Source organism: Hyphomicrobium sp. 2TAF46, assembly GCF_052114865.1.
GTDB lineage: Bacteria > Pseudomonadota > Alphaproteobacteria > Rhizobiales > Hyphomicrobiaceae > Hyphomicrobium_B.
The window spans coordinates 1-53,569 of the sequence record NZ_JBFRFO010000002.1 but is presented as its reverse complement, the minus strand read 5'-3'; the positions used below and the strand labels follow the sequence as shown (position 1 = coordinate 53,569).

62 protein-coding genes, 1 tRNA gene and 1 pseudogene (1 of these 64 cut by a window edge) are annotated in these 53,569 nt (G+C 59.4%); 32 read left to right on the top strand and 32 right to left on the bottom strand.

Annotation, left to right across the window (positions count from 1 at the left end):
- Positions 1 to 1,610, bottom strand: partial view of a serine hydrolase gene (locus AB4Z24_RS04110; protein WP_441706138.1) — the 5' portion only. The gene continues 136 nt to the left of window position 1, outside the view; only the first 1,610 of its 1,746 coding nucleotides appear in the window; the start codon lies at positions 1,608 to 1,610; the stop codon falls past the left edge of the window.
- 683 nt (positions 1,611 to 2,293) lie between these two features.
- Between AB4Z24_RS04110 and clpS the strand changes: the two genes are divergently transcribed.
- From clpS to AB4Z24_RS04095, 3 genes are all read left to right on the top strand, one after another.
- Positions 2,294 to 2,650, top strand: a complete 357-nt coding sequence (clpS, locus tag AB4Z24_RS04105) for an ATP-dependent Clp protease adapter ClpS (RefSeq protein ID WP_290992949.1) — start codon at positions 2,294 to 2,296, stop codon at positions 2,648 to 2,650.
- Between the two features lie 7 nt (positions 2,651 to 2,657).
- Positions 2,658 to 5,111: an ATP-dependent Clp protease ATP-binding subunit ClpA gene (gene clpA, locus AB4Z24_RS04100; protein ID WP_441706137.1), complete on the top strand. Its 2,454-nt coding sequence runs from the start codon at positions 2,658 to 2,660 to the stop codon at positions 5,109 to 5,111.
- An 87-nt stretch (positions 5,112 to 5,198) separates the two neighbouring features.
- Positions 5,199 to 5,432: a hypothetical protein gene (locus AB4Z24_RS04095; RefSeq protein WP_441706136.1), complete on the top strand. Its 234-nt coding sequence runs from the start codon at positions 5,199 to 5,201 to the stop codon at positions 5,430 to 5,432.
- 21 nt (positions 5,433 to 5,453) lie between these two features.
- Here AB4Z24_RS04095 and AB4Z24_RS04090 read toward each other — a convergent pair whose 3' ends face one another.
- The 4 genes from AB4Z24_RS04090 to AB4Z24_RS04075 all read right to left on the bottom strand — a co-directional run bounded on the left by AB4Z24_RS04090 (position 5,454) and on the right by AB4Z24_RS04075 (position 8,463).
- Positions 5,454 to 5,879 (bottom strand): HIT family protein, encoded by a 426-nt coding sequence (locus AB4Z24_RS04090; protein WP_441706135.1) that lies wholly within the window; start codon positions 5,877 to 5,879, stop codon positions 5,454 to 5,456.
- Positions 5,880 to 5,969: 90 nt separating this feature from the next.
- Positions 5,970 to 7,142: a GNAT family N-acetyltransferase gene (locus AB4Z24_RS04085; RefSeq protein WP_441706134.1), complete on the bottom strand. Its 1,173-nt coding sequence runs from the start codon at positions 7,140 to 7,142 to the stop codon at positions 5,970 to 5,972.
- Positions 7,143 to 7,247: 105 nt separating this feature from the next.
- Positions 7,248 to 7,997: a glycerophosphodiester phosphodiesterase family protein gene (locus tag AB4Z24_RS04080; protein ID WP_441706133.1), complete on the bottom strand. Its 750-nt coding sequence runs from the start codon at positions 7,995 to 7,997 to the stop codon at positions 7,248 to 7,250.
- Positions 7,998 to 8,001: 4 nt separating this feature from the next.
- Positions 8,002 to 8,463: a RidA family protein gene (locus AB4Z24_RS04075; RefSeq protein ID WP_441706799.1), complete on the bottom strand. Its 462-nt coding sequence runs from the start codon at positions 8,461 to 8,463 to the stop codon at positions 8,002 to 8,004.
- A gap of 127 nt (positions 8,464 to 8,590) precedes the next feature.
- Between AB4Z24_RS04075 and AB4Z24_RS04070 the strand changes: the two genes are divergently transcribed.
- Entirely contained in the window at positions 8,591 to 9,460 is an 870-nt protein-coding gene (locus AB4Z24_RS04070) for a cell envelope integrity EipB family protein (protein WP_441706132.1), read from the top strand.
- Positions 9,461 to 9,497: 37 nt separating this feature from the next.
- Here the strand turns inward: AB4Z24_RS04070 and AB4Z24_RS04065 are convergent, their stop codons facing one another.
- Complete coding sequence (locus tag AB4Z24_RS04065; protein WP_441706131.1) at positions 9,498 to 9,788, bottom strand: DUF3572 domain-containing protein; 291 nt, start codon at positions 9,786 to 9,788, stop codon at positions 9,498 to 9,500.
- A 165-nt stretch (positions 9,789 to 9,953) separates the two neighbouring features.
- Between AB4Z24_RS04065 and AB4Z24_RS04060 the strand changes: the two genes are divergently transcribed.
- Together AB4Z24_RS04060 and AB4Z24_RS04055 are read left to right on the top strand one after the other, a co-directional pair.
- Positions 9,954 to 10,337, top strand: coding sequence for a response regulator (locus tag AB4Z24_RS04060; RefSeq protein WP_441706797.1), 384 nt, complete (start codon positions 9,954 to 9,956; stop codon positions 10,335 to 10,337).
- Between the two features lie 23 nt (positions 10,338 to 10,360).
- Positions 10,361 to 11,731 (top strand): PleD family two-component system response regulator, encoded by a 1,371-nt coding sequence (locus tag AB4Z24_RS04055; RefSeq protein WP_441706130.1) that lies wholly within the window; start codon positions 10,361 to 10,363, stop codon positions 11,729 to 11,731.
- A gap of 581 nt (positions 11,732 to 12,312) precedes the next feature.
- On the opposite strand, the gene rpmG is transcribed toward AB4Z24_RS04055, so the two are convergent.
- From rpmG to ruvX, 10 genes are all read right to left on the bottom strand, one after another.
- A complete protein-coding gene (gene rpmG, locus AB4Z24_RS04050) occupies positions 12,313 to 12,480 on the bottom strand; it encodes a 50S ribosomal protein L33 (protein WP_013214665.1) in 168 nt (55 codons plus the stop codon).
- Positions 12,481 to 12,556: 76 nt separating this feature from the next.
- Entirely contained in the window at positions 12,557 to 13,258 is a 702-nt protein-coding gene (locus tag AB4Z24_RS04045) for an NUDIX hydrolase (protein WP_441706129.1), read from the bottom strand.
- 11 nt (positions 13,259 to 13,269) lie between these two features.
- Positions 13,270 to 13,731: a DUF983 domain-containing protein gene (locus AB4Z24_RS04040; RefSeq protein ID WP_441706128.1), complete on the bottom strand. Its 462-nt coding sequence runs from the start codon at positions 13,729 to 13,731 to the stop codon at positions 13,270 to 13,272.
- 51 nt (positions 13,732 to 13,782) lie between these two features.
- Positions 13,783 to 16,053, bottom strand: a complete 2,271-nt coding sequence (gene rnr, locus AB4Z24_RS04035; RefSeq protein WP_441706127.1) for a ribonuclease R — start codon at positions 16,051 to 16,053, stop codon at positions 13,783 to 13,785.
- A gap of 20 nt (positions 16,054 to 16,073) precedes the next feature.
- Positions 16,074 to 18,851, bottom strand: coding sequence for a type I DNA topoisomerase (gene topA, locus AB4Z24_RS04030; RefSeq protein ID WP_441706126.1), 2,778 nt, complete (start codon positions 18,849 to 18,851; stop codon positions 16,074 to 16,076).
- A 406-nt stretch (positions 18,852 to 19,257) separates the two neighbouring features.
- Positions 19,258 to 20,445 (bottom strand): DNA-processing protein DprA, encoded by a 1,188-nt coding sequence (gene dprA, locus AB4Z24_RS04025; protein WP_441706125.1) that lies wholly within the window; start codon positions 20,443 to 20,445, stop codon positions 19,258 to 19,260.
- Positions 20,429 to 21,061, bottom strand: a complete 633-nt coding sequence (plsY, locus tag AB4Z24_RS04020) for a glycerol-3-phosphate 1-O-acyltransferase PlsY (protein ID WP_441706124.1) — start codon at positions 21,059 to 21,061, stop codon at positions 20,429 to 20,431. The genes dprA and plsY overlap by 17 nt, the downstream gene beginning before the upstream one ends.
- A gap of 36 nt (positions 21,062 to 21,097) precedes the next feature.
- Positions 21,098 to 22,429: a dihydroorotase gene (locus AB4Z24_RS04015; protein WP_441706123.1), complete on the bottom strand. Its 1,332-nt coding sequence runs from the start codon at positions 22,427 to 22,429 to the stop codon at positions 21,098 to 21,100.
- Positions 22,426 to 23,400, bottom strand: coding sequence for an aspartate carbamoyltransferase catalytic subunit (locus AB4Z24_RS04010; RefSeq protein WP_441706122.1), 975 nt, complete (start codon positions 23,398 to 23,400; stop codon positions 22,426 to 22,428). The genes AB4Z24_RS04015 and AB4Z24_RS04010 overlap by 4 nt, the downstream gene beginning before the upstream one ends.
- 118 nt (positions 23,401 to 23,518) lie before the next feature.
- Entirely contained in the window at positions 23,519 to 24,013 is a 495-nt protein-coding gene (ruvX, locus tag AB4Z24_RS04005; protein WP_441706121.1) for a Holliday junction resolvase RuvX, read from the bottom strand.
- Positions 24,014 to 24,218: 205 nt separating this feature from the next.
- Between ruvX and gatC the strand changes: the two genes are divergently transcribed.
- The 5 genes from gatC to gatB are packed head-to-tail and all read left to right on the top strand — an operon-like array spanning position 24,219 to position 28,140.
- Positions 24,219 to 24,506 (top strand): Asp-tRNA(Asn)/Glu-tRNA(Gln) amidotransferase subunit GatC, encoded by a 288-nt coding sequence (gatC, locus tag AB4Z24_RS04000; RefSeq protein WP_441706120.1) that lies wholly within the window; start codon positions 24,219 to 24,221, stop codon positions 24,504 to 24,506.
- Between the two features lie 3 nt (positions 24,507 to 24,509).
- Positions 24,510 to 26,009, top strand: a complete 1,500-nt coding sequence (gatA, locus tag AB4Z24_RS03995; RefSeq protein ID WP_441706119.1) for an Asp-tRNA(Asn)/Glu-tRNA(Gln) amidotransferase subunit GatA — start codon at positions 24,510 to 24,512, stop codon at positions 26,007 to 26,009.
- 37 nt (positions 26,010 to 26,046) lie between these two features.
- Entirely contained in the window at positions 26,047 to 26,361 is a 315-nt protein-coding gene (locus AB4Z24_RS03990; protein ID WP_441706118.1) for a chorismate mutase, read from the top strand.
- A complete protein-coding gene (locus tag AB4Z24_RS03985) occupies positions 26,354 to 26,662 on the top strand; it encodes a hypothetical protein (RefSeq protein ID WP_290992769.1) in 309 nt (102 codons plus the stop codon). The genes AB4Z24_RS03990 and AB4Z24_RS03985 overlap by 8 nt, the downstream gene beginning before the upstream one ends.
- Positions 26,659 to 28,140: an Asp-tRNA(Asn)/Glu-tRNA(Gln) amidotransferase subunit GatB gene (gene gatB / locus AB4Z24_RS03980; protein ID WP_441706117.1), complete on the top strand. Its 1,482-nt coding sequence runs from the start codon at positions 26,659 to 26,661 to the stop codon at positions 28,138 to 28,140. The genes AB4Z24_RS03985 and gatB overlap by 4 nt, the downstream gene beginning before the upstream one ends.
- 21 nt (positions 28,141 to 28,161) lie before the next feature.
- Here gatB and AB4Z24_RS03975 read toward each other — a convergent pair whose 3' ends face one another.
- The 5 genes from AB4Z24_RS03975 to AB4Z24_RS03955 form a co-directional block, all read right to left on the bottom strand.
- Positions 28,162 to 28,308 carry a hypothetical protein gene (locus AB4Z24_RS03975; protein WP_441706116.1) on the bottom strand — a complete coding sequence of 49 codons (147 nt, stop codon included), beginning with the start codon at positions 28,306 to 28,308 and terminating at the stop codon, positions 28,162 to 28,164.
- Positions 28,309 to 28,467: 159 nt separating this feature from the next.
- Entirely contained in the window at positions 28,468 to 29,835 is a 1,368-nt protein-coding gene (locus tag AB4Z24_RS03970; protein ID WP_441706115.1) for a cytochrome P450, read from the bottom strand.
- Positions 29,836 to 29,899: 64 nt separating this feature from the next.
- Positions 29,900 to 30,061: a hypothetical protein gene (locus AB4Z24_RS03965; RefSeq protein WP_197077587.1), complete on the bottom strand. Its 162-nt coding sequence runs from the start codon at positions 30,059 to 30,061 to the stop codon at positions 29,900 to 29,902.
- Positions 30,062 to 30,196: 135 nt separating this feature from the next.
- On the bottom strand, positions 30,197 to 30,727 hold the full coding sequence (locus tag AB4Z24_RS03960) for a DedA family protein (RefSeq protein WP_441706114.1): 531 nt from the start codon (positions 30,725 to 30,727) through the stop codon (positions 30,197 to 30,199).
- Between the two features lie 108 nt (positions 30,728 to 30,835).
- Positions 30,836 to 31,342, bottom strand: a complete 507-nt coding sequence (locus AB4Z24_RS03955) for a hypothetical protein (RefSeq protein WP_441706113.1) — start codon at positions 31,340 to 31,342, stop codon at positions 30,836 to 30,838.
- Between the two features lie 112 nt (positions 31,343 to 31,454).
- Between AB4Z24_RS03955 and AB4Z24_RS03950 the strand changes: the two genes are divergently transcribed.
- Together AB4Z24_RS03950 and AB4Z24_RS03945 are read left to right on the top strand one after the other, a co-directional pair.
- A complete protein-coding gene (locus AB4Z24_RS03950) occupies positions 31,455 to 32,423 on the top strand; it encodes a quinone oxidoreductase family protein (RefSeq protein ID WP_441706112.1) in 969 nt (322 codons plus the stop codon).
- An 8-nt stretch (positions 32,424 to 32,431) separates the two neighbouring features.
- Complete coding sequence (locus AB4Z24_RS03945) at positions 32,432 to 33,076, top strand: glutathione S-transferase N-terminal domain-containing protein (RefSeq protein ID WP_441706111.1); 645 nt, start codon at positions 32,432 to 32,434, stop codon at positions 33,074 to 33,076.
- A 13-nt stretch (positions 33,077 to 33,089) separates the two neighbouring features.
- On the opposite strand, the gene AB4Z24_RS03940 is transcribed toward AB4Z24_RS03945, so the two are convergent.
- The gene (locus tag AB4Z24_RS03940) at positions 33,090 to 33,359 is read right to left on the bottom strand and encodes a hypothetical protein (protein ID WP_441706110.1); all 270 of its coding nucleotides are present in this window, start codon (positions 33,357 to 33,359) and stop codon (positions 33,090 to 33,092) included.
- Between the two features lie 406 nt (positions 33,360 to 33,765).
- On the opposite strand from AB4Z24_RS03940, the gene AB4Z24_RS03935 reads away from it, so the two are divergent.
- Positions 33,766 to 34,035, top strand: a complete 270-nt coding sequence (locus AB4Z24_RS03935) for a sel1 repeat family protein (RefSeq protein WP_441706109.1) — start codon at positions 33,766 to 33,768, stop codon at positions 34,033 to 34,035.
- A gap of 45 nt (positions 34,036 to 34,080) precedes the next feature.
- Here AB4Z24_RS03935 and AB4Z24_RS03930 read toward each other — a convergent pair whose 3' ends face one another.
- Positions 34,081 to 34,734: a hypothetical protein gene (locus AB4Z24_RS03930; RefSeq protein WP_441706108.1), complete on the bottom strand. Its 654-nt coding sequence runs from the start codon at positions 34,732 to 34,734 to the stop codon at positions 34,081 to 34,083.
- Positions 34,735 to 34,894: 160 nt separating this feature from the next.
- On the opposite strand from AB4Z24_RS03930, the gene AB4Z24_RS03925 reads away from it, so the two are divergent.
- From AB4Z24_RS03925 to AB4Z24_RS03880, 10 genes and pseudogenes are all read left to right on the top strand, one after another.
- Positions 34,895 to 34,987 (top strand) — tRNA-Ser (locus tag AB4Z24_RS03925).
- 174 nt (positions 34,988 to 35,161) lie between these two features.
- Complete coding sequence (locus AB4Z24_RS03920; protein WP_441706107.1) at positions 35,162 to 36,382, top strand: tyrosine-type recombinase/integrase; 1,221 nt, start codon at positions 35,162 to 35,164, stop codon at positions 36,380 to 36,382.
- 28 nt (positions 36,383 to 36,410) lie between these two features.
- Positions 36,411 to 36,545 (top strand): hypothetical protein, encoded by a 135-nt coding sequence (locus AB4Z24_RS03915; protein WP_441706106.1) that lies wholly within the window; start codon positions 36,411 to 36,413, stop codon positions 36,543 to 36,545.
- Positions 36,545 to 36,697 (top strand): hypothetical protein, encoded by a 153-nt coding sequence (locus AB4Z24_RS03910; protein ID WP_441706105.1) that lies wholly within the window; start codon positions 36,545 to 36,547, stop codon positions 36,695 to 36,697. Before AB4Z24_RS03915 ends, AB4Z24_RS03910 begins: the two co-directional genes overlap by 1 nt.
- 249 nt (positions 36,698 to 36,946) lie before the next feature.
- A pseudogene (locus AB4Z24_RS03905) lies at positions 36,947 to 37,170 on the top strand (hypothetical protein); the annotation flags it as partial.
- A gap of 143 nt (positions 37,171 to 37,313) precedes the next feature.
- Positions 37,314 to 37,721, top strand: coding sequence for an ExbD/TolR family protein (locus tag AB4Z24_RS03900; RefSeq protein WP_441706104.1), 408 nt, complete (start codon positions 37,314 to 37,316; stop codon positions 37,719 to 37,721).
- A gap of 4 nt (positions 37,722 to 37,725) precedes the next feature.
- Positions 37,726 to 38,334 carry an energy transducer TonB gene (locus tag AB4Z24_RS03895; RefSeq protein WP_441706103.1) on the top strand — a complete coding sequence of 203 codons (609 nt, stop codon included), beginning with the start codon at positions 37,726 to 37,728 and terminating at the stop codon, positions 38,332 to 38,334.
- A 54-nt stretch (positions 38,335 to 38,388) separates the two neighbouring features.
- Positions 38,389 to 41,139 carry a TonB-dependent receptor gene (locus AB4Z24_RS03890; RefSeq protein ID WP_441706102.1) on the top strand — a complete coding sequence of 917 codons (2,751 nt, stop codon included), beginning with the start codon at positions 38,389 to 38,391 and terminating at the stop codon, positions 41,137 to 41,139.
- Positions 41,139 to 41,792 (top strand): MotA/TolQ/ExbB proton channel family protein, encoded by a 654-nt coding sequence (locus AB4Z24_RS03885; RefSeq protein WP_441706101.1) that lies wholly within the window; start codon positions 41,139 to 41,141, stop codon positions 41,790 to 41,792. Before AB4Z24_RS03890 ends, AB4Z24_RS03885 begins: the two co-directional genes overlap by 1 nt.
- The gene (locus AB4Z24_RS03880) at positions 41,789 to 43,729 is read left to right on the top strand and encodes a bifunctional 2',3'-cyclic-nucleotide 2'-phosphodiesterase/3'-nucleotidase (RefSeq protein ID WP_441706100.1); all 1,941 of its coding nucleotides are present in this window, start codon (positions 41,789 to 41,791) and stop codon (positions 43,727 to 43,729) included. The genes AB4Z24_RS03885 and AB4Z24_RS03880 overlap by 4 nt, the downstream gene beginning before the upstream one ends.
- Here the strand turns inward: AB4Z24_RS03880 and AB4Z24_RS03875 are convergent.
- The 6 genes from AB4Z24_RS03875 to nuoI form a co-directional block, all read right to left on the bottom strand.
- A complete protein-coding gene (locus AB4Z24_RS03875; RefSeq protein WP_441706099.1) occupies positions 43,710 to 44,081 on the bottom strand; it encodes a hypothetical protein in 372 nt (123 codons plus the stop codon). The genes AB4Z24_RS03880 and AB4Z24_RS03875 overlap by 20 nt on opposite strands.
- A 300-nt stretch (positions 44,082 to 44,381) precedes the next feature.
- Positions 44,382 to 44,576, bottom strand: coding sequence for a DUF6494 family protein (locus tag AB4Z24_RS03870; RefSeq protein ID WP_441706098.1), 195 nt, complete (start codon positions 44,574 to 44,576; stop codon positions 44,382 to 44,384).
- Positions 44,577 to 44,790: 214 nt separating this feature from the next.
- A complete protein-coding gene (locus AB4Z24_RS03865) occupies positions 44,791 to 45,147 on the bottom strand; it encodes a hypothetical protein (protein WP_441706097.1) in 357 nt (118 codons plus the stop codon).
- Positions 45,148 to 45,217: 70 nt separating this feature from the next.
- Positions 45,218 to 46,648, bottom strand: a complete 1,431-nt coding sequence (gene glnA / locus AB4Z24_RS03860; protein ID WP_441706096.1) for a type I glutamate--ammonia ligase — start codon at positions 46,646 to 46,648, stop codon at positions 45,218 to 45,220.
- A gap of 214 nt (positions 46,649 to 46,862) precedes the next feature.
- Positions 46,863 to 47,201, bottom strand: a complete 339-nt coding sequence (gene fdxA / locus AB4Z24_RS03855; RefSeq protein WP_441706095.1) for a ferredoxin FdxA — start codon at positions 47,199 to 47,201, stop codon at positions 46,863 to 46,865.
- Between the two features lie 87 nt (positions 47,202 to 47,288).
- On the bottom strand, positions 47,289 to 47,780 hold the full coding sequence (gene nuoI, locus AB4Z24_RS03850; RefSeq protein ID WP_441706094.1) for an NADH-quinone oxidoreductase subunit NuoI: 492 nt from the start codon (positions 47,778 to 47,780) through the stop codon (positions 47,289 to 47,291).
- A 230-nt stretch (positions 47,781 to 48,010) separates the two neighbouring features.
- On the opposite strand from nuoI, the gene AB4Z24_RS03845 reads away from it, so the two are divergent.
- Positions 48,011 to 48,304, top strand: coding sequence for a GYD domain-containing protein (locus AB4Z24_RS03845; protein ID WP_441706092.1), 294 nt, complete (start codon positions 48,011 to 48,013; stop codon positions 48,302 to 48,304).
- 93 nt (positions 48,305 to 48,397) lie between these two features.
- Here the strand turns inward: AB4Z24_RS03845 and AB4Z24_RS03840 are convergent, their stop codons facing one another.
- Positions 48,398 to 48,676, bottom strand: coding sequence for an aminoacyl-tRNA deacylase (locus AB4Z24_RS03840; RefSeq protein ID WP_441706090.1), 279 nt, complete (start codon positions 48,674 to 48,676; stop codon positions 48,398 to 48,400).
- A 374-nt stretch (positions 48,677 to 49,050) separates the two neighbouring features.
- Between AB4Z24_RS03840 and AB4Z24_RS03835 the strand changes: the two genes are divergently transcribed.
- The 3 genes from AB4Z24_RS03835 to AB4Z24_RS03825 all read left to right on the top strand — a co-directional run bounded on the left by AB4Z24_RS03835 (position 49,051) and on the right by AB4Z24_RS03825 (position 50,374).
- A complete protein-coding gene (locus AB4Z24_RS03835) occupies positions 49,051 to 49,410 on the top strand; it encodes a hypothetical protein (protein ID WP_441706088.1) in 360 nt (119 codons plus the stop codon).
- 93 nt (positions 49,411 to 49,503) lie between these two features.
- On the top strand, positions 49,504 to 49,899 hold the full coding sequence (locus AB4Z24_RS03830) for an antibiotic biosynthesis monooxygenase (protein ID WP_441706086.1): 396 nt from the start codon (positions 49,504 to 49,506) through the stop codon (positions 49,897 to 49,899).
- A 166-nt stretch (positions 49,900 to 50,065) separates the two neighbouring features.
- On the top strand, positions 50,066 to 50,374 hold the full coding sequence (locus AB4Z24_RS03825) for a Rieske (2Fe-2S) protein (protein ID WP_441706084.1): 309 nt from the start codon (positions 50,066 to 50,068) through the stop codon (positions 50,372 to 50,374).
- Between the two features lie 147 nt (positions 50,375 to 50,521).
- Here the strand turns inward: AB4Z24_RS03825 and AB4Z24_RS03820 are convergent, their stop codons facing one another.
- Together AB4Z24_RS03820 and AB4Z24_RS03815 are read right to left on the bottom strand one after the other, a co-directional pair.
- Entirely contained in the window at positions 50,522 to 50,704 is a 183-nt protein-coding gene (locus tag AB4Z24_RS03820) for a DUF3606 domain-containing protein (protein ID WP_441706082.1), read from the bottom strand.
- 254 nt (positions 50,705 to 50,958) lie between these two features.
- A complete protein-coding gene (locus tag AB4Z24_RS03815) occupies positions 50,959 to 51,210 on the bottom strand; it encodes a hypothetical protein (RefSeq protein WP_441706080.1) in 252 nt (83 codons plus the stop codon).
- 339 nt (positions 51,211 to 51,549) lie between these two features.
- On the opposite strand from AB4Z24_RS03815, the gene AB4Z24_RS03810 reads away from it, so the two are divergent.
- The 4 genes from AB4Z24_RS03810 (at position 51,550) to AB4Z24_RS03795 (ending at position 53,498) form a co-directional block, all read left to right on the top strand.
- On the top strand, positions 51,550 to 51,759 hold the full coding sequence (locus AB4Z24_RS03810) for a cold-shock protein (RefSeq protein WP_441706078.1): 210 nt from the start codon (positions 51,550 to 51,552) through the stop codon (positions 51,757 to 51,759).
- A 722-nt stretch (positions 51,760 to 52,481) separates the two neighbouring features.
- Entirely contained in the window at positions 52,482 to 52,745 is a 264-nt protein-coding gene (locus AB4Z24_RS03805; protein WP_441706077.1) for a hypothetical protein, read from the top strand.
- Between the two features lie 247 nt (positions 52,746 to 52,992).
- Positions 52,993 to 53,253 carry a hypothetical protein gene (locus tag AB4Z24_RS03800; protein WP_441706075.1) on the top strand — a complete coding sequence of 87 codons (261 nt, stop codon included), beginning with the start codon at positions 52,993 to 52,995 and terminating at the stop codon, positions 53,251 to 53,253.
- Positions 53,254 to 53,315: 62 nt separating this feature from the next.
- The gene (locus tag AB4Z24_RS03795; RefSeq protein WP_441705609.1) at positions 53,316 to 53,498 is read left to right on the top strand and encodes a hypothetical protein; all 183 of its coding nucleotides are present in this window, start codon (positions 53,316 to 53,318) and stop codon (positions 53,496 to 53,498) included.
- Positions 53,499 to 53,569: the final 71 nt, after the last annotated feature.

Genomic DNA, 53,569 nt, shown 5'->3' with positions numbered 1-53,569 from the left:
ACCGAGGGGATGCCCGCCAGGAGCTTGCCGGCGCGTCCCTGGACGTCCGTCAAGGCGCGCTGGGCATCATTGATCGAGCCGTAGGCGCCGATCTGCACGGCATAGTGGCCACCGGACGTCTTGCTCGCGTTTCGGGCACCTTGGGCGGATTGGGCGGACGCCATGTGAATTGCGCTTGCCTGGGCCCCAAGCGTCGATGGCGGCATTCCGCGGATCACGGGTGCCGAGTGCGACGAGGCGCTCTTAGCCTTCGGCGGCTTCGTTCGAGGAGCGCGTTCCTCTGGTGCGGCGCCCGCTGCCGGGTCTGCGAGTGGTGCGGCATCGGAGGTGCCGAGCATGGCCACTTGCTGGCCAGCGTGGGCCCGGTTTGAAGACGTTCCGCTGGCCGTGCCGTCAGACGCTCCGAGATTGGCCGGGGCGAACTGACGAAGCGTGATGTCCTCAGCCGGGGCATTTTGACTGCGTGCGTCAGCCACACGTGCCAAGTCCGATCTCGACGACGTGCCGAGGGATGGCGGCGGCGTGCGGTCCGACGCTTCCATATCTGTCGTTTCCTCCGGGGAAGCCGCGCTCGGGCGCGTCTTCGGGACGAGGGGTACGGCGCGGACCTTGAAGATTTGGACCGGCGTTTCGGGATCCGCGGCTGCGCGTTCCGGTGGCTGCGGAGCGCTGGGCTGGCGAGGCGCCGGGCGCGCAGCCTCGGCAACCTGGAGCGGTTTCGGTTTCCGCGTTGCCGGGCGTTCGGCCACTTTGGGCTCAGCCTTCAATCGCGCCAGAAGCGTGGGCTTTCGGGTTTTGACGGAAGACGCACGTGATGCCATCCGCGTCAGAAGAACGCGCATTTCGGCGTTTCGCTCGGCTGCGGTGTCGCCGCCGAAGACGACGCCGATGAGGTGATGATCGCCACGGCGCCACGACGTCACGAGATTGAAGCCGGAGGCGCGGGTGTAGCCCGTCTTGATGCCATCAATGCCGGCAAAATTATTCAGCATCGTGTTGTGATTGCGGAAATTTTTTCCGCCGTACGCGAACGTGCGGGTGGCGAAGAGCGGGTAATAGCCCGGAAAATCGTCCTGCAGGTGCAGCGCCAGCGTCGCCATATCGCGCGCGGTCGTGACCTGGTCATCGTTCGGGAGGCCGGACGCATTCTCGAAATGCGTTTTCGACATGCCAATCTCGCGGGCGCGCGCATTCATCAGACGGACGAAATTGGCTTCGGAGCCTCCGACTCTCTCGGCGAGCGCAACCGCGATGTCGTTGGCAGATTTCGTAATGACCGCCATGATGGCGTCCGAGACCGAGATTTGCTCGCCCGGGTCGAGATCGAGCTTCGAGGGTGCGGCCCCTGCCGCGGCCTCGGAAATCGTCAGTTTGTCGCTCATCTTCAAGCGCCCCGATTGGAGCGTCTCGAAGGTCAAATAGAGCGTCATCATCTTGGTGAGGGACGCGGGATGACGGAGCGCGTCGCCTTCGGACTGGTGGAGGACGGTGCCGGTGTTGGCATCCAAGATCAAAGCTGCATGGCGATCTTTCCCGGCGCTAGCGCTCCCGAGAAAAACACCGAACACAACTGCAAAAGCCGGCGCATAGGCCAACGCTCTTCGAAACAAGACGCTATTTCCCTCTGCCCGCCCGATTTGAGCGGTTGCCTTACCAACGCAGTCTCGCGAGTTGGCCTGGAAGGGCCTCCCGTGAGTGGCCCCGCAATCGATGTTTGAAAGCAGAGCACTGTTTTTGGGCACCTTTTGGGCGCTGGTTTCCCGGCGCCAGTAGATGACCCGTTGAGTCTATGGCTGGAGGGCTGCAGTAGGGTTAAACAACACGGTAAAAATAGACTCTCGACGTGTCTCAATTTCGCTCGCTAAGGCGATGCCGGCAGGGCAATCTCGGTGCGAGCGCTTTTCGCGGGCTCGTTTGGGTCCGGCGGCCGAGACGGGTGTGGGTGGGCGGAGCTTGGATATCTATCTTCTGTTGAAAGGAGCGCGTTTGCAGGAACCTCGAAGGGCTTTCGTCATTCATTGTTGGGAATGCCAAATGCGACACACCGCTTGTTCTATTTTTTGCTCGCCAGCCTGCCTATATTACGGACTTGATAGACACGGGTGTTAGCTTGAACATTTGGCGCGAAAGACAGGTGCCCCGCCGGGCACGCATTTGGGGAAGCGGGCGTTACCTTTCTGCCTCCAACGTTCCCCTGTTGCGGGATAGCTTTGAGACATCCGATGGATTCGGGTTTTCCCCGAGGCACGCGATGATGACGGCGCATAGTATTCGCTCGTTGGCGGCTTACCGCATGGCCGCAAGCAACGACCCGCCCGATGGGCCGCGTCGCGACAATGGCGACGGCGATGGCGAGTCAAAAACAGGTATTGTTACAAAGACCCGTCCAAAAACGAAGAAGCCGAACCTATATAAGGTTCTTCTGCTGAATGACGACTTCACGCCGATGGAGTTCGTCGTTCTCGTGCTGCAACGCTTCTTCAACAAGGGACAAGAGGATGCGACCCGCATCATGCTTCACGTCCACCACAAAGGAGTCGGTATTTGCGGCGTCTATACGTACGAGGTCGCTGAAACAAAGGTGACCCAGGTTATGGACTTTTCGCGGCAGCATGGCCATCCTCTACAATGCACCATGGAGAAAGAGTAGGACTCGATTGACATCGCTCTCCAAAAATCTCGAAGCCTCCCTGCACCGCGCTGTGCAGTATGCAAACGTTCGCCACCACGAGTTTGCGACGCTTGAGCACTTGCTGCTCGCGCTCGTCGACGATCGTGATGCTGCTGCCGTTATGCGGGCCTGTTCCGTCGACATCGAGCAATTGCGGGCCCGGCTGATCGAATACCTCGACACCGAGCTCAAGCCGATCGTGTCCAAATCAGCGCGCGACGCGCACCCCACGAACTCGTTCCAGCGGGTCGTGCAGAGGGCGATCGTTCATGTCCAGACGTCGGGTCGGGAGGAGGTTACCGGCGCGAACGTGCTCGTCGGCATTTTCTCGGAACGCGAAAGTCACGCGGCGTATTTCCTGCAAGAGCAGGAAATGACACGCTTCGACGCCGTCCAGTACATTGCTCATGGGATTGCAAAGCGGCCCGGCATGTTCGAGCCGCGGACGGTTCGTGGAGTCGATGAGGACGTGAACGCAACCGAAGGTGAAGAGAAAAAGCCGGGCGATGCGCTGAACACGTATTGCGTGAACCTCAACAAGAAAGCGCGCGACGGCAAGATCGATCCGTTGATCGGCCGTGAGCAAGAGGTGATGCGCACGGTGCAGGTGCTTTGCCGCCGCCAGAAGAACAATCCACTGTTCGTCGGCGATCCGGGCGTCGGTAAAACTGCTATTGCAGAAGGTCTGGCGCGCAAGATCGTCGCCGGTCAGGTGCCTGACGTTCTCAAGGGCGCAACGATCTTTGCGCTCGACATGGGCGCGCTGCTCGCCGGAACCCGCTATCGCGGCGATTTCGAAGAGCGGTTGAAGGCCGTTATGAAAGAAGTCGAGGCTTTCCCGGGCGCGGTTCTCTTTATCGACGAGATCCATACCGTGATCGGCGCGGGCGCGACGTCAGGCGGAGCTATGGACGCTTCGAACCTGCTGAAGCCTGCGCTGCAGTCCGGAACGCTCCGCTGCATTGGTTCGACCACGTACAAGGAGTACCGGCAGCACTTCGAGAAGGACCGCGCGCTCGTGCGCCGGTTCCAGAAGATCGATGTGAAGGAGCCGACCGTCGAGGATGCGATCGAGATCCTCAAGGGCCTGAAGTCGGTCTTCGAGGATTATCACAAGATCAAGTACACGAACGAAGCCATCAAGGCGGCGGTCGAACTGTCGGCACGGTACATCCATGACCGGAAGCTTCCGGACAAGGCGATCGACGTGATCGACGAGACCGGCGCTTCGCAGATGCTTCTGCCGGAAGGCAAGCGGAAGAAGAAGATCACCACGAAGGAGATCGAGGCGACCGTCGCCGTCATGGCGCGTATTCCGCCGAAGACGGTCACGAAGAGCGATGCGGAAGTCATCGCGCATATCGGCCGCGATTTGAAGCGGCTGGTTTTCGGCCAGGACAAGGCCATCGAAGCTCTTTCGAGCGCGATCAAGCTGGCGCGTGCCGGCTTGCGCGAGCCCGAGAAGCCGATCGGTTGCTATCTGTTCTCAGGTCCGACGGGCGTCGGCAAAACCGAGGTTGCCAAGCAGCTCGCAAACCTGATGGGCGTTGAGCTTCTGCGCTTCGACATGTCGGAATACATGGAGAAGCACACGGTCTCGCGTCTGATCGGCGCGCCTCCGGGCTATGTCGGGTTCGATCAGGGCGGCCTGCTGACCGATGGCATTGACCAGCATCCGCATTGCGTGCTGCTGCTCGACGAAATCGAGAAGGCGCATCCGGATCTGTTCAACATCCTCTTGCAGGTGATGGACCACGGCAAGCTGACGGACCACAACGGCAAGTCGGTCGATTTCCGCAACGTCGTCCTCATCATGACTACGAATGCGGGCGCGTCCGACATGGCGAGGCCGCCGATGGGCTTCAACCGCACCAAGCGGGAAGGCGAGGATTCGGAGGCGGTGACCAAGCTGTTTACGCCGGAGTTCCGCAACCGTCTCGACGCCATCGTGCCGTTCGCGGGCCTCTCGCCTGAGATCATCGCGCAGGTCGTCGAGAAGTTCATCTTCCAGCTCGAGGCGCAACTCGCCGATCGCGGTGTTACGATCGAGCTGTCGGATGAGGCGACGCGGTGGCTCGCGGAGAAGGGTTACGACGAGAAGTTCGGCGCCCGGCCGTTGGCTCGCGTGATCCAGGAGTACATCAAGAAGCCGCTCGCCGAGGAATTGCTGTTCGGCAAACTCGAGAACGGCGGAACGGTGAAGGTTCTCGTTTCCGGCAAAGGCCCCGACCGGGCTTTGGCTTTCGACTTCCTGCCGCTCGATCCTTCGAAGAAGATCAAAACGCCGGAAGACGAAGAGACGGACGACGACGATCTTCCGCAGCCGGTTCTTGCCGATGCGACGCCGAAGAAGGCGTTGCCCGGGCCGAAGGAGAAGGGCGAGAAGTCCAACGGCTCCGGTGCGGTACCAAGCGTGCCGCGGAAGAAGAAAGAAGAATAAGATTCAACGGCACGGCCTTCGGGTCGTGCCGTTTCCCTATCCTGCCATCCGTACACACTTGAAAATCAACAAGGCTCGCATTAGCCCATGATTTGGCTCGCTGCTTCGTTGCTCGCGGCGTTATCGGGGTTGATGGGTGTGGGCTGGTTTGCGCCTGCCCTGATAAGCGCTCTCGTCGTTGTGGTTGTTGCGATCGACAGCATTGAGGCCAATGAGATCACTTTGCACCAGGCCGGTAGCCTGGTGCTCGTGGTGGTGGTCAACTTTCTTCTCTGGCGCGCCGGCCTTGCGTTGAGACGTTTCTTCTCTCAGGTGCGTTAGCCGGCGTCCACGCGATGCGGCCTACTTCGCCGCCAGCGCAGCTTTCAGCTTCTCGGCGTTAGCGGCCAGCACGGAGCCCTCTTCCATATTCCGAGCGTGCAAATTGAGCGGCTTTCCCTCGAAGCGGGGAATGATGTGGAAATGCAGGTGGAAGACGGTCTGGCCGCCGGCGGGCTCATTGAATTGCGCGATGCTGATGCCGTCCGCTGCGAAGGCTGCTTTTGCAGCGGTCGCCACCTTTTGCACGAGCGGGATGACCTTTGCGAGCACGGCCGGGTCGGCGTCGAGAAGATTGCGCGACGGAACCTTGGGAACGACCAAGACGTGGCCGGGCGACTGGGGCATCACATCCATGAAGACGATCGCATCGGCATCCTCGTAGACTTTGTGGCACGGAATTTCGCCGCGCAGGATCTTCGCGAAGATGTTGTTTGCGTCGTACGTCATTTGCGGGTTCCCGTGGATAGCGGCGGGTGGGAGACCATTTAATCGCCCCCTCATCCGGCCTTCGGCCACCTTCTCCCGAAGGAGAAGGAACTAGGTCTCGTCTTTGCGATAGGGGCCCATCTCGGTCAAGTCGGCATTGAACCGGGATATGGCTTCGCGCTCTTGCCTGAGAAAACGCTCGACGGCGCGTTCCAGGGCCGGGTCGGCGAGCCAATGGGCCGAGTATGTTGCGACCGGAAGATAGCCGCGGGCGAGCTTGTGCTCGCCTTGTGCGCCCGCTTCGACGCGCGGGAGTCCGTGCGCGATAGCGTACTCGATCGCCTGATAGTAGCAGACTTCGAAGTGCAACGCCGGATGGTGCTCTGTGGCTCCCCAATAGCGGCCGTAAAGGCAGTCGCCGCCGATGAGGTTCAAGGCGCCGGCGATGTAGCGTCCGTGGCGCTTTGCGAAGACCAAGAGGCAGCGCTCCGCCATTGCTTGGCCAAGCAGCGAGAAGAACGTTCGATTGAGATAGGGCCTGCCCCACTTGCGATTTCCGGTGTCCATGTAGAACGCGAACATCGCGTCCCAATGGGCTTCGCCGATGCCTCGGCCGGCGACGTGCTCGATCTCGATGCCGGGCGAGAGGGCGGCCTGCCGCTCCTTTCGGATTGCCTTCCGCTTGCGCGAAGCCAAACTCGCCAGAAAATCGTCGAAAGACGCGTAGCCCTGGTTCTGCCAATGGAACTGCTGGCCGATGCGCGTGTGGAAGCCAAGTGCGCGCAGGCGTTCGGCGACCTCTTCCTTCAGAAATGTCATGTGCACGGAGGAAAGGCCGCCCAGGCGCGCGGCCTCGATTGCCGCGGCGGCCATTAATTGTTCGTCGGCGTAGGAGGTGGCGCCCGGCTTCACGAGAAGGCGCGGACCGGGGACGGGCGTAAACGGCACCGCGATCTGCAGCTTCGGATAATAGCGTCCACCTGCCTGGGCGTAGGCGTCGGCCCATCCGTGATCGAAAACGTATTCGCCCTGACTATGTGATTTCAGATAAGCGGGCGCCGCCGCGGCGATCGCGCCGTTCTCATCCTCAAGAATGAGATGGCGCGGCAGCCAGCCACTCTTGCTGCCGACCGCGTGCGACTCTTCCAACGCCTTCAGAAAGGCGTGCGAGACAAAGGGATTGAATTCTGTGGGGTCCGGATTGGCGCAAGCATCCCACTGCGCCGCATCGACCAATGCGATCGACGGCGCGAGCTTCACCGCTGTCTCGGAAGATATCGGCATCGTTACCGTTGCTGCGAGAGATTTAGTTTACGCAACTTCTTCTAACCGGCCAAATCACCTTAAACAGGGCAGGTCCGCGTTGCGTGCGGTGATCCGAAGTTATCGTTAAGGGCGAAAGCCTTCGAAGATCATGGCGTCTGCGCAGGTAGCAGCGATGCGGCGCTGCTTCGGCGTTCTTACCGTCCACGTGAATAGCGGAAGGCCGGAAACGTGGCGCACATATTCGGTCACCGGCGTCGGCAGGGCATCGACTTGATACGCATAGAAATCGGGCGAAATCGGGCCTGACTCGAGCAGATTGCGGAGGGCCGAAGCTCGCTTCCTATTGATCTTGCGCGACCACCAACCGGCGCCCGTGAAGCTTCCCGAAACAATGCCGCACGGAATTCCCGGCGCCAAGCCTCGTACTGTGGCCATCACATCCGGATCGAACGACATCAGAGCGGCGGGGCCGCGATATTCCGAGACCAGCGTCGCGACGTTGGCGAGAAAATCGCGATCCGGCGGATCCCATTCGCTCTTGATTTCGATAAGCAGCGGCACGCGGTCGCCGACGAGATCAAGGAGGTCTGCGAGTGTCAAAATCGCGGCTCCTCCGACGCGATAGCGAAGCGACCCGAGATCACGTTCCCTGACGGCCGCGAGAGGGCCACGGCCGTCGATGAGCCGGTTCAACGTTTCATCGTGAAAGACGACCGGGATGCCGCCCTTGATCGGCCGTATATCGCATTCGATGCCGTAGCCGGCGTCGATCGCCGCTTCGAAAGCGTGACCCGTATTCTCGATGATCCCGCGTTTCGCGTCGTGCAGTCCGCGGTGTGCGATCGGACGGAGGAAGGCTGCACGATCGAGCATGGGGTCAGCGAATTTTCAGGATCGCATCGATCTCGACACAGGTGCCGAGCGGGAGGCTAGAAACGCCGACGGCGGAACGCGTGTGGCGGCCGGCGTCGCCCAAAACCGCGACGAGAAGATCGGATGCACCGTTGATGATTTTCGGATGATCGGCAAATTCCGGTGTCGAGGCGACGAAGCCCGTCAGCCTCAAGACCTGGACGATGCGTTCGAGGTCGCCAAGAGCCGCCTTCGCCTGCGCCAGCAAGCTCAGTGCCGAGGCCTTCGCCGCGGCTTGTCCGTCCTCAATGGAGACGCCCGCGCCGAGGAGGCCCGTCAGCACGCGGCCGGTGGCGTCCTTGGCGATTTGCCCGGAAATGAAAAGCTGGTCCCCGGAGATGAGAAAAGGCACGTAATTGGCGACGGGTTGGGGGGCGTCCGGCAGTTTAAGCCCCAATTGGGAAAGCCTTTGCTCGACTGTTGTCATTGTCATGATTACCTGTAGCTGGAATTCCGGTGCAGCATGTGCCGTGCTGACGCCTCTTTGCAATGCCTTATCTGCGAACTAGACTGTTGCCGTCGTAAGTATATCCAGCCGGAAAGCGAGTAAGCCAATGACCATGCGGAAGGGCTCTGCCACGCTCGCGCTTCTCGTCCTCGCAGGTCTGATGCCTGTCCGACCGGCGGCTGCGGCTGAACCAATCGCGTTTGCTCCGCATCGCGCCGTCTACGAGCTTTCGATGGGGACCTCGACTGCGGGCTCCGGCGTAACGGGCGTAACCGGCAGGATGGTTTACGAGCTGAGCGGTTCGCCATGCGATGGCTATACGCAGAACATGCGTTTCGTGACGGTGATGACCAACCAGGAGGGGACTGAGACGCTGAGCGATCTCAGAAACTCCAGCTGGGAGGAAGCGGACGCGAAGAAACTCAGATTTTCCTCAACGCAATATCAAAACGACAAACTCGCGGACACGAGCCAAGGGGATGCGGCGCGCTCGAAGGGCGCAACGCCTGTCGTCGGGGTTGATCTCGTGAAGCCCGCGAAGAAGCGCGTGTCGTTGCCTCAGGATATTTACTTTCCGATGCAACACGCTTGGACGCTGGTGCAGGCGGCCAAGAGCGGTGTGAAGATGTTTGCGGCCAATCTCTACGATGGGTCGGAGCAGGGCGAGAAATACTATCTGACCAACACGGTCATCGGCAAAAAGTACGAGCAGAATACCAAGGCCGTGCCAGCTTCGTTCAAGGGGGCCGACGCGCTGGCCACCGTCGATTCCTGGCCGATGATGATCAGTTACTTCGATGCCGGGAAGGACAAGCACGATCAGACGCCTGCTTACGAATTGTCCTTCCGTTATTTCGAGAATGGCGTCACGAGCGATTTGAATATCGATTATGGTGAGTTTTCGATCAGGGGCCAATTGAAGGAGCTGACGTTGCTGGCTCCCGGCAAATGCCCGGATACGAAGGCCGCGCATTAGCCGCGTCCGATCGCCTCTCAGCGGTACGAGGCGGTTATCAGAATTCTGATCCCGCCAGCAAATGATGGGCTGGGCCCATTAACGCGGGATCGACGCCGGCCTCCTGGCAGAACGACAGCAAAAGTCCTTCGTCGGAAAGAATATATTCGAACGTCGCAGACTGAAGCTCGCGAGAGTTGGCGACGTTCCGAAGGTCGTCAGGCATAATTCCTGTCAGCGCGAGAAAACGCGAACTCTGCGTTGAATCGGCGAGGAGAAATGCCAGCACCTGCAACGCTAGCGCTTCGGCATCATCCTTGGACAGGGGCTTTGATCGCGACCGAAGCATAGGGGTTCCTATGGGTTAGCTGACGTTAACTGTTGGTTACTGCTTTCGAGGCAAAGATGACCCAAGGTTTAGCCGAGAATCGGTGCACAACGACCGCGATGGAGAGTGGGCGGTTCTATGACGTATCAGGAATCCGGAACGAACGTCGAGCGTCGCGTGCCTGAAATGCGACCCACGGCGCGGTCTGTTCTGATCGTCGAGGACAACGAGCTCAACATGAAGCTCTTCAACGATCTCCTCGTGGCGCACGGCTACAAGACGATACAGACGAGGAACGGCTTCGATGCGCTTGAACTGGCGCGCAAGCACCGCCCGGATCTCATCTTGATGGACATCCAGTTGCCCGAGGTTTCCGGCCTCGAGGTGACGAGATGGCTGAAGGACGATGACAGTCTCCGTGAAATTCCGATCGTCGCCGTAACGGCCTTCGCAATGAAGGGAGACGAGGAGAGGATACGGTCAGGTGGCTGCGAGGCGTACATTTCGAAACCGATTTCAGTGATGGCGTTTCTCGAAACCGTTCGAAAGTTCATCGGCCCGTCTAAGTAGCTCGTCTCGCAGATTTGTGATCCATGACAGCCCGCGTTCTCGTCGTCGACGATATTCTCGCCAATGTGAAGCTTCTCGAAGCGAGGCTGCAGGCGGAGTATTTCGAAGTTCTGACGGCCAATGGCGGACAGCAGGCTCTCGACATTCTGGAACGCGAAAGCATCGACGTCGTGCTGCTCGACGTGATGATGCCGGGCATGGACGGGTTTGAAGTCTGCCGCCGGATCAAGGGCAGCCACGCTACCCACCACATTCCGGTCGTGATGGTGACCGCGCTTGATCAGCCGTCGGACAAGGTTCTCGGTCTCGAAAGCGGCGCCGACGATTTCCTCACGAAACCCGTCGACGATATCGCGCTCGTTACGCGCGTAAAAAATCTCGCCCGTCTCAAGATGCTGAACGACGAGATGATCATGCGTGCGTCGACCGGCAAGGATATGGGCATTCCGGACGACGGTTCGCTTGCTCGGGCGCTCTCTGCGCGTTCGGGCCGGGTGATGCTGGTCGACGACCATCCGAGATCGGCGGCGCGGCTTCTCGAAGTGTTATCGAAGGTCAACGACACCTACGCGGAACGGGACGCGCAAACGGCGCTGGTGCGGCTCGCAGACGGCAACTTCGACCTTCTTATCGTGAGCCTGTCGTTACAGGGCTCCGATGGCTTGCGGCTGTGCTCGCAGGTGCGTTCGCTCGAGCGCACGCGGCACTTGCCCGTCATCATGCTGGTCGAGCCTGGAGACGAAGCGCGATTGCTTCGCGGCCTTGATATGGGCGTCAACGATTACCTCATGCGTCCGATCGATCGGCACGAACTGCTCGCGCGCGTGAAGACGCAGATCAAGCGTAAGCGGCATTCCGATTTTCTTCGCCATCGCCTGGCGGAAAGTGTGGAGCAGGCGATCACCGATTCACTCACGGGCCTGCACAATCGCCGCTACATGGAAGGGCATCTGAAGACGCTCGTTTCCGAAGCGATCCGCACGGGGCGAAGCTTATCGATGCTTGTTGCGGACATCGACCATTTCAAGAACGTGAACGATAGCTACGGGCACGACGTCGGAGATGCAGTGCTTCGAGAGTTTTCGGTTCGGCTTCGCCGGAATACACGCGGCATCGATTTGGCGTGCCGGCTTGGCGGCGAGGAGTTCGTCATCATCATGCCGGATACGGACCTGACGCACGCCTATCAAGTCGGCGAGCGATTACGTGCGTGCGTGGCGTCCGATGAATTCGCTATTGGCGACGGCCGGCATATCCGCATCACTGCGAGCGTTGGGCTCGGCACGCTGGAAAGTCCTGACGACACGCCGGAGACGATCTTCAAGCGTGCGGATTGTGCTCTCTACGTTGCCAAGCGGCGGGGGAGAAACCGGGTTGTCGCGGACGCTGCGTAGCTGCGTCTTTCGGGACGGAGAGGACGTTGCCGCCGAGCAATTGTGGTCATGCAACGTAGCCGCTGTTGCATATCGGAGACCAATTTTCGCAATTTTTACGGGTGTTTAGTTTGAAGCCGAGGTGCTGCGGCTTCGTTCGAATCGTTGCCTTGGCGACACAGTAAAGCAGTTGTTGCTTTCCGCATCGTATTCTGGCACCAATTTGAGCACTGAATTGGGGATAATAAGGAAATTGCGTCAGGTTTAACGGTCGCGCCGCCAGCAAGTCTGCTATTGGGCTGCGACTTTGGGAATCCCGCGCTATTGGGCCCGCCGCATAGCCTGATAGAGTGGGTATGATCGAACCGAGCGACCACAAGAGTGGCCTCCTCGAACGGTTGCAGAGGGTCGATCGCGAAGCTGGGGGAGGAACAACGCCCTCTTTGAACCTCGCCCGGTCGTGGCCAGGGTCGCGAAGCTGTCTCGGAACGATTTACCCCGCTGCCGAGTTTGCTTTAGGCCCTGGCCGCTTTCAGCCAAGGCCTTCAACACATTCGATTCTATCAAGAATAAACCAGCGTAAGCCGGGCGAGTTCCGCCGCTTACTTGATCTTGGTTTCTTTGAATTCGACGTGCTTGCGTGCGACGGGATCGTACTTCTTGAACACAAGCTTTTCTGTCGACGTACGCGGGTTCTTCTTCGTGACGTAGAAGAAGCCGGTGCCGGCCGATGAGAGCAATTTGATTTTTTGTGTAACGGGCTTCGCCATGGATCCTGGCCTTAAGAGAAAGCGCCAATGTAACCTTGGCGAGGAAGCGCGCAACATACGCGCGAACTTTGCCGTGTCAAGGCGCCGAAGGTGCGACCTTACAGGATATCAAATCGCGGCGATAGGCCGATCCGGCTGAGTAATAGAAGGGCAGAAGCTCGCTCAGGCCGTTAATGTCAGGGTCGTTCAGAATAAGCGCTACGACATCGTCGAGAACAAGCTTCGTTATGCGCGGCAGATCGAGCCCGGCGGCTTCGGAAAACGTAAACCATGCGAGATCGAGTAGCTCTCCGTCGGGGAGTGTCGATTTTCCGGATACCGCTTTCGCTTTCGTCACGAAGAACCATGTGTCGTAGCGGCGGACGCGTCCCGGCGGCGTAATTGCGCGTGCAAAGGGGAGAAGCGCTTCCGGGGCCGGGCTATGCCCTGACGCGGCGAAGGCCTCCCAGGCTGCGCACTGGTCCGCGAACGGGGTGTTCTTGCCGACGATGAGCCCCGTCTCTTCGCAGAGTTCGCGAACGGCCGCGAGCGCAAACGGCTTGATCTCGTGGGCGAGGTCCGCCGGCATGAAGCCGCCGCCGAAGCGATTTGCGAGGGCACGATCATCGTCTTCGACGCGACCGCCGGGGAAGACCCATTTGTCCGGCAGAAAGACTTGGCTCGCATGACGGCGGCCCATGAGCACCGTCGGTTCCGATCCCGATGTGTCGATGACGACGAGGCACGCGGCGTCGCGTATCGGCGTTTCTGTCGGTTGCCCGTCTATTGCTTCGGACATCGCGCGAACTGTCAGGATGACTGGCCGGACGATGGTGGCGGAAATTCTTCGGGCAGATCTTCTTTCGGATTGCCGAAGCCGTGCATCCGAAGCGCCCATTGATAGCCGATCAACGATCCCTTGACGCGCGGCAAGAGCCAGAGGCTCAGCAGGATCAGGATCGGCAACCAGATTGCCAACTGAACCCAGGTCGGCGGCGAGTACAATCTTTCGAGAATGAGGATGCCGCCGACGACGACGTGCGCCGTAATCGTCATGACGAAATAGGGCGGGGCATCATCGGCGCGCTGATGGAAAAGCTCGGCCGCGCAAACCGGGCAGAGGTCATTCACCTTCAGATATTTGCCGTAAAGCCGTCCATCGCCGCACTGCGGGCACTTCTCGTGCCAGCCACGGCTCATTGCCTGCCAGACATTTCGATCTGCGCCATCGTCCGAGACGGGAATATTTTGGGCCGTGTCGAGCATAGACATGTGATGGGCCGTCGGAGCGCCAGGGTCAAGTCGCGCGTCACTTCTGCGGCGTTATCGACTCCGGCCCCGAAACTTATTTCCGGGCTTTCTCTGGCGATTGCGGCTTCCGAGAACCTTCGAGCTGAAATTTCCCTTTGACGGTTCGGTAAGCATTTCAAATCGCAAGGCACCAGCGGATGGAATTGCCTCGAGCAATCGCACCTCTACCGCATCGCCGAGGCGATAGCCGGTTCCGGTGCGTGCGCCGACTAAAGCGTGCGCCGCTTCGACGTGATGGTAGTAGTCGTTGCCGAGGGTGCCGATCGGAATGAATCCGTCGGCGCCGGTGTCCTTGAGTTTTACGAAGAGCCCTGATCGCGTGACGCCGGCGATGCGGCCGTGGAATGTCGCGCCGACCTTGTCGGCAAGGTGAGCGGCGATCAGACGATCGGTTGTTTCGCGCTCTGCGGACATGGCGCGGCGTTCGGTGTCGGAGATCGCTTTCGCGATGCTGGCGAGGCGCGGGATTTCGTCATCGCTCAGTCCGTCGGGGCCAAGACCAAGCGCGCGGATCAAGGCGCGATGCACGATCAAATCAGCGTAGCGGCGGATTGGCGAGGTGAAGTGCGCGTAGCGGACGAGGTTCAGTCCGAAATGTCCGATGTTCTTCGGATTATATTCGGCCTGTGACTGGGAACGCAGGATCACCTCGTTGATGAGATCGGGAACCGGCAAATCCTTCGCCTGTTCAAGCACGCGATTGAATGCTTCAGGCTTTAGCGCGCCAGCATGCGGGACTTTCATGTCGAGAGTTTCGAGAAAATCCCTCAGTCCCTTCAACTTCTCCGGGCTCGGTGCATCGTGGACGCGATAGACGAGGGGAAGGCGCTTTTCCTCGAGCGTTTCGGCTGCGGCGACGTTCGCCTGAATCATGAATTCTTCGATCAGGCGATGCGCTTCCAGCCGCTGAGGCGTGACCACACGATCGACCTTGCCTTCGGCATCGAGAAGGATCTTGCGTTCGGGCAGGTCGAGGTCGAGCGGGCCCCGCTTGTCACGCGCTCTCGCGACGGCCCTGTAAGCTTCCCACAACGGTTTCAGCGCGCTTTCCATCAGCGGCTGGCATTTGTCCGAGACGTTGCCGTCGATGGCGGCCTGCGCTTCCTGATACGAAAGCTTGGCGGCCGATTTCATCATCGCGCGGATGAAGGCGTGACTGCGCTTTTCGCCGTGCTTGTCGAACACCATGCGGACGGCGAGGCAGGGCCGCTCTTCCAGCTCGCGCAGCGAGCAGAGATCGTTCGATATTTTTTCCGGAAGCATCGGCACGACGCGATCCGGAAAATAGACTGAGTTGCCGCGGAGCTGCGCTTCGCGGTCCAGTTTCGAGCCGGGGCGGATGTATTGCGCAACGTCGGCAATTGCGACCGTCACGACAAAGCCGCCGGAGTTTTTTCCGTCGGAGTCGGGCGCCGCGTGCACGGCATCGTCATGGTCGCGGGCGTCGATGGGATCGATGGTCAGAAGGGGGATGTCGCGAAGATCGGTCCGCCCCTTCATCGTCGGCGGCGTCAGGGTCTCGCATTCCTGAATGACCGATTCCGGAAAGTCCTCGGGGATGCCGTGCGCATGTATGGCGATGAGCGAGATCTTGCGCTGGTCGTCGGGGTTGCCGAGGCTTTCAACGATCTCGGCGCGCGGCGTCGCGAAGCGTCCGCGGCGGTTCAATTGAAAGCGGACAAGATCGCCGTCGCTGGCATCGCCGGTGTCGTCGGGCAGGATTTGCCAGCTCTTCAATTCCTTGCGGTCGATCGGCTCGATGGTGCCGCCGCCACGCTTCGAGGCGCGATAGATGCCGAGAAGCCTGCGCTTTTCGCGCAGCAGTTTTTTAATCGGGGTTGCTTCGTACTGCGCGCTGCCGCTGCCGCGGGGCAACTTTTCGAGGCGAGCAAGAACGTGATCGCCGATGCCGATCTCGACGTCGCGACCGTGGCCGGCGACGATGCGAACGAGCGGACGCTTGCCGTCGTCCGCTTCCCAGTGGAGCGGCTTGGCGACGAGATCGCCGTCGTCGTCGCGGCCCGTGACTTCGAGCGTGGTTGTGGGCGGAAGCTTGCCCTTCTCGCGAAGGTGCTTTTTATCGCCTGCGAGCGTGCCTTCTTCCGACATCTCGGCGAGTAGGCGTTTCAATGCGATCCGCGCGCCGCCCGTCACACCGAAGGCGCGCGCAATCTCGCGTTTTCCCGCCTTGCCTTGCGCAGAGTTCAGATATTCAAGGATCTGCTCTTTGCTCGGAAGTCCGCCGTTTGCAGGGGCGCGCGTCACGTTCGATTTGCGGGCCACCTGGCGCCTCGTTTTTGCCGTCAGGCCTTGGCCCGGGCGAGTTTCTTTGCGGGTGCAGCGGCCTTCGCCGGCTTTTTGGCAGCCGCAGGCTTTGATGCCTTGCGTTCGGCAAGCGCCGCTGCTGCGTTTTTAGCAGGTTTTTCCGCTGCTGCGCTCTTCGGGGCCTTTGCCGGTTTTGCGGCTTTCGGCTTCGCGGAGCGTGATGCCTTCGACTTCTTGCCGCCGCCGTTGGCGATCCGTTCGGCAATGAGAGCCACGGCCTCATCCATCGTGAGAGAGGACGGGTCCTTCGCACGCGGGACCGTCGCATTGACCTTGTTGTGGGTGACGTAGGGCCCGTAGCGGCCTTCCAGCACCTGCACGACGCCGCCTTCGCTCGGGTGCTCGCCGAGATCTTTCAGGACCTTCGGTGCGTTCCGCGCGAAGCGGCTCTTGCCGCCGCCCGCGCGCTTCTCGGCAATGAGCGTGACTGCGCGATTGAGACCGATGGTGAGGACGTCCTCGACGCTTTCGACGTTGACGTAGGTTTTGGTCTCGCCGTTCTCATGGACAATGAACGGTCCGAAACGACCAAGGCCGGCGGTGATCACGCCGCCTTCTGTCGGGTGCACGCCGACCTCACGCGGGAGCGAGAGGAGCTGCATCGCCTTGTCGAAATCGAGCGTCGCGGCGTCAATGCCCTTCGGGATGCTCGACCGCTTCGGCTTTTCGTCGCCTTGGGCCTCGCCCAGCTGAATGTAGGGACCGAACCGGCCCGTGCGCAGCGTTACCGCGAGGCCATCGTCATTGTACCCAAGGATCTTGCCGTCGAGCGCGTTGGCGTCGCCGTCTGCGGATTGGGTCAGCTGGCGCGTATAATTGCACTCCGGATAGTTTCCGCAGCCGATGAAGGCACCGTATTTTCCGGAGATCTTGAGGCTCAGGCGTCCCGATCCGCACTTCGGGCAAAGGCGCGGGTCGCTGCCGTCGCCCTTGTCGGGGAAAACGTGGGGGCCGAGCATCTCGTTCAGCGCTTCGAGCACGTCGCCGACGCGAAGATCCTTGATCTCGCCGACGGCGGCCATGAAGTCGCGCCAGAAGTCGCGCAGCACCTGTTTATATTCCAGGTCGTTGTTCGAGATCAGGTCGAGCTTTTCTTCCAGATCGGCGGTGAAATCGTATTCGACGTAACGCTTGAAGAAGCTTTCGAGGAACGCGATGACGAGGCGTCCTTTGTCCTCAGGGACGAGGCGCTTCTTTTCGATCCGGACGTAATCGCGGTCGACGAGAACAGCCATCGTCGACGCATAGGTCGAGGGCCGGCCAATGCCGAGCTCTTCCATCCGCTTCACCAGCGTCGCCTCAGAGAAGCGGGGCGGGGGCTGCGTGAAATGCTGGTCGGCGCTGATCTCTTTATCTTTCAGACGGTCGCCAACGGTGAGCGGCGGCAGACGGCGGTTTTCGTCATCGTCGTCGGCCGTATCGTCTTTGCCTTTTTCGATCGTCCGGACGCGGTCGTCGCGACCTTCCTCGTAGACCTTGAGGAAGCCGTCGAACATCAGGACCGAGCCGTTCGCTCGCAGGCCGTAGGTCTTGCCGTCGCTGCCCTTGGCCTCGATCTCCGCGGCCGTCTGTTCGATGTCGGCAGGGGCCATCTGGCTCGCGATCGTGCGTTTCCAGATGAGATCGTAGAGCGCGGCCTGGTCCTTCTCGAGGTGCTTCCTGACCTGATCGGGCTTGCGGCGCGGATCGGTCGGGCGGATGGCTTCGTGCGCCTCTTGGGCGTTCTTGGCCTTGGTCTTGTACTCGCGAGCGAAGGGCGTGTAGTTGCGGCCGAATTCGGCGGAGATCACGTCGCGGATCTGGGCGACGGCTTCCGGAACAATCTGGACGCCGTCGGTTCGCATGTATGTAATGAGACCGACGGTTTCACCGCCGATGTCGACGCCTTCATAGAGGCGCTGGGCGATCTGCATCGTCTGCTTGGCCGAGAAGCCAAGCTTCCGCGACGCGTCCATCTGCAACGTCGAGGTGGTGAACGGCGCGTAGGGATTGCGTTTCGTCGCTTTCTTCTCAATCGATGCAACGCGGAAGTCCCGGCCGATCAGAGCTTGCCTGGTGGCGGTTGCCGTCGCTTCATCCTTGATATCGAGTTTCTTGAGCGTCGTTCCGTCGATGGCGACGAGGCGGGATTTGACGTCCTCGTTCTTGGCGGTCGAAAGCAGCGCCTCGATCGTCCAGTATTCTTCGGTCTTAAAGGCTTCGATCTCGGCTTCGCGGTCGCACACGAGACGCAGTGCAACGGACTGGACGCGGCCGGCCGACCGGGAGCCCGGGAGCTTGCGCCAGAGCACCGGCGACAGCGTAAAGCCGACGAGATAGTCGAGGGCCCGGCGGGCGAGGTAGGCGTCAACCAGAGGCTCATCGATTTGGCGCGGCTCTTTCAGAGCGGCAAGGATCGATTGCTTCGTAATGGCGTTGAAGGCGACGCGCTCGATCTCGGTATTCTTATTGAGGGCCTTCTTCTGGCTGAGGATCTGCAGGATATGCCAGGAAATGGCTTCGCCTTCGCGATCAGGGTCGGTCGCCAGGATCAGCTTATCGGCCTTTTTGACCGCGTCGGCGATCTCACGCATGATTTTCTGGGACTTCGGATCCACTTCCCAGTGCATCTCGAAATCCTGATCCGGCTGGACGGAACCGTCCTTCGCAGGCAGATCGCGCACGTGTCCGTAGGACGCGATGACCTTGTAGCCTGAGCCTAAATATTTGTTGATCGTCTTGGCCTTAGCGGCGGATTCGACGATGACGACGTTCATCTGGCGATTTCGCTCCTGGGCCGCGATTCCCCCGTCAGGTCGACGGCTAGGCGGCCTTCATTCGCCGCCTCGCGGCGGGCCGGGAACATGGTTGATCGACGCAGCGCTGTCAAATCCTGGGTTGTTACCACCATTGATTGCATAATTATGTATTTGCCACCAAAGAGAGAATGCTCTACATTAAGCATATGGAATGGGCGGGATCGTTCTCAAGGGTGATGAAGAAATTGCAGAACAGTGGATTTTCTGGCCGGGACAGCGGGGAAAGGCGAGAGCACCTAGAATATCTCGCTGATTTGTTAGGCGAATTACAGCGGATGGCGGAACGCGAGGGGTGCCGGAAGCTATCACGCATGCTTGCAATATCGCACGCGGAAGCCCGGCGCGAAACGCATCGCCCGGAGAACTAAACACTTTTCAATGCCACGAGACTATAGCCCTGGCGCTCGATGCGGCCGCCGAGATCGAGTTCCAGAAGGGCAACCTGGACCGCTTGGACGGTTATTCCGCATTGCCGCGCGATGGCATCGACTGTGACGGGTGCTGGCCCAAGCGCCGACAGCACGACTTTCAAGACATCTTCTGCTGGAGGATCCGGAGGGGGCGACTTTGCTTCGTCGGGTTCGGCGGAAGCGGGTTCCTGGCCGAGCGTATAGTCGTATCGGCGTTCATCGAGGCCCAGGATAGGGCGCAGAACCTCGACGACGTCCGCGGCTTCGGTGACGAGGGTTGCTCCCTGTTTGATGAGCCGGTTCGTTCCCTCGGCCCTGGGATCCAGCGGGTGCCCAGGGATCGAAAAGACCTCGCGCCCCAGATCATTGGCATATCTGGCCGTGACGAGGGTCCCGGAGCGCGCCGCCGCCTCGACGATCACCACGCCATGAACCAGTCCGGCAATGATCCGATTGCGGCGCGGAAAGTCCTTGTCGCGCGGCTGCAGCCCTGGCGGTCGTTCGGTAACCAGACATCCTTCGGCACCAATGCGGGTCTGCAGCTCGGCGTGCTCGGGCGGATAGATCCAATCGATACCACCGGCGAGAACTGCGACGGTGCCGGTTTTCAGCGCTGTTTCGTGCGCTGCCCGATCGATGCCGCGCGCCAATCCGGAAACGATTATGAATCCGGCTTCGGCGAGCTGTGCCGCGAAGAGTTTCGTCAATTGGACGCCCGCAGCTGAACATTGCCGCGAGCCGACAATGGCGACGGCGGGGATGTTCAGAAGCTCCGTATTGCCTTTGACGTAGAGCATCGGGGGCGGAGCATCGATGCGGGCGAGAAGGACCGGGTAATTCGGCTCAATCGTGAACACGGGCGTAGCGCCCGCACGCTGGGCGGCTTCGAGTTCGCGTTCGGCGTCGGCCTTCGGGCAGATCCGGATCGGGCGGCCGGAGCCGCTGCGGCGGGACAATGCCGGAAGAGCTTCGAGCGCTTTCGTTGCGCCGCCATAGTGATTGATGAGATCGCGGAACGTCACCGGGCCGACGTTCTCGGACCTGGTTAAACGCAAGCAGGCCAGTCGCTCTTCATCGGAAAGCTCCGCCGTCGGCAGGGGGGCTGGGCGAAAAAGCTGCTGCTGCTCAGGTCTTGGAACCAATCCTCGGCTCCTCTCCCGCCATCAGACGCTCGATGTTGGCGCGATGCTTGATGAGAATAATGAGGCTCATCAGAGCGACGACGGCCGCGAGATCGGCGTCTCCGAGGACCCATGCGGCGACGGGCGAGGCGATCGTCGCGATGATCGCTGCAAGGGACGATATGCGTGTCACGGCCGCGACGGCCAGCCAGAGGCCGGCAAAGACGAGGGCGCATTGCCAGGCGAGCGCCGCCAGGACACCGAGGTATGTGGCGACGCCCTTTCCGCCTTTGAATCCGAGCCAAACGGGAAAGATATGCCCGATGAAAGCGGCGAGACCTGCGAGCATGGCGGGTGTTTCACCGAGGTAGTATCTGGCGATCCACACCGCGACGGCGCCTTTGGCGGCATCGAGTAGGAGAGTAGCCGCGGCGAGGCCCTTGTTTCCCGTGCGCAGCACGTTGGTCGCGCCGATATTGCCCGAGCCGATTTGGCGAATGTCACCGAGCCCGGCCGCACGCGTTAGCAGCAATCCGAATGGGATCGAACCCAGGAGATAACCGATCACGAGCGCTGCCGCGTTCGTAGCCGCGAAGCCGCTATCCGTCAGCACTGCCAAAGGTAGCGAAGAGTTCATATCCGAATTCTTTTTTTCGCGGTGGGAAGGATGGGCCTACGTGCGCTCGACACCAGCGTATTCATAGACCGTCTGTCCGGCAACCATCGTCCGCAGAACGCGGCCCTGCATCTTGGCCTCGTCGAAGGGGGTATTCTTCGAGCGGGAGCGGAGCAGGTCCTTGTTGACGACCCAAGGCTCGCCCGGATCGAACAACACGAGGTCGGCGATGGCGCCTTTGACCAGCCTCCCCGAGTGAAGGCCCAACAAGCGTGCTGGATTGATGGTCAGGGCTCTCAACATCGCGGTGAGCGTGATGTCACCCGAGTGGACGAGGCGAAGCGCAGCCGAAAGCAGCGTTTCGAGGCCGACGGCGCCATCGGCCGCCTCGGCGAATGGGCGCCGTTTGGTATCGGCGTCCTGCGGATCATGGCTCGATACGATGATATCGATATCGCCATTGGCGACGGCCTGCACCATCGCGACGCGATCTTCTTCTTTCCGCAATGGCGGACGCATTTTGAAGAAGGTGCGGTATGGCCCGATGTCGTTTTCGTTGAGCGTCAGGTGATTGATCGAGACACCGCAGCTGACGGGCAGCTTTTTCGCCTTGGCGTTTTTGACGACGTCGAGGCTTTCCTGGCAGCTGATGGTCGCGGCGTGGTAGCGGCCGCCGGTCATTTCGACGAGGCGCACGTCCCGTTCCAGCATGATCGTCTCGGCAATCTTGGAGATGCCGGGCAACCCGAGGCGGGAGGCGACCTCGCCCGAGTTCATCGAGCCGCTGGAGAGGTAGGGGTCCTCGGTATGGTGGACCACGAGCGCGTTGAAGTCCTTGGCGTAACTCAGGACATTGCGCATGACGCGCGTGTTGACGACGCTCGATTTGCCATTCGAAAAGCCAATTGCCCCGGCGCGCTTCAGAAGGCCGATCTCGGTCATTTCCTCGCCCTGGAGGCCCTTGGTCATGGCGGCCATGGTTTGGACGTGCACGAGGGCGTTGTCGCGGGCGCGGCGCTGAATGAAGTCGACGAGTGCGACCTGATCGATGACCGGATTGGTGTCCGGCATGACGACGATGGTCGTGACGCCACCCGCTGCTGCGGCATGGCTTGCCGTCTTGAGCGTTTCGCGATGCTCGTAGCCAGGTTCCCCGGTGAAGACCTGCGCGTCAATCAGGCCCGGCGCCAGAACGTTGCCCTTGCAGTCGATGACGTTCGCCCCTTCCGGAGCGTTGCGACGGAGATGCGCGCCGAGATCGGCGATCATGCCATCCTTGACGAGAAGGCCCCCCGGTTCATCGCGGTTCGATGCGGGGTCGACCAGACGCGCGTTGATGAAGACGGTCGCGGTGCCGACGCTCTTCGGTTTTTCGATCGGCTTTCTCATCGGCCATCCTCCGCGAAGCCTGGGAGGTGCGCCGATAACGCCTCTAGTACTGCCATTCTGACGGCAACGCCCATTTCAACCTGTTCGCGGATGACGCTTTTGGAATGATCGGCGACGGTCGAGGCGATTTCGACGCCGCGGTTCATCGGTCCTGGATGCATGACGAGAGCGTCGGGCTTGGCGCGCGCCAACTTCTCGTGATCGAGCCCGAAGAAATGGAAGAACTCGCGGGTCGACGGTACATACGAGGCATCCATGCGTTCGCGCTGGAGGCGAAGCATCATGACGATATCGGCGTTTTCGATGCCCTTCCACATGTCGGTGAAGACCTCGCAACCGAGGCGTTCCGGCGACGACGGCAGCAAGGTCGTCGGGGCAATGAGGCGGATGTGGGCGCCGAGCGCATTCAAAACGTTGATGTTGGATCGCGCGACGCGGGAATGAAGTATGTCGCCGCAGATCGCGACCGTCAGACCGGCGATCCGGCCTTTTGCCCGGCGGATGGTCAGTGCGTCGAGAAGGGCCTGTGTCGGATGCTGGTGGGCGCCGTCCCCGGCATTGATGACCGAGCAATCGACTTTCTGTGAGAGCAGCTCGACAGCGCCGGCGGCGTGATGGCGGACGACGATGATGTCGGGACGCATCGCGTTGAGTGTCACCGCCGTGTCGATCAGCGTTTCGCCCTTCGTGACCGAGGACGTCGCGACGTTCATGTTCATCACGTCGGCGCTCAGCCGTTTGCCCGCCATCTCGAAGGAGGCTTGCGTGCGCGTCGACGATTCGAAGAAGAGATTGATGATCGTCCGGCCCTCAAGCACGTCGCGCTTGCGGCCGTTGTTGCGGATGTGATCGGCATTCCTGTCGGCGAGATCGAGCAGGAAATTGATTTCGTTGGCCGACAGACCCTCGCAGGTCAGCAGGTGGCGGCGCGGAAAAACCTTCAGCGCGTTGGTATTCGATTTCGATGTCATTAAAGGCGCTTCTATAGGGGGAGTCTTGCGGGGCCGCAAGGAGGGAGCGACATCAATCCCAAAGGGACTTAACGGCGCGTGAAGCGCGCCCGGTGCGCGCGCCTTCCCGAAGGGCAAATTAAGCCTTGTTATTCAGCCGGTCGAGGGCGCTCTGGAGGATGATCGTGGCGGCCAGCTTGTCGATGACCTCGGCGCGGCGTTTGCGCGTCTGATCGGCGTCGATCAACATTCTTTGCGCTTCGGCGGTCGTCAGCCGCTCGTCCCAGAGCAGGATGGGAAGTGGCGACAATTTATTCAGATTGCGCGCAAGTGCCCGGGTCGCCTGTGCCCGCGGTCCTTCGGTCCCGTCCAGATTGCGGGGCAGGCCGAGCACCAGGCCGGTGACGTTGTGCTCCGCTACAAGGGACAGGAGACGGGTCGCGTCTGCCGTGAACTTCGTTCTGCGGATCGTCTCCAGGGGGGAGGCTATCGTGCGCCGCACGTCCGACAGGGCGAGGCCCAGCGTTTTGGTGCCGGCATCGATGCCGATGAGGCGCCCCTCGGTGATGTCGCGGAAGTCCTGCTGGTCTTCCGTGGTGCGGCCCGGTGGCGCTGGAGCGGCCGGCTGGTTCATTTAGTGAAGCCCTGAGTCTCTCATGATGGGAGGATTGCGAACCAGCCTCTACCAGCCTCGGCGGCAAATTGGCATCGTTCGTCGCGTTGGAGCTGTGTTTAACCCTCTGATAGCGGCCGGGATAGTACCGCCGGTTGCATTGATGCCGGGAGGGCGGTTAAGAGATCTTCGCAACATCCCCCGATTTCCTTGAAGGGACATTTTCATGCAGGTCGACGAAGCGACCGTTCGCCGTATCGCGCGCCTCGCCCGGATCAAAATCAGCGACGCCGAGGCCAAGGGCCTCGAGACGGAACTCTCGGGCATTCTCGATTGGGTGAAGCAACTCGACGAGGTTGATACCGCGAATGTCGAGCCGATGACGCGTGTTGTCGCGCACAAGCTCAAGATGCGGGACGATGTCGTCACCGACGGCGAGATCGCAGATCAGGTCACGGCGAATGCACCGCTTGCCGAGGACAATTTCTTCGTGGTGCCGAAGGTCGTGGAGTAGCCGGTGACGGATCTTACCAAATTGACGATGGCCGAAGCCCGCGACGGCTTGGCGAAGAAGACGTTCACGGCGCTCGAACTGACCGACGCGTTTCTTGGCGCAATCGAAAAGGCCAATCCTGCGCTCAATGCCTACGTTCTGCCGACGCCGGACCATGCCCGCGTGCAGGCGAAAGACAGCGACAAGCGGATCGCGGCCGGCAAGGCGCGCCCGCTCGAAGGCCTGCCGATCGGCAACAAGGATCTTTTCTGCACACGCGGCATTCGCACGACGGCGTGCTCGAAGATCCTCGGTGAATTCAGTCCGACTTACGAATCGACCGTCGGTCAGAATTTGTGGGATGCCGGTGCGGTGATGCTCGGCAAGCTCAATAACGACGAATTCGCGATGGGATCGTCGAACGAGACGAGCGCCTTCGGCAACGTCGTCAGTCCCTGGAGGCGCAAGGGCAAGGACGGCAAGCTCACGGCCGACAAGCTGGTGCCGGGCGGTTCGTCGGGTGGCTCGTCGGCGGCGGTGGCAGCCAGCCTCTGCCTCGCGGCCACGGCGACGGACACCGGCGGATCGATCCGCCAGCCTGCCGCGCTCACCGGCACTGTCGGCATAAAGCCGACGTATGGTCGCTGTTCGCGTTGGGGCATCGTCGCATTCGCGTCGTCGCTCGATCAGGCGGGGCCGATCGCCAAGACAGTGCGCGATAGCGCGATCATGCTCAAAGCCATGGCGAGCCATGATCCGAAGGACACGACCTCCGTCGATGCGCCGGTGCCGGATTACGAAGCGGTGCTTGGCAAGGGCGTCAAAGGCCTCAGGGTCGGAATTCCGCGCGAGTATCGCGTCGATGGCATGTCGCCGGAGATTCAAAAGCTCTGGGACGAGGGGATTGCCTGGCTCAAGTCGGCGGGCGCAACGATCCACGATATTTCACTGCCGCACACGAAGTATGCGCTGCCGGCCTATTACATCGTGGCACCGGCCGAGTGCTCATCGAACCTCGCGCGCTACGACGGGATGCGCTACGGGATCCGCGTCAACGGCGGCAATCTGATCGACACCTACGAGAATACGCGCGCGGAAGGCTTCGGCAAGGAAGTGCGCCGCCGTATCCTGATCGGAACCTATGTTCTTTCGGCGGGCTACTATGACGCCTATTATCTCAAGGCGCAGAAGGTCCGGACGCTGATCAAACGCGATTTCGACGAAGCCTGGAACAAGGTCGATGTCGTGTTGACGCCGACGACGCCTTCGCCCGCTTTTGCATTCGGCGAGAAGACGGGCGATCCGCTGGCCATGTATCTCGAAGACATATTTACGGTCACAGTGAACATGGCGGGGCTGCCGGGTATGTCGGTGCCGGGAGGGCTTTCCTCGGAGGGCACGCCGCTCGGGCTGCAGCTGATCGGCAAACCGTTCGACGAGGAAACGCTGTTTCGAACGGCTCAGGTCATCGAGGATGCGGCCGGACGCTTTCCGGTGCCCGAAGCTTGGTGGATGAAGGGCTGACATCATGGATCCGAAACGGCCGTGGGAATGCGCAGACATGTCCCAGGTGCGCATTGAAATCGACCGCATCGACGCCGCCATGGTCGAGCTCATCGCAGAACGCTTCGGCTACGTCGACAGGGCCTGGCAGCTCAAGATGCAGTCGCGGGAAGGCGCCGTCGTTCCGTGGCGCATTCAGCAGGTCATCGACCGGGTGAAGCAGCAAGCTGCGGAAAAGGGTTTGCCTCCCGAGATGGTCGAGATGGTCGGCGCGCAGTGGCGGAACATGATCGGCTGGTTCGTCCAGTTCGAAGAGGAAAAGCTCAGACAGGTCCAAAACGAGACCCAAAAGCCGGGAGTTGACGGTGCCTGATTATCAGCCCGACGTGCCGCTGATTGAAGTCTTCCTTTATGGTGTCCTCAATCCCGCAACGATCATTGTCGCTTTCATGCTCGGGCGCCGCGCGGACGACAAATCCAAAATCATGATCGCGGCTTTCGGCGGCGCGGCCGCCGGAGCTGCGTTGCTCTACATTGTTACTTTCCTTCGCCTTTGGGATGCGCCTACGCTCGGCCGAGCGATTGCCGGCGTTTTCACAACGTCGCTCATTGCGGGCTGCGTTTACGCCGGCATTGGCTACGCGACCAAAGGCTGGTCTGGAGGCCAGAAATGAACTCTCAGAAAATCGCTGAAAAGCCCAAGTCCAAAAATCTGATCGAGGGTGCGACCGGTGACTGGGAAGTCATCATCGGCCTCGAAGTGCACGCGCAGGTCGCGTCGAATTCAAAGCTCTTCTCGGGATCCTCGACGGGCTTCGGCGCGCCGCCGAACAGTCACGTCTCGCTCGTCGATGCCGCGATGCCCGGCATGCTGCCTGTGATCAATCGCGAGTGCGTGGCGCAGGCCATTCGCACCGGCCTCGGGCTCAAGGCGCAGATCAACAACAAGAGCGTGTTTGACCGGAAGAACTATTTCTATCCGGATCTGCCGCAGGGCTACCAGATCTCGCAGTACAAGCAGCCGATCGTCGGCGAAGGCGCGGTCGAGATTTCGGTCGATGGCGAGACGCTGACGGTTGGCGTTGAGCGGCTGCATCTCGAGCAGGATGCGGGCAAGTCCTTGCACGATCAGCATCCCGATTATTCCTACGTGGACCTCAATCGTTCGGGCGTTGCCTTGATGGAGATCGTATCGAAGCCCGATCTCAGGTCGTCGAAGCAGGCGCAGGCCTATGTGACGAAGCTGCGGAGTATTCTGCGTTACCTCGGGACGTCCGACGGCGATATGGACAAGGGCAATCTGCGCGCCGACGTCAACGTTTCGGTGCGCAAGCCCGGCGACAAGCTCGGAACGCGCTGCGAGATCAAGAACGTCAACTCGATCCGATTCATCGGTCAGGCGATCGAATACGAGGCGCGGCGCCAGATCGATATCATCGAGGACGGCGGAACGATCGATCAGGAAACGCGCCTGTTCGATGCGGTGAAGGGCGAAACGCGTTCCATGCGGTCGAAAGAGGAAGCGCACGACTATCGCTACTTCCCGGATCCCGACCTTCTGCCGCTCGAGTTCTCAAGCGAGTATGTCGAAGAGCTCAAATCGAAGCTGCCGGAGCTACCCGACGAGAAGCGCGCGCGCTTCATCAAGAGCTTCGGGCTTTCGGCATACGACGCCGATGTGCTCGTCGCGGAGCGCGCGTCGGCCGATTATTTCGAGAAGGTCGCTGAAGGCCGCGATGGCAAGATTGCTGCCAACTGGGTGATCAACGAGCTTTTCGGCCGCCTGAACAAGGAAACCAAGGCGATCGAGGATTCGCCGGTTTCGGCAGCGCAGCTTGGCTCTATCGTAGATCTGATCGGCTCCAACGCCATCTCGGGAAAGATCGCGAAGGATCTTTTCGAGATCGTGTGGACCGAAGGCGGCGATCCGGCGGACATCGTCGAAAAGCGCGGCATGAAGCAGGTCACCGATACCGGCGCCATCGAGAAGGCCGTCGATGCCATCATCGCGGCCAACCCGGACAAGGTCGAGCAGGTGAAGGCTAAGCCCTCAATGCTCGGCTGGTTTGTCGGTCAGGTGATGAAATCGACGGGCGGCAAGGCAAACCCTGCTGCCGTCAACGATATCCTGAAAGCCAAGCTTGGAATCTGACTTCGTGCCGGGCGGAAGCCGTCAGCGCGCCTTCTGAAGGCTGAGGCGTCTCGCCTTTTGTTCGCGCAGGCCGACGAACACCACGTGTGCGATACCGGCGCATGCGAGTAGGACGAAGCCGAACGGAACGATGGCTGCGAACACGTAAGCTATTTTTGTCGATGTCATTGGCCTCTCCTTCGAGGCTCGTGGTTCTGATGTGACAAAACATAGCAACAATTGTTTGCAGTCCCGCTCACGCGATCATGACAAATCGCGCGCGGATCTTTGCGATCCGGTAATTCGTCGTAAATGCGGGGTTAACGCCGATCGTTTTGCTGTGGGCCGCTACAAGGGCCTGACGATCAGCGGCATTCCACCCTTCGGACGCAGCGTGACGCGGCTCACGGGCTCGGGTGCGTGACGTCCGTCCCATTCGAACGACATGCTTCGCAACAAAGTGGCAAGAATTGCCGTCGCCTCGAGAATGGCGAACGACGAGCCAATGCAAACGCGCTGACCATATCCAAAGGGCATGAACTGCGTGCGAGGATAACGGGCCTCGTTCTCGGGCAGAAACCGGTCAGGGTCGAACCGGTCGGGGTCCTGCCAGAGCGACCTGTGGCGATGAATGATAAAGATCGGAATGACGACGAGTGTGGGGCTCGGGAGAAACGTACCTCCGAGGTCCACTTCTTGCGCATTGACGCGCGTCATCACCGGTGCCGGCGGATAGAGCCGCAGCACCTCTTTCAAAACGCGCGTTGTGATGGGTAATTTGCCGATCGTCGTGGCATCGACCCGTCCGGAGCCGATGACCGCGTCGAGCTCTTCCCGCACGCGCTGTTGCCATTCCGGCGCGCGGGCCAGGACGTAGAGCGTCCACGTCAAAGCTTTCGCCGTTGTTTCATGTCCCGCGAACAAGAACGTCGCGAGGTTATCGGCGATCAGCTCATCGGGCATCGGCTCGCCGGTATCGGGGTCCTTCGCCGCCAACATTCGTGCGACGAGGTCGGAACCTGTTCCGCCTTCCGCGCGGCGCTGGGCGACGAGTCTTCCGACAATCGAGCGAAGTTCGACGGCGGCGCGCCGCATGCGGCCTTTGCCCGGATGCCAGACATAGTTCGGAAGCTGCAGCAGCGATGCGGCGACTTCCCAGGAGATCGGATCGAGATAGGCGCGGCCAGCACGCTGAATGGCTTCGCCGTCGCGCTTGCTGACGCCCGCCAAAACCGTGCGTGCGATGATCGCGAAGGTCGTTTCCGTCAGGTCCTCTTCGACATTGGTGACGAAGGGGCTTGGTCCGCGCGATCGCCAGCGCGTCACGCAATCGACTGCGGCGTCGACCATCGCCGGGACATAGCCGAGAAGTTCGGCGTGCCGGAAGGGCGGGCTTGCGATCTTGCGCTGCCAGCGCCAGCTCTCGCCCTGGGCGGTCAGCAGGCCATTGCCGATGATCGGTGTCAGAACGCGGCGATCGAGACGCGTCTTCGGAAACTGCTCGGCGTTCTTGAGAAGGATATTTTCGAGGAGCGCCGGATCCGTCACCCAGGCCACGAGAGGGCGCTTGCCGCCGTAGGTGACGATCGGCTCGTTGTAGACTGCGCGCGGAATCGCCCGCAGAGGATTGCGGACGAAGCGGCCCAGGAATGGGAGTAAGGGCAGTGGGCGCGCGGACGGCGTAACCGTCGGCGGGTAGAACGCAGTCGTCGTCATGGCGTTACTCGCATCACCTTATTGCGCCGGTGATGGAGAACGTAGTGAGAGACTGCGCCGCTAGCTAGGCCGATGCCTTCTTGGCGCGGGCTTGGCCGGCCAGCTTCTTCAGGCGCGTGCGGACGCCCGCGGTATTGCCCTGAATACGGCTTTGGGCGGGGCGGGGAATCGTGCGCTTCGCCTTCTTCTTCTGCTTTTGAACATTCTTGAGCGACGTCTTAGACATGAAACAGGCCTCGAGAGGTGGGAAAGTCATGAAAGGGGCTGCGCCCTGACGCAGCATTGGGCCGATCCTCTACGGGATCGCGCCTGTTCGCGCAAGCATGGCGGTCATTTTGCGGCGGAATGCCTGGATTTGCGCTTATTCCAGGAAATAGCTCAGGCCAAAATAGGTGGGTGCGATGATACCTGCCGCCCAGATTGCGGCCGATAAAACATTGACCAGCTGGAATTGCCATTGCGGCATTGAGTACATCCCCGCAACGACCGGAATGATCGCCCGGACGGGGCCGAAGAAGTGTCCGAAAAACACGCCGAGCGCGCCCCATTTCGCAAAAAAAGCCTCGCCGCGCTCCACCAACTCCGGTTTGCGGTTGAATGGCCAAAGCTTGTGGATGTCATCCTTGTAGTAGAGGCCGATCCAATAGGAGACCGCGTAACCGAAGGTGCCGCCGAGACTTGCAGCGACGATTGCCGGCCAGAGAACGTCGAGCCCTACACCGCTTTTAGCCAGCAACGCGGAAATCCCGATCAAAATCGCGGTGCCCGGCCAGATGATCGATAGAAAACAGAAGCTTTCGAGAAACGCGACCACAAATGCGATGGGCATGGCCCAGTCGTCGTTGGCCTTCACAAACTCTACGATCGCATTGACAAAGTCCTGCACGCTCATTTCGTAGCGACTTTCATTTTGGAGGTTATCGTCAGCGTGCAAGCCAGAGCGGCTGGCGGTCGTGTGCCCTGTGACGGCCAAATAAGAAGCCAAATCGCGGGTTCAAGTCTAGCGGCACCGGCGCGCGATTTCCTGTGCGAGTTCACGCGAGACTTCACGCGCAAGCATCGCTCCGCGCGCAATCTGTGCCGTCGTCAATCCGAGATAACCGCCTCCGCTGAGGGCGGAAGGACCGCGATCGGCTTCTGCCTTGCCTCGGGCTAACTCGTTGCAATTCAACTCCTTGCGCTTTTTGCTGAAGGCCATGAGGCGCACGCCCGACGCGTATTCATGAGGGCCGGCGGGATGGTTCACCCAAGCGCGGGATGTGTCCGCCATGTAGGAATCGAAAACCATTTTGCGTTGGCTGATACAGACATGGCTGTCGTCGACGCACTTCATGCCGAGCGCCGGGTCTCCCAATGCTGCTTCGTTCCCTGCGCAGCCAGCCGCCACAAAGGTGATGGCGAGCAAAAACGCCATGGCGGTGTTCGATTTTCGGGCCGCGAGCGCATATTCGAATTTATGCAAGGTAATTTCCGTTTTCGTTTCCCTCTGGCGGTAGAAAGCCAGCATGGCGGGCTCGTGACGAACCGGGGTCTAAGATGTGGCCCGTGTCAACCCACTAGCCGGATTCGCCACAGAACTGCATCTCTACGCCTCAGATCGTCCGATTGGAGCCTAAGCCATGCCGTTTGCCGTTCAGATACATGCTACCGGGGGACCGGACGCCTTGGTCTATGAGGACGTGGCCGTTCCCGAGCCGGGCCCTGGGGAGGTGCGCCTTCGCCAGCGCGCCATTGGTGTGAATTATATCGACGTCTACCATCGGACTGGCCTCTACAAGTTACCGAAGCTGCCGGCAATCATCGGTTCGGAAGGGGCGGGCGACGTCATTGCGATCGGTCGTGGCGTCGACCGGTTCAAGGTTGGCGATAGGGTCGCTTATGCCGGTCCGCTCGGCGGTTATGCCGAAGAGCGGATTGTGCCGGCCGAACGGCTCGTGAAGCTGCCGGACGGCATTTCGTACGAGACGGCCGCGGCGGGTCTGCTGCAGGGCATGACGGTTCGCTACTTGTTGCGTGAAGTTTATCGGGTTGGGCCCGAGACGACGATGCTCTTGCACGCTGCGGCAGGCGGCGTCGGTCTTATTGCGTGCCAGTGGGCACATGCGCTTGGCGCGACGATCATCGGGACGGTCGGCTCGGATGAGAAAGCGGAGCTTGCCATGGCCAACGGCTGCACGCACGCAATCAACACGAAGCGCGATGATTTCGTCAGCGGCGTGCGCGCGTACACGCAGGGAAACGGATGCGATGTCGTTTACGATTCCATCGGCAAGGATACATTTCCGCAATCGCTCGATTGTCTGAAACCGAAGGGGCTTTGGGTATCTTTCGGCAATTCGTCGGGGCCGGTTCCGCCATTCGAACTCACGGCGCTGAAAGGGTCTCTTTTCGCCACGCGTCCGTCGCTTTTAGCTTATACGGCAACACCCAAGGATCTCCAGGATAACGCGGCCGAACTCTTCGAGATGCTCCTCAGCAAACAAATTCGGATCTCGGTCAATCACCAATATCCGTTGAGCCACGCCGCAGATGCGCATCGAGATCTTGAAGCCCGGCGAACGACGGGCTCGATCATTCTCATTCCCTAAGGACTGATATGCAGGACGACGGAGACGACGAGCCAATCGCACTCTATTTTTGGCCGACGCCCAATGGTTTGAAGATTTCCATCATGCTTGAAGAGCTTGGCGTGCCGTACGAGGTGAAATTCGTCGACATCGCCAAGGGCGAGCAATTCGCGCCGGACTTCCTGGCGATTTCGCCCAACAACAAGATACCGGCGATTGTCGATCCCGATGGTCCGGACGGCCAGCGGCTCGCGCTTTTTGAATCGGGTGCCATTCTGCAGTACCTCGGCCGGAAGTTCGGGGCCTTCTATCCATCCAGCGAGCGGGCGAAGGCCGATGTCGACGAATGGCTTTTTTGGGGTGCGTCCGGGTTCGGTCCGATGGCTGGGCAATGCAATCACTTCCGCACCTATGCGCCGGAGAAGATTCCCTACGCAATCGATCGCTATACGAAAGAGGTCGAGCGGCTGTTCGGCGTGTTGGACAAGCGGCTCTCCGATCGTCCGTATCTCGCGGGCCAGTACTCAATCGCGGACATCGCGAGTTTCACCTGGGCGCGGATCTCAGAGAAGCTCGGGCAAGACATTGCCAAGTTTCCGAATGTCGAGCGGTGGCTCGGCGACATCGGTCAACGCCCGGCGGTGGTCAGAGGTCTGGCCGTAAAGAAAGTGTGAGGTGACTTGGCAACTAATTGCCGCGACCGACGAGGCTTTCGGGATCGACTGTGCGTCCGGTGACCGTTTGGAATGCCATCGCGCTCAGCACTTTGTTCGACTGAACGTGCCGAAGCGCTTCGGACGGCTCGCCGGTCCGGCCAGTTAGCGGATTCCCAACGGTGTCTTCGCCCGACAGGTCAGACAATCCAATGTAGGCGGGGTGCGATCCTTGCTGCGCACAACCTGCGAGCAACAGAAACCCCGTAGCCGCCAACGAGCGGCAGACTACCGACTGAACCATAATCCCTCACTCGGGCTAGAAGCAGCCCGAACCCTCCTTAAGACCGATTCCCGGCCCCGAATTTAAGGTTACCAGCCCGCGGCTGAACCCCGGCTGAACGTTCGAACCCCGTCGTTTGATCTAGCCGCCGCGGGTAGCCTTTTTGAAGCATGGTTAGCAATTGGTGGCAACCCTTCTTAAGGTCAGATCAACAGTCGTCGCAGGGCGAACAGAATGTTCCGATTTCGGGCGGCCGGTAGCGGCGTGTAAGGCCATTTTAGCCTGCGGTTAAAGCAAATTTGTTCGGGTTTTTACGAGTTTTCATTCATCCGCTGCGATGGTTTCGATGCGCTCATCTGATTGCGAGCGTGTTGGCTTTGCCGCCTTTCGACATGAAGAGCGTATGGCGGTTTTGGAGTATTTTCACATGGCACGCATGGACGTGTTGTCGCGTCAAATCGATTATTCGGCTCAGGGCGATCACACGGATGCCCTGTTCGAGCTCGGCCTCAGCTTTTGCACGGGTCGCGACGGAGCGATCGATCTCATCCAGGCTCATAAGTGGTTCAACATCGCGGCGAGCCGCGGTAACGACGAAGCGAAACGCTATCGGTCGGAAGTCGCGTGCGACATGAGCAAGGCCGACATCATCAAAGCGCAGAAGCTGGCCCGCGAGTGGCTCGTTTCGGTTCACTGACGCCCTTCGTTGGACGGGCAGCGCGCGGCGCCGTGCTTTGCGGCGTCAGCAATTTGAGAAGAACGAGGAGAGGCACTTCCAAGAACTCTTGGCGGCGCCGCCGACCGCCGCTCCGGCCTTCTCGAGCGCGGTGCTCGCCGACTTCGCGGCCTCGCCTGCGGACTTCTGCGTATCGCTCAATCCTGCGCCTGCATTTTTCGCGCTCTTTTCGACCATTTCCTGGACGGTCTTAGGCGGCGCTTCATTCGCCGTCGCGTTCTGCGTCTGATCGTGAGGCGCTGCGGCCGGTTCCGGCTGCGATGTGCCTGCAGGTGCTTCTTGGGGATGAGCCCCTGCCGGAGCCGGCGCGTCTCCCGCTTTGGTCAGATCAGGGGCGCCGTTCTGCTGCGTGCCGTCCGATCCTCCATTCTCCATCATCGCTGGCACTGGCAGCTCTTTGCGTTCGCCTGGGCAGGGAGCCATCGTTGTCCGGTCTATCGAACAGCTCGCGTGAGCGCCTGCCTTGGCGAGCGACGTGATGCAATAGAGCTTGGCCACGGTATCGATTGTCGCGCTCGACGTGCCGTTGACGACGCAGGCGTAGCTTGCGTCAGGGCCGGTGCATTTGACGCACAACTCGGCCGCATTCGCCGCGGCCGCGCCCAGGACCAGGAGGGCCGGTATCCCGATACTCGACTGTGTCTTGATGCTAACGCGCACGGCTCAGCCCGTTTCCAATGGAAGGATATAGCTTTCAGGACACTAGGACGACTTTTGGGCGACTGCCAGCGGTGAACCGCATCACCTCTGTGCATTGTTCCGTCGTGTCTTGCATTGCGCTGGCGCGGCCTCTATAGGGGGCACTCGCCCATTGATTTGGGGAGACGTGGCCGAGTGGCTGAAGGCAACGGTTTGCTAAATCGTCATACGCTTTAAAGGCGTATCGAGGGTTCGAATCCCTCCGTCTCCGCCATGATATCCCGTCCAAACAAGTCCAACACAGTCCACGGACGTCCAAGAAATCCTGTAATTACAGCGCCAAATCGGCGATTTGACCTGTCCAGATCGGTGTGGATCGGTGCCAATTTGTTCTTTCCCATCCCCAACGAATTGTGGGATGGAATGTGGGTCAACGGATTGGCCCGGCATGATCAACCAGCCACAACGGAAACGCTTAAGCGCGCCGCGCGGAAACGGCCTCACGGCTGTCTTTGTCCGACAGAAGAAAGCACCCGGCCGATATGGCGATGGCAACGGTCTCTACCTCGTCGTTGATCCATCCGGCGCCTCGCGCTGGGTGCTCCGGGTGATGTACGAGGGTCGGCGGCGCGACGTCGGGCTGGGGGGCGCCTCGACGGTCACGCTGGCGGAAGCGCGCGACAAAGCCCATGAGCTTCGCAAGTTAGCGAAATCGGGCCAGGATCCGGTGGCGGCGCGCCGGGCGCTTCGCGACGGGGTGCCAAAGTTCGAAGATTGTTCCCGCACCGTCCATAAGGCGCGCAAGGCGACATGGCGCAACGGCAAGCATCAGGCGCAATGGATCAAGACGCTTGAGCTCTATGCCTTCCCGACAATCGGTCAGTTGGCGATGAACCGGATCGGAACCGCCGAGGTTCTCAAGCTTTTGCTTCCGATCTGGTCGACCAAACCTGAGACGGCACGCCGCGTGCTCCAGCGTGTGTCGACGATTATCGACTATGGGACTGCGGCCGGCATGCGGAGCGGCGAAAATCCTTGTCGCTTAGCGATCCTCGGACTTCCGAAGCATACCGATGAGGCTGAACACTTTGCGGCACTTCCGTACGCCGAGGTGCCGGGCTTTGTTGTGAAGCTTCGAAATTCGAACGCCGCGGAGATCACAAAGTTGGCCTTTGAGTTTCTGGTGCTCAACGCTTCGCGAAGTGGCGAGGTGCGACTGGCGCCGAAGTCGGAGATCGATTTCGACAGGGCGCTTTGGACCATTCCGGGAGAACGTATGAAGGGGGGACGTGAGCATGTTGTGCCTCTTTCGCCGCGCGCCCTTGAGATTGCGCGGGCGGCCACGGCACTCTTCCCGGAAAGCTCGCTGCTATTTCCGTCGCCGACAAATCCCGAAAAGCCACTCTCGGACATGGCGCTGACAGAGCTTCTCCGGCGGCTTGAGATTGATGCGACAGCGCATGGCTTCCGCTCGAGTTTTCGCGATTGGTGCAGCGAAGAGACCAGCTTCCCAAGTGAGGTTGCCGAAATGGCTCTCGCCCATACCATTAAGTCGAAAGTCGAAGCTGCCTATCGGCGCGGAAAGCTTTTGGAGAAGCGTTGTCGGTTGATGGACGCGTGGTCCAAGTTCGTGCTGTCCGATCCTGGTGAATCGAGTGAGATCGCCTAGCAATTCGTATTGCGCGACGCATCGGAAGATGACTGACCGCATTGGCACCCCCGTCTTCGGGATTCCGGCTGCAGTGCTCTATTTCGTGGCCGTATCGACCTGCATCGCGATGAGCATTGTTGCCGCCTACGCTGCGGACGTTCGCAATGGGGATGCGCTCTGATGCTGATCACCTTCGGCGGCATTGCCGCATTCTTCGCCGTTATCGTCGTCATCCTGCAGCTCAGTGGCATTCGCGACAGCAGCAGCGAGTATGCCATCGGCCGGCGGTCGTTCGGGGCCAATTATCAGGCGATGTCGTTCCTCAACACCTAGTACCCGGGTGCCATGTTCACGGCCTTCGGTGGCATGGCGGCAAGCGCCGGCGGTCGCACGAGATAGAGGCTGCTTTGGTATCGCGTTTGATGTCAATCTTCTCCGCAAACCCGATTGCATCGTCGACCTCGATCCCAAGGTGTCCGACATAGGCACCTGTGAGTCAGATCTAGCGGCTTGAGGAATGGAGGATTTCGGGTTCATCGTGACCACTTGAGGAGTGGAGCGTAAGAGCTAAATTCCGCAGGCCTGAAGCACCGTCTGAGCGGCTTGCCCAGCGATATCCGTCGGGCCACCCGCAGCAGTATTCGGCGGAAGAGAAGATCCGCATCGTCCTCGATAGCTTGCGCGGCGATGGCTCCATTACAAAACCTTACAGCCGCGCGGGCATCGCAGAGAGCCTCTACCACAGTTTGTCAAACGAGTTCCTCGAAGCCAGCAAGCGCAGGTTGGCTGGTGACACATGCGTCGCAAAGAGCGTGAAGCATGCGTGTCCCATTTGAAACGTCATGCGACTTTCGCACGGTTGTTACGGCCTCGTTGCGTTTCGCATCTTAATAGCGCGGCGTGAATTCAACTTAGGTTGGGTGGAGGCGGACGCGTTCCGTACGACGTCATGAGAGTTTGGCCCACAAAGCAGAAGAGGCAAGCGCGCATCGAGATCATTCCGATGATCGATGTCATGATGTTCCTGCTCGTTTTCTTCGTGCTCCTGAGCATCAATGTTCTGCCGGCGCTCGGACTCAAGATAAAGCCGCCGACCTCCGCTAAACCGGATCAAATCGTCGAACGGCAGCGTGTTCAGATCAATCTCGACGCCGCTGGCAAAACCTTCATTGACGGAACGCCCGTCGAACTCGTCGAGCTTCCAGATCGGCTTAACGGGATCGCAGACCCCCAGAAAAAAATGACAGTCGTGATCGCCGGCGACGAGCAAGCCGCCTTGCAGAGTCTGGTGGGCGTTCTCGATGCGTTGAAGCTCGCAGGGATCGCCAATGCGCAAATCGTTGCCAGGAATAAATAAGTGAATGCGCGATTGGACAGCGACGATCAGCAATTCGGTGGCTCTGGCAATCATTATCGGCGCGGTCGCGCTCATAATGACCATACCGGCACCTGCCGAGCGCCGGGGCGAAAGCAGCGGCGGGCCGCCGATGGAGATTTCATTGGAATCGGCACCCGCCGAGCCCCCGGCGGAGAAGGCGTCCGAGCCACCTCCGGCGCCGCCCGAACCGCCTCAACCCGAACCTCCGCCTCCGCCACCACCTCCTCCGCCCGAAGAACCGGAGCAAAAGCAGCCCGAGGAACCAAAGCCCCAGGAAATGCTGCTCGACGAGGATGGCGACACGACAAACCTGCACAAGCTCGAGGCCGCTGCGCCAGAGCTCAACTCGGCTTTCGCGAACTGCGTCCTGTCGAAAGCCGTGTACCCGTCGACAAAGGAAGCGCGAAAGCTGAAGCCGCACGGAACCGTGCAGCTCAAGGCCTACGTTTCGGAAGGCAAAATACTCGCCGTCGAGATCCTGAGCAGCTCCGGCTCTCCAATTCTCGATGCGGCAGCGCGTTCAACCGTCATCAATTCCGGCTGTGGCCCGATCGTAACCAACGGGGTCGTGTTCGGAGGATTGCAGTACTGAGCTGACGCTCAGGGGGCAAGTGAACTTGAGTAGGTAAAAGGGGGCACTAAAGTAATGCGTCGTTTGACAGTTGCGTTGATGTTGACGACCGCCAGTGCGGTCATCGGTTCGGTACAGGCACAGGAGGCGGCTCAGCCGGCCCAGCCTGAAAACAAAGCCACAACCACGGCTCAGCCAGAGGCCTCGGCACCAAGCGCCGCGCCCGCGAGCACGTATTCTCCGGTTGCCACGCCTCCGGCAGCACCGCAAAGCAGCGCTGCTGCTCCGAAAAGTGCCCCTCAGAACAATGGCCAAGCAAGCAGCTTCGGTACGATCGTGGTGCCGGAGGCGCAACAGCCGCTCTCACAAACAGGCATGACGGCGTCACCGACGGATTACGCTGCTGTCAAAGACAAGGCGGCAGCTGCGCGACGTACGACGGGAACGAACGCAGGCACTGCAGGTGCGGGCCAGACGTCGGGTGATGGGTCGGATCGGCCAGTGTCGCTCGGCGGCGTCACCGGCCAAGACTTCGGTGGCGGCAACATGATTATGGAACAAGCCAAGAAGAGCCGCTCGACGGTCACGCGCGACTCGATCGACAAGCAGGCGCCGACCGCGAACCCATATCAGCTTATCAATCTGCTGCCCGGTGTGGTCGCATCCAGCACCGACAACGCAGGTCTCAATGGCGGTAACATCCGCATTCGCGGCTTCAACTCCGATCACATCGGCCTGACGATCGAAGGCATGCCGGTCAACGACTCGGGTAACTATGCTCTTTATCCGCAGGAGTACGTGGACGCGGAAAACATCGGCCAGATTTCGCTATCTCAGGGATCTCCCGAGCTCGACAGCCCGCATGTCGGTGCAACTGGCGGCGTGATCAACATCTACGCCATCGATCCCTCGAAAACGATGGGCGCCCTCGTCGACTATTCGATCGGCTCGAACGGTCTCAGCCGTGAGTTCGTCCGCATCAATTCCGGTCAGGTCGGTGCCTTCCGTGCCTTCCTCAGCTATTCGCGCCTCGATCAGGATCACTGGGGGAACAATCCCGGCGACGACACACGCGATCACATCGATTTCAAGATGGCTGTGGACCTCAGCCCGGGCAATACAATCCGCTTCTCGGCGATCTACAACAACGCCGTCAACAACAACTATCCAAACCCGACGCTCAAGCAATTCAACAACAACGAAAATTTCGCGTTTTTGAGCACGTTGCCCAGCTCATTCTTCAATACGACGTCGCCGATCGATCAAAGCGCCAACAACGCGAGCAACTACTACAAGTATAAGGTCAATCCGTTCCAAAATCTTATCGTGTCGGCTCCATCGAACTTTACTCTCTCCGACAAGCTCAAATTCGATACCATTCCCTACCTTTGGCACGGGTACGGCAACGGTGGTGGCGTGACCACGATGAGCGACACCGGCATGTTCTGGGGCAACATGAAGATCACGAACGTGAACTATGGTGGCACCGCGGCTCTCACTGACAAAACCCTCTATTACAATCCATCGATCACAGAGACCAATCGCCCGGGCGTGATCAACAAATTCACGTATACCGAAGGCAACCATCAGTTCGTCTTCGGCAACTGGTTCGAATACGCGATGCACAATCAATGGGGCGGGTTCTCCCCGCTCAATGCAGACGGCAGCGTGGCCAGCGTCTGGGGTGATAAGAACAATTTCGTCCTGCCCTCGACCGCGGTATGCCAGAAATTCAATACGGCGACCAACAAGTACGATACAACTGTCACTTGCCCTGCGGGGGCCATGCAAAAACGTGACGTTAGCACGACGACGATGACCAACATGCTCTTCGTCGGCGACTCCTGGAAGTTCGCTCCCAATTGGACCGCAGACGTCGGCGTGAAGCAGGTTTTCGTGAACCGAACGGTGGAAGACGGTATGCCGTTTGCGCCACGGGCCACGAATGATCTGTACGACGCCGCGACGCTTCCGACCCTTGGCTTGAAATACCGGTGGGATCGGGAAAACCAGCTCTTCGCCAGCATCAATACCTCATTCCGCTCAGCGCAGAACTTCACATTGACACCGAACTATTCGAGCACGAGCCAGGCGAGTGGCGCTCCACCGGTCAAGATTCCCGATCCGGAACGCGGTATCGTCTATGAACTCGGACACCGATATCAAGGACAGATGTTGGCGACCTCGATTACTGGCTTTCTCGGCCGTTACGAGAACTTCCAACAGTCGACCAACATTCTCGATCCAAATACCGGAACGAACTACTCATCGACGATCAATGTCGGCGGCCTGATGAACTACGGTGTCGACTTCGAAGCCGGCACGCGGCCAATCAACAACTTCCGTCCCTACATCGGAATGGAGCTGCTGCGCACCGAGCAGCTTGACAACATGCAGACGGTCAACACCGCCGGTAAGCTGGACTATCTTCCAACGAAAGGTAAGCAGCTCGTCGGTGCGCCGCAGTTTACAACCGGCATTGGCCTCGACTACGACAACGGTCATCTCTTCGCCAACCTCAATTACAAGTACATTGGCTCACAATACTCGACGTTCATGAACGACGAGAAAATTGACGCCTATGGTCGCCTTGATGCGTCGATCGGCTATCGCTTCGATGACATCGCGCAGCTAAAGCAACCTGAAATCAAGCTCAGCCTCTTCAACCTGCTCAATTCGAGCGATCTGACGGGCGTAAACAGCTTCCAGACCAACGCCAGTCAGACAACAGGCGTCAACGGCGGCACTATCAAGGCCGCGTCTGCGCCCACCTACTACCTGGGCCAAGACTTCTCGTTCATGGTCACCCTGCGCGCAGGTCTCTGATGCAAATCGCGATCGATACCGCCTACTTCCATCACGTCTGTATCTTCGTCTTGTACGGTGCGGTGGTCGTTGCAGCGTTTATCGTCTTCGAGCGGGCCGTTTACTACGGCCTGCTCAACATGCGGGTAAGCGCGCTCAACGGCGTTCTGAAAGGTGCAATTTCAGGAGCCGGCGCAGAACGCCGGCTCGCCCGCCACGATATTTTCAGCCGGAACATCGCCAACTATCTCAAGTCGGCGCGAGATCCCGATCTCACCCGTGCGCACCTCGAGGATCTTTCGGCTGCTCTTTACATTCATGCGAGCGATGCAGTCGGCGGGAGACTCTGGCTTCTCGATACCATCGTCACGGCGGCGCCGCTCGTCGGTCTGCTTGGAACCATTCTCGGCATCATGGACACGTTCAACGCCTTGTCGGCGGGTGGCATTTCCGACCCGGCCGCCGTAAGCCGCGGCATCGGTGCGGCCCTGCTGGCGACCGCGATCGGCATCGGCACGGCCCTGTTCGGACTGCTCGGTCATAATTTCTTACACCGCTGGTCCGATCACTTGACCGAAGAGTTCAAACGCTTGCTCCTTCTTGGCGATATCTTCGTCGCGCGTCATCCCATGCCGCGCGAAACCGCAAAACTGACCACCATGGCTGCAGAATGACCGCATCAGCTCCACTCACTCGCCGTTCGGTTATTGCTGGTCTTGCCTCATTGACCGGCTCGGGGATCATTACGGATGCGGCTGCAGAGCCTGTCCAACGGATCGAGTTGAGATTGCTCGAGACGTCCGATCTGCACATGTTCGTGCTGGCGTGGGACTACTATCGCGCACGCCCCGACCCCACGGTCGGATTCGCCAAGGTTGCAAGTCTCATTGCGACGGCCCGGCAGGAGGCGAAGAACACTCTGCTGTTCGACAACGGCGACTTTTTGCAGGGTAATCCGCTCGCCGATCTCATCGTGGAACAACCCGATTTCTCAAGGCCGCATCCCATTGTTGAGATCATGGGGTCGCTCGGCTACGACGCCGGAGGGCTCGGCAATCACGAATTCAACTTCGGGCTGCCGTTTCTCGAGAAATCTCTGGCCAAATCAGCCATGCCGTTCGTCTGCGCGAATGTGGTGCGAAGCAACGGCGACCAGTTCATTGCGCCTCACACGATCCTCACGAAACGCGTCGAGGCAAACGATGGTAGCGTGCATTCCCTGCGCATCGGCGTGATCGGCTTCGTGCCACCGCAAATCGTGATGTGGGATCGACCGCGGCTCGAAGGCCGCCTCGCAAGCCAAGATATCGTCGAAACAGCGCGCCGCCTCATTCCAGAGATCAGGGCGCGATGCGACGTGCTCGTAGCGCTTTGCCATTCAGGCATCAATGCAGCCGAATGGAAGCCCAACCTGGAGAATGCCTCGTTCCATCTCGCCGGCGTCCCCGGCATTGATGTCATCATGACGGGCCATTCGCACCGCGTGTTTCCGGGGCCTGACTATGTGGGGCTCGCCGGCGTTGACGCGGTCAACGGACGATTGCAAGGAATACCCGCCGTCATGCCAGGCTTCTGGGGAAGCCACCTGGGCGTCGTCGATCTGGTTCTAAAGAACGAGACTGGCAAGTGGATGGTCGAGAGCGCCAAGGTCGAAACTAGGCCGATCTACCGGCGCGAGAAGGGAGCTGTCGAGGAACTTGCACCGTCGGCGCCCGTGGTGGTGTCTGCGATTGAGCCGAGGCACCGCACTACACTGACTTGGGTGGAGCGGCCATGCGGAAGCCTTGCCAACCCCGTGAACAGCTACTTCGTGTGGACGGGATATGACCCTGCCACCGCAATCGTCAATGCTGCCCAGCTTGCGTATGCGCGCCCATTGCTCGCCGACACGCCGTATCGGAATCATCCGCTGTTATCGGTGGCCGCGCCCTTCCGCGCGGGCTATACGCCCGATTCGTTCATTGACTTGCCCGCCGGCCAGCTCGCCTTCCGGCAAATCGCCGATCTCTATATCTATTCGAGCAACGTCGTGTCCGCGGTTGCAGTCACTGGCGCGCAAATCATCGAGTGGCTGGAGTTCGCGGCGCGCGCTTTCAACACCATTGACCCCAGGAAGGAGGAGCCGCAGGCCCTCATCGACAAGCGCATTCCTTCGTATAATTTCGACGTGATCGCGGGCCTCTCTTACCAAATCGATGTAACTGTCCCGCCTCGCTATGATGGTCAGGGGCAGCTGCGCGCAGAGAACCGCCGCATTCGCGACTTGCGCTTCGAAGGGGCACCAATCGACCCAATGCGCGAGTTTGTCGTTGTAACGAACAACTACCGCGCCGACGGTGGCGGAGGATTCGCAGTTCTGTCCGGAGTGCCGCTCGTTCTGCGCGCACCTGATACGAACAGAGACGCTGTAGTCGCGTATTTCAAAACGAATAGCCCTGTGTCGGCGCCGACGTCTGGGACTTGGTCGTTCGCCAAAACCGGAAACGGCGTGACCGTTCATTTTGACACTGCGGAGGGCGCACGCGCTTATGCATCCGGGGCGGGCGTCGAAATCTCGGGTCCTGGTGCTCCGGGCTATCTTCGCGCTCAGTTCAAATTGCCGTCCGCCTAGCTATCTCACCGGACGACTGCTTTTGACCCGAAGCGGACCGGGCCTCTCCCGGCGAAGCTGCATCGGAATTCTCCGGCTTTGCCTCCATCGAAAAATATTCAGCGATGGCGTCGTCCCATTCGGACATGGCTTCTGCGGGATAGGAGTCCATCCGACTGTCATTCAAGAGCAAGCCTGTCTTACGATAGGCGTATACGATCTCCGGTGGAGTTCCAGCCTTCTGCATCGCATCGAGGATGCCGGCCTTCAGGAAGTCCCCGGTGATCGGTTTGGGTTCATCGACACTCGGATCAAAGAATATAGGCTCGTCAGCCTTTGGATCGCGTCCGAACTTCTTTTTGAAGGCCGCCATCTGTTGAAGGATAATGTCTTCGGCGACCGCGATCAGTACTTTGCCGTGCCGCCGCTTGCGTGAAGTTTTTGATTCTTTGGCATGGGCACTGCCGCGCTGGGATTATTATTCCTCGTACGGATTGTTCGCGGCGGCATTACGTTCTTAGTGGGGGATGCAGCCGGTTGGGTTCGGGGCTCGCTAAGAACCGTGATCGCTTCGACCTGATCAAAAAGCGTTAAACCACCGTCCGCTTCGGGCCATGAGCAGACCTCGCGCAAGTGAGACGCCACGCCGGCGAACGATTGCTTTGCGTTGGGGTCAACCTAGATCAATTTCATCGTCAACCTCATGCTTGAGGTCGGTACCGTTGGCAGTGAGCACCATCTTCACCTTGAGGAACCCCTTGCCCTCTAGTTTCTGCTCACGAACGACACGCTCAAGCTCCTGCTGCGAAGTCAATCCGACGTGCTTCAGAAATTTGCGCAACGACATATTGAATCGTTCGTTGTCCATGGCGGTCCCCTTACAGTTGCTGACCTTGTGTAATGAAATCCCGAAGAGCGGTGTCGTAGCGTCGACCTGTTGCGGTCAGTCACGCGCTGTTTAGAAAGCGAACAAGAAAATTCCCCTGCAATGTCTTGCTATATTGCTTTGATTTGATGTTGCGACGCACAAGCCAGAGCCCGCGTCATCACAACGGAATAAAGGACCTTTCAGCAGCCAAGCCCTAAGAGCCACGTCGCTCGTCGGGCGGCCGCAGTGCGGCAAGCTGTTGGACGAGAGTGACAATGCCGGAAACCTCGATGTGACTCTCTTCGATTTCGTCCAGGATTTCCTCGGCAAGCTGCCAGACAGGCTGCTCCGACATGATGGTCATAGGGACGTCATCGAAGAGGTGGCTCGCCATGTCGTGAAGGCACCGAAGGTTCGAATGAAGAGTTGCTCGCTCAGCCTCGCCGACGCAGGTATCGACGATTTCGATGGCGGTGAGGAGGCGAGATGTATCGAAGGTGCACCGCAAATGGTCGAGCACCAGCTGATCGACGGTGCCATGATCTGTAGCTGTGGTACGCGACTGAGCCATGGCGATATTGAGGCGATCACCTCCTGTCGATTAACCCGGTTCGTGGCGCGAGGCGACGGGTCCGCATATGTTATGCATCGTAATAGAGATGAAACTCGTAAGGGTGCGGGCGTAGCCTGATGGCATCCACTTCCTTTTTCCGTTTGTAGTCGAGCCAGGTCTCGATAACGTCCTTGGTGAAAACGTCGCCCCGCATCAGGAATTCGTGGTCGGCTTCGAGCGCATCGAGCGCCGCCTCCAGCGAGCCGGGCGTCGACCTCACATTCCTGGCCTCTTCCGGGGGCAAGTCATAGAGGTTCTTGTCAATGGGTTTGCCAGGATCGATGCGGCCCTCGATTCCGTCGAGACCCGCGAGCAGCATGGCGGCGAAGGCCAGATACCCATTGCAGGAGGGATCCGGTGTGCGGAACTCAACACGCTTTGCGCGCGGATCAGGCGAATACATCGGAATCCGACAACACGCGGAGCGATTGCGCTGCGAGTAAACCAGATTAATCGGCGCTTCATATCCCGGAACGAGCCGACGGTAAGAGTTTGTCGTCGGGGCGCAAAGCCCACAGAGCGACCAGGCATGCTTGAGCAAACCGCCAATATAGAAGCGACCGAGATCGCTGAGCTCTGCGTAGTCCGTCTGGCCGTAGAACAGATTTGTATCGCCATTCCATAGGCTCTGATGGACGTGCATGCCCGACGCGTTGTCCTCAAAGAGCGGCTTAGGCATAAACGTCGCCGTTTTGCCGTGTTGGCGAGCGGTGTTTTTGATCACGTACTTGTAAATCATTAGGTTGTCGGCCATGCGCGTCACCGTCGCATAATGCATGTCGATCTCGGCCTGCCCGGCCGTCGCCACCTCATGATGATGAGCCTCGACGCGTATTCCCAACTTTTCCAGTTCGAGCACCATCTCGGTGCGGAGGTCTTGCATGCTGTCGACCGGGGGCGCCGGGAAATATCCTTCCTTCTGTCTCGGCTTGTGGCCGAGGTTCGGCTCTTCCTCTCGCGCCGAGTTCCAGATGCCCTCATTCGAATCGATCTCGTGGCAGGCGTAATTGATGCCCTGAGCGTAGCGTACGCCATCGAAGACGAAGAATTCCGCCTCTGGACCGAAATGGGCCGTGTCGGCAATGCCCGTGCTCTTCAAGTAGATCTCGGCCTTCTGGGCGATGTAACGAGCATCGCGACTGTAAGGCTGCCCGGTGACCGGGTCCCGGATGTTGCAGATGAGAACTAGGGTCTGTGCCCTTTGAAAAGGATCGATGAATGCCGTCGCCGGGTCCGCCACGACAAGCATGTCGCTTTCCTGGATCTCCTGGAACCCCCGGATCGACGATCCATCGAAACCGATTCCCTTTTCGAGCGTCGCAGCGTCGACCGCGCCTGGTGGAACCGAAAAATGCTGCCACGTACCGGGCAGATCCGTGAATCTCAAATCGATCATCTGCACGTCTTTGTCCTTGATTGATTCAAGGACGTCCGCCGTCGTCTCACAATTGAGAAACATTGCTGCTCTCCCATTTCGCCCGAGCATTGCCTACAGGAACTCGAACGTCCGGGAAGGACCGATTTGCTGACGGCAGGTTCGGGCTCGCTTGACTGTCTCTGGGGAGATCAAACTCCATTTGTAAACTCACAATTCTAGCGCAGCGCACCCAAAATGCCCATTGAGATCATGCCCGTCTGGATGGGCCCTGGAGGCCCTTCAACGATGCACCTGCTCAGTCGCCCGCACCCGGCTTGGGGGAAAAGTACTTGTCGAATTTCCCCGTCTCGGCCCAGTAGACGTGGGCATCCTTGGGCATGTCCTTCTTGACCGTTATATTTGGCCACTTCTGCGCGTACTCTTGGTTGAGTGCCAGCCACTTTTCGAGGCCAGGTTCGCTGTCCGCCTTGATGGCGTCGACCGGGCACTCGGGCTCGCACACTCCGCAGTCGATGCACTCGTCGGGATGGATGACGAGCATGTTCTCGCCCTCGTAGAAGCAGTCGACCGGGCACACCGCGACGCAATCCGTGGTCTTGCACTTGATGCACTTCTCATCGACGACGTAGGTCATAGTGCGTTCCCTTTTAAAGGGCAGGCGAGAGAGTTCCTGTCGCTATCGCCACAACCAGGTCTCGGCAGGACCCCGTTCCCGCGTCGTCTATTTGTAGGGCGCATCTAGCGCCAGGTTCTTCGCAATCTCGCGTTCCCAGCGGTCCCCATTATCGAGCAGCCGCTGCTTGTCATAGATGAGCTCCTCTCGCGTCTCTGTTGCAAATTCGAAGTTCGGTCCCTCAACGATGGCGTCGACCGGACACGCTTCTTGGCAGAGCCCGCAGTAGATGCACTTGGTCATGTCGATATCGTAGCGCGTAGTGCGCCGCGTTCCGTCGTTGCGACGAGGGCCGGCTTCAATCGTGATCGCCAACGCCGGGCAGATCGCCTCGCACAGCTTGCAGGCGATGCAGCGCTCCTCCCCGTTGGGATAGCGCCTGAGGGCGTGCTCGCCACGAAAGCGAGGCGACAGCGGCCCCTTTTCGAACGGATAGTTGAGTGTCTTCTTCGGCGCGAAGAAGTAGCGCATGGACAGGAAGAACGCCGAGACGAACTCGGTGAGAAAGAGAGACTTGATACCCCGTCTGATCGAGGTCATGCGACGAGCCCTTGCAAATCGCAGCTGCAATTTACGCCTTTTTCGTCATGTCAGGTGGCTTAAAAACACGAATGTGATTGGCGCTGATGTGCGCGGATACCCAGATGCCAAGCGCCGATTTGATCGCGACATAGCCGGTGCTAGCGTGTCGGTCGTGGTGTCTTTTGCCGTCTGGCGGTGTCGACTGGTGCGCGATCGATCCGCCGCAACCGAATTGAGAGGAGACTCCAATGGCAACGTATATCGCGTTTGGGAATTTCACCGAGCAAGGCATTCGCAACGCAAAGGATTCGCCCAAAAGAAAGGAAGAATTCAAGGAAATGGCGAAGCAGCTGGGAGTGACGGTGAAGGATGTGTACTGGACTCTCGGACGATTCGACATCGTCCTCATTCTTGAGGCGCAGGATGATGCGGTGGCTGCCGAGCTCGGCCTTAATCTTGGCAAGCTGGGAAATGTCCGCACGGAAACAATGCGCGCTTTTGGACCCACCGAAGTGACCAAGCTACTTGATAGGATTGCCTAACCATCGCGATCCCGTGCGGTTCACTAACGGCGAGATCCGACGTGCAGTAAAGCCACCGTCCAGGAAACGGCCACTACTCCGGTCCAAGTGTCGTCAATGGTTGCGCGCGCCAATGTGGGCGTGCGGTACGTCAGCCATCAGCCGGTGAAACTCGCGGCCATTCAGACGCAACAGAGTGCGATGGTCCCCGCTCTCGAAGTAAATATCATCGAACCCTTCAAGGCTGTCATCCATCACGGCCTGCAGTCCGTAAGCGCCCGCGACCGGCGGGATAGCGCCAAGTGCGCAATCCGTGAACACAGTTGCGATCTCAGCTTCGCTCGCCAAGCCTACCGGCTGCTGCAACCACATACCGAGCGCGTCGAGACTCAAATTCAAGGACCCAGGGCGAAAGCGGGATGAAGCGCTACGGCTTGTCCCTCGAATTGGGGATTTGGTGCGGGGGCAAGGAAGGTCGCGATGCTGTAGAGGTTCAGAGGTCGCGCCCACTAGTCTTCAGAGCTGTGCACGTCCCTTTTGGGTCATGAGCTGACGTTGCAAGAAATTCGCTGGATGTCCGCTTTAGCCGCACCAGCATGACATCGATTTCTCCGGCACGAAGTTCCGGTTCGGTCGGGTAGCTGCCGTTGGAAGTTGAGAGAGTCGACTATCTTGATGCTGCCCGGCATGTGGCAAGGAACTCGACCCTAAAGATCGCGTTGATAGGCACCGGCGCTGAGAACGCCCGATCCTGAAAGGAAAAGCCCATGCACGCGATTGGAAAATTCAAAACAGCGCTACTCACGGCGGCCGTCGCTCTTTCTATGGCGGCGTTGGCGGCCTTCGCCGCCAGCGAGTTTGAGGGCACCTGGAAGGTTAAAGATACAGCCGGTAAGGCATTTGAGATCACGCTCACGAGAGACGGATCTGCTAAGGCCAATCGCGCTGGCGACGGCATGACCGGTACTTGGAAAGAAGAAGGCTCGGCGGCAGTGATAAGTTGGGACACGGGCTGGACCACGAAAATCTCGAAGGACGGCAACAAATATACAAAGAGTGCTTTTAAGAAGGGCGAGCCGGTGGATGGCAAGCCGACGAACACCTCGATTGCCGAAAAGGTGAAGTAAGCATACTGGGGCCAGGACGAACCCGCCCTTTCAACAGATTGGTACACAGACTCCGAGAAGGCTTGTCGATCATTACCGCAGCGAAGATAATCAATGCTGCCGACAAAACCGGCGGGCGACGCGCGTGACTTGCCGCTAGACGGTCAGCGTCATCGACGCAAAATACTTTCGGCGCGGCAAAAAAAGGAGGTCGCCATGTATGCGGGAATTCGCCAAGCCAAGGCAAAGTCTGGCGCGGCCGAAAAGTTGGCGAGCAAGATCAAGGAAGGTGCGATCCCCATCATCAGCGATGTTCCAGGATTCAAAGCCTACTACGTGGTCTACGCGCCGGATGACACGGTGACGGCGATCAGCATATTCGACGACTACACATCGGCGCAGGAATCCAACAAGCGCGCGCTCGCGTGGATCGAGGCGGAGCTCGCCCCGTTTCTCGCAGGCCCCGCGACCGCAGTGGCCGGGCCCATAATTGTACACACGATCGCCTGAGCGCAAAATTAGACGTCTTCCGCTTGAAAAGGGCGCGCCAGGCGGCGGGAGGGTGTTCGCGAAGCGCTCGACTACGATTGCCAACATTCAACCATGGCATGCGGTGTAGTAGATCTGTTCGCGAAGGAGGAGGCAACACACGAGCGACAAACGAGAGGCAAAGGCCATGAGCGAATTTGTGAAAGTCGCAACGATAAACGAGATTGGGTCGGGCCAGATCCGATTAGTCACCGCGAAGGGCAGAGACATTGCGCTATTCAATCTCGACGGTGAGTTCTTCGCGCTCGACAATCTCTGCACGCATGACGACGGGCCATTGGCCGAGGGAGAGATCTCGGGTCACGAGATCATCTGTCCGTTCCATGGTGCAAGGTTCGACATCCGCACAGGAGAGGTTCTTGGTCCGCCGGCTTACGAAGCGGTTGCGCACTATGACGTGCGGGTGACGGGAGTCGACATCGAGGTCGCTGTGTAGCGACTACCATGGAACAACTCGTTAGCAGGGAGATCAATCCTCACGACACCGACGCCCTAGTCCGGTCCGGGGCAAAAGCGAGAACATCTGACGAGTATGCCAAGCTTCCGGCAAAGAACTGAGGGCGCGGTTCGCTGGCAAGGCGAATTACTGATGCCGCTTTAGGTACTCACGGACGGCTTCCGCGCTTGAGCCAACTGCCTTTACCGCCGCTTCCAGCTTGCTCTCGGAGATGCCAAACTCTTTCGTCCAGTAATCAACCTCGTAGCGTTCGCTGAGATTGATGCGGGAACGGTCCTGCGGGCCTTTCTTGCTCCGATCGTCGGCCATGGCGAATTGTCCTTCTTGCCTGTTGCGCGCGAGGTTCCTACTTCGGGGTTGTTAGAGCATGCGCGATGAGTTCGCGAAGCTGTCTTCTCAACAGCGGTCCTTCAAGTTGCGAAACTCGATGGCCTTCAGAAATTAGCACACGTCGTATTTCGTCGACGGACCCGCATTTGCCTGATTTTGCGAGTTCGAACGCCCTCTCGAGTGCTGTCGGCATACGTCCCTCGCGTGCTGCGGCCTAGTATACATCTCCGCACTCAATGAAGTTTAAGTCTGAAGTTCGCGCGAACCTTCGCCACGGCGTATTCTGCAATCAAATCGCAGGATCTCTCCCCGTCGGTGAATTTTTGGAGGATCGCAAGGGCGAGGATATCAAGAACTGCAGAGATCGTGGCGCTATTAAACCGATCGGTCTCAATCAGTTCATCGCATGCGAGCCTGATCGCACCCTTCAGTACATCATCGTCGCGATCTTGATTGATGTGGGTGGAAGAGAAAAGTGTCTTCATTGCAAGCTCCCGTTAATGTAGGCGGGAGCGTAGAAGCACTCTCAGTCGGCAGTGCCCAACTATAACTGCCGATAACTCCGTTTAGCATCCCTTGAGGCCGGAGTCTGGTTCAATCGTTGCAGGCAGCTCGAGGGTTTGTAGCGAAGCGCCGAAGACCGAAGGGGATTTCCTTGTAATCGAGTGGTTTTCTCCTTATCTTCCATAAGATCGAGCTTCGCTGAAAACGACTTGGCCTCGCCGCGAAGTGCGCGCCTGACCGACGACCTTCCAAAAAATCTCGAGTGTCTGTCCTGAATTCGGACAGGCATTGCATGCGCACACATAACGAGGAGTTTTCTTATGCCGACTGGCACCGTGAAGTGGTTCAATGGTCAAAAAGGTTTTGGCTTTATTCAGCCGGACGACGGCGGTAACGACGTCTTCGTGCACATTAGTGCCGTCGAACGCGCTGGCCTTCGCGGCTTGAATGAGGGACAGAAAGTATCCTTCGACGTCGTTGCGGATCGTCGAAGCGGCAAGTCCTCCGCAGACAACCTTCGCGCCGTATAACGGCAACTGCGAAGAAAGCGATCGGGTTCGACCACGGATGTACTGGCGATAAACTCGGTCGATTGGGAGCCCGTGTCTGGTTTGCCAGTTGCGGGCTTTTTCTTTTTTTGGATCTACGAGGAACTACAAAATGGCGATGCCGCCGAAAGCCGTATCGAGCGCAGCTGAAAATAAGCTCAGGCGCGCGCAGGAAGCGTCTCAGGCCATGAAGGAATACGAAGTCGAGAGGCTTGCTATTCGTACAAAAACCGATCGGTTGCGGGCGGAACGCCTTGCACGCGAGGCTGCAAATCCGCCTACCAAAAAGGGGCAGTAAACACCGGTTTTAGATCATTGCAAACTTGGCCGGATTTGGCGGAGAAAGACTTCACCTAAAACCCCTAGCGAATCCTGGCGAGCGCCGCCTTGAGCGCTTCGACTTCACTGTCAAAGCGTCGAGTAAGGCCGCAATCGATCACTTCAGCCCCATCGACGTGCGCGATCCAGAAGTCTCCGTGTTGCTCGATCCTGATCCGAGCATCGTCAGAGATCAGCGGCCTGCGATACGTGTCCGCGCGATAGCTCTGAAACCGGACGCCGTCCACGGTCTGCTAGTGATAAAGCGGATGCAGTGCCGGCCACTTCGCCTCTGTCGATCTGAAAACTGCTCATCTCGCCCTTGCGCCTGACCATGTTTCGTGGGTGAGGATCGCCTAATATGAGAGTCAGAAGGAGATACTCCCATGACTAATTCAAGGCTACACGAAGAAAGTCAGTTGCTCGCGAGAGTAACTGTGCTCGAACGCGTCGTGGGCACGATGGTGCGGGAAAGCATGCTCGGAACGGGCCAAGATCCGAGGCACATCCTCGCCTACGGCGAAAGCATAAAGAAATTCTTCGAAGGCCGCACGCCCATGGGCGCAACCGAGGGCGAAATCAATGCGGCTGCCGATAGGTTCTTTTCGGAGATTGCTTCGGATATCGGAAGCCAAGACAGCCACCAATAGGGTCGGTTGGGGCGAGTGATGTCAAGCACCTGTAGAATGAAGACGCCGCCTACAGGCGGGGTCAAGGCTCGCATTTGGCCGAACGGTTCTCAGTGCCTGCACTGCTTCGAACAGAAGCGCGTCTCAACGAATTAATGCGTTTCTTCTTAGAATAGGAGTATGGTGTGCATATCGTCGACTTGCATTCCTGGGCGTCGGCGGCCGAGAGTTGTGATGTGCTCCCGCCTAAATAGCGTGGGAGTGCGCAATGAAATTCCCCAACGGTCATTATAATAACGACCAGCTCAGTGTGCTTAGCGCCGCGTTGATTCTTGTCTGCAAAGAACTTGACATAAGCGGGACAGACGACGTGGGCCGCGAGCGTATTGCGGTGCAGTTGTTGGCACTGGCGCAATCGGAGCCGTGCGATACCGAGAGCCTGAGCGCGAAAGCGGTCGAGCAATTTCGGGACCAGCTGCGCGCACTCCCATCAATCGCGTCGTTTGAAATGTTGGACGGCGCGGAATGATGAGAGGATCAAGGACCTTTACAGGTCTGCCAGAGGTTTAGTCTCCAATAAGGAGACAAAACATGGCAACTAAAGATGCGCATGGGCAAGTTACAGAAACGCCCCGAGAGGCGAGGCAGGCAGAAAACTCAAAAAATTCCTTTGTCGTCCTGACCGTCTCGTTGGTCGTTCTGGCGATTATTGGCGTTGGCCTATTTTGGTATTTCGGCATAGTTCCGGCGACGCACGGTCCGGGTCCGGGCTAGTTGTTTAGAACGTTCCGACTTTTCAGCACGCGAGGAAGCCGGAGGCGCAGAGGAACACCCTCCAAGCCTGC

Coding starts and splice junctions, on each gene's coding strand:
- clpS (WP_290992949.1), top strand. CDS start 2,294: ATGGCCGCAAGCAACGACCCGCCCGATGGGCCGCGTCGCGACAATGGC.
- AB4Z24_RS04095 (WP_441706136.1), top strand. CDS start 5,199: ATGATTTGGCTCGCTGCTTCGTTGCTCGCGGCGTTATCGGGGTTGATG.
- AB4Z24_RS04090 (WP_441706135.1), bottom strand. CDS start 5,879: ATGACGTACGACGCAAACAACATCTTCGCGAAGATCCTGCGCGGCGAA.
- AB4Z24_RS04085 (WP_441706134.1), bottom strand. CDS start 7,142: ATGCCGATATCTTCCGAGACAGCGGTGAAGCTCGCGCCGTCGATCGCA.
- AB4Z24_RS04080 (WP_441706133.1), bottom strand. CDS start 7,997: ATGCTCGATCGTGCAGCCTTCCTCCGTCCGATCGCACACCGCGGACTG.
- AB4Z24_RS04075 (WP_441706799.1), bottom strand. CDS start 8,463: ATGACAACAGTCGAGCAAAGGCTTTCCCAATTGGGGCTTAAACTGCCG.
- AB4Z24_RS04070 (WP_441706132.1), top strand. CDS start 8,591: ATGACCATGCGGAAGGGCTCTGCCACGCTCGCGCTTCTCGTCCTCGCA.
- AB4Z24_RS04065 (WP_441706131.1), bottom strand. CDS start 9,788: ATGCTTCGGTCGCGATCAAAGCCCCTGTCCAAGGATGATGCCGAAGCG.
- AB4Z24_RS04060 (WP_441706797.1), top strand. CDS start 9,954: ATGCGACCCACGGCGCGGTCTGTTCTGATCGTCGAGGACAACGAGCTC.
- AB4Z24_RS04055 (WP_441706130.1), top strand. CDS start 10,361: ATGACAGCCCGCGTTCTCGTCGTCGACGATATTCTCGCCAATGTGAAG.
- rpmG (WP_013214665.1), bottom strand. CDS start 12,480: ATGGCGAAGCCCGTTACACAAAAAATCAAATTGCTCTCATCGGCCGGC.
- AB4Z24_RS04045 (WP_441706129.1), bottom strand. CDS start 13,258: ATGTCCGAAGCAATAGACGGGCAACCGACAGAAACGCCGATACGCGAC.
- AB4Z24_RS04040 (WP_441706128.1), bottom strand. CDS start 13,731: ATGTCTATGCTCGACACGGCCCAAAATATTCCCGTCTCGGACGATGGC.
- topA (WP_441706126.1), bottom strand. CDS start 18,851: ATGAACGTCGTCATCGTCGAATCCGCCGCTAAGGCCAAGACGATCAAC.
- plsY (WP_441706124.1), bottom strand. CDS start 21,061: ATGAACTCTTCGCTACCTTTGGCAGTGCTGACGGATAGCGGCTTCGCG.
- AB4Z24_RS04015 (WP_441706123.1), bottom strand. CDS start 22,429: ATGAGAAAGCCGATCGAAAAACCGAAGAGCGTCGGCACCGCGACCGTC.
- AB4Z24_RS04010 (WP_441706122.1), bottom strand. CDS start 23,400: ATGACATCGAAATCGAATACCAACGCGCTGAAGGTTTTTCCGCGCCGC.
- ruvX (WP_441706121.1), bottom strand. CDS start 24,013: ATGAACCAGCCGGCCGCTCCAGCGCCACCGGGCCGCACCACGGAAGAC.
- gatC (WP_441706120.1), top strand. CDS start 24,219: ATGCAGGTCGACGAAGCGACCGTTCGCCGTATCGCGCGCCTCGCCCGG.
- AB4Z24_RS03990 (WP_441706118.1), top strand. CDS start 26,047: ATGTCCCAGGTGCGCATTGAAATCGACCGCATCGACGCCGCCATGGTC.
- gatB (WP_441706117.1), top strand. CDS start 26,659: ATGAACTCTCAGAAAATCGCTGAAAAGCCCAAGTCCAAAAATCTGATC.
- AB4Z24_RS03975 (WP_441706116.1), bottom strand. CDS start 28,308: ATGACATCGACAAAAATAGCTTACGTGTTCGCAGCCATCGTTCCGTTC.
- AB4Z24_RS03970 (WP_441706115.1), bottom strand. CDS start 29,835: ATGACGACGACTGCGTTCTACCCGCCGACGGTTACGCCGTCCGCGCGC.
- AB4Z24_RS03965 (WP_197077587.1), bottom strand. CDS start 30,061: ATGTCTAAGACGTCGCTCAAGAATGTTCAAAAGCAGAAGAAGAAGGCG.
- AB4Z24_RS03960 (WP_441706114.1), bottom strand. CDS start 30,727: ATGAGCGTGCAGGACTTTGTCAATGCGATCGTAGAGTTTGTGAAGGCC.
- AB4Z24_RS03955 (WP_441706113.1), bottom strand. CDS start 31,342: ATGCTGGCTTTCTACCGCCAGAGGGAAACGAAAACGGAAATTACCTTG.
- AB4Z24_RS03950 (WP_441706112.1), top strand. CDS start 31,455: ATGCCGTTTGCCGTTCAGATACATGCTACCGGGGGACCGGACGCCTTG.
- AB4Z24_RS03945 (WP_441706111.1), top strand. CDS start 32,432: ATGCAGGACGACGGAGACGACGAGCCAATCGCACTCTATTTTTGGCCG.
- AB4Z24_RS03940 (WP_441706110.1), bottom strand. CDS start 33,359: ATGGTTCAGTCGGTAGTCTGCCGCTCGTTGGCGGCTACGGGGTTTCTG.
- AB4Z24_RS03935 (WP_441706109.1), top strand. CDS start 33,766: ATGGCACGCATGGACGTGTTGTCGCGTCAAATCGATTATTCGGCTCAG.
- AB4Z24_RS03920 (WP_441706107.1), top strand. CDS start 35,162: ATGATCAACCAGCCACAACGGAAACGCTTAAGCGCGCCGCGCGGAAAC.
- AB4Z24_RS03915 (WP_441706106.1), top strand. CDS start 36,411: ATGACTGACCGCATTGGCACCCCCGTCTTCGGGATTCCGGCTGCAGTG.
- AB4Z24_RS03910 (WP_441706105.1), top strand. CDS start 36,545: ATGCTGATCACCTTCGGCGGCATTGCCGCATTCTTCGCCGTTATCGTC.
- AB4Z24_RS03900 (WP_441706104.1), top strand. CDS start 37,314: ATGAGAGTTTGGCCCACAAAGCAGAAGAGGCAAGCGCGCATCGAGATC.
- AB4Z24_RS03895 (WP_441706103.1), top strand. CDS start 37,726: ATGCGCGATTGGACAGCGACGATCAGCAATTCGGTGGCTCTGGCAATC.
- AB4Z24_RS03890 (WP_441706102.1), top strand. CDS start 38,389: ATGCGTCGTTTGACAGTTGCGTTGATGTTGACGACCGCCAGTGCGGTC.
- AB4Z24_RS03885 (WP_441706101.1), top strand. CDS start 41,139: ATGCAAATCGCGATCGATACCGCCTACTTCCATCACGTCTGTATCTTC.
- AB4Z24_RS03880 (WP_441706100.1), top strand. CDS start 41,789: ATGACCGCATCAGCTCCACTCACTCGCCGTTCGGTTATTGCTGGTCTT.
- AB4Z24_RS03875 (WP_441706099.1), bottom strand. CDS start 44,081: ATGGCGGCCTTCAAAAAGAAGTTCGGACGCGATCCAAAGGCTGACGAG.
- AB4Z24_RS03870 (WP_441706098.1), bottom strand. CDS start 44,576: ATGGACAACGAACGATTCAATATGTCGTTGCGCAAATTTCTGAAGCAC.
- AB4Z24_RS03865 (WP_441706097.1), bottom strand. CDS start 45,147: ATGGCTCAGTCGCGTACCACAGCTACAGATCATGGCACCGTCGATCAG.
- glnA (WP_441706096.1), bottom strand. CDS start 46,648: ATGTTTCTCAATTGTGAGACGACGGCGGACGTCCTTGAATCAATCAAG.
- fdxA (WP_441706095.1), bottom strand. CDS start 47,201: ATGACCTACGTCGTCGATGAGAAGTGCATCAAGTGCAAGACCACGGAT.
- nuoI (WP_441706094.1), bottom strand. CDS start 47,780: ATGACCTCGATCAGACGGGGTATCAAGTCTCTCTTTCTCACCGAGTTC.
- AB4Z24_RS03845 (WP_441706092.1), top strand. CDS start 48,011: ATGGCAACGTATATCGCGTTTGGGAATTTCACCGAGCAAGGCATTCGC.
- AB4Z24_RS03835 (WP_441706088.1), top strand. CDS start 49,051: ATGCACGCGATTGGAAAATTCAAAACAGCGCTACTCACGGCGGCCGTC.
- AB4Z24_RS03830 (WP_441706086.1), top strand. CDS start 49,504: ATGCTGCCGACAAAACCGGCGGGCGACGCGCGTGACTTGCCGCTAGAC.
- AB4Z24_RS03825 (WP_441706084.1), top strand. CDS start 50,066: ATGAGCGAATTTGTGAAAGTCGCAACGATAAACGAGATTGGGTCGGGC.
- AB4Z24_RS03820 (WP_441706082.1), bottom strand. CDS start 50,704: ATGGCCGACGATCGGAGCAAGAAAGGCCCGCAGGACCGTTCCCGCATC.
- AB4Z24_RS03815 (WP_441706080.1), bottom strand. CDS start 51,210: ATGAAGACACTTTTCTCTTCCACCCACATCAATCAAGATCGCGACGAT.
- AB4Z24_RS03810 (WP_441706078.1), top strand. CDS start 51,550: ATGCCGACTGGCACCGTGAAGTGGTTCAATGGTCAAAAAGGTTTTGGC.
- AB4Z24_RS03805 (WP_441706077.1), top strand. CDS start 52,482: ATGACTAATTCAAGGCTACACGAAGAAAGTCAGTTGCTCGCGAGAGTA.
- AB4Z24_RS03800 (WP_441706075.1), top strand. CDS start 52,993: ATGAAATTCCCCAACGGTCATTATAATAACGACCAGCTCAGTGTGCTT.
- AB4Z24_RS03795 (WP_441705609.1), top strand. CDS start 53,316: ATGGCAACTAAAGATGCGCATGGGCAAGTTACAGAAACGCCCCGAGAG.